The sequence below is a fragment of the Citrobacter sp. Ce006 genome (genome assembly GCF_030336535.1).
Classification (GTDB): domain Bacteria; phylum Pseudomonadota; class Gammaproteobacteria; order Enterobacterales; family Enterobacteriaceae; genus Citrobacter; species Citrobacter europaeus.
This window is the reverse complement of the sequence record NZ_JAOWDO010000070.1, coordinates 1-48,270: the sequence shown is the minus strand read 5'-3', so window position 1 is coordinate 48,270 and position 48,270 is coordinate 1. Positions and strand designations below refer to the sequence as shown.

Below are 48,270 nucleotides of genomic sequence, written 5' to 3'. Positions count from 1 at the left end.
CCTGCCGGACAAAGAACCGGAAGTGGTGGGCTATAAGGGCTGGACCCGGATGCACTGCGATATGGATGCGGGGAAATAATATGAAAGGTGTAATCAGGCTAAACGATCCGCTGGAAAATGGCGGATATGTTAATAAAGCTTCTGGTAGCAAGTTTATGGGAATTGCTGTCGCCTTAATGGGGGATACTGTGGTTTGTATTCTGCACAAAGGTACCTTCCCAATACTTGATTTTGAGCCAACCTGGACAATGGATGGCAAAGGCGTCGTTGTGGATGGTTGTAGGGCCGCATGTGGTTGTGCAATTAAAACCACACTGCCAACAGCGGGGACAAGCAAATGAGGAAATGGAAGATACCAAACAAGAATCCCTATGAAGAACCAGAAAAATTCCCGCTGAATATTATGCTGATCATTAGCTGTGCTATCTTTCTGTTTTTTATAACATACAATATATTCAACTGGTTGCAGGACAAGAAAGTTCCTGATGATCTGATATGGAATGCAATAGGTATCCCATCGCTAATAGTGTTGGCAATCTGGTGTGTGATGGTAATCACTTACGGTGTTATATCTTTTCCATGTTACTATGCGGGTTATCTTGAGCAGTATGGTATGAATCAGTGGAAAAACTGGGCAATACGGGCATTGCCTCTTTTAGACTATTCATCCATTCTGCCGGTACCTGAACTGGCATTAAAAATTCAGAAACTAGAGGGGGAAGCGCCAGCAGGTTCTGCAACGCCGTTACGCATTGATATTGAAGTTGACTCAATGGATGACACCAGAGTTGATAAAGTGCTAAGGCAATTGATAGAGCCCCTCAAATATTCTCTTGTCAGGGATTATCGGCCTTTTAATACCTGGCTGTACGTTAAGGGAGCGGATGACACTATCGGCAGTAGTTTCAAGGCGGTGCTGGCAAGCCTGAGCGTCCCCAACGATAAAGTCGGAAAAATTAATATCCTTCACGAGTGCCCTGATTATTTCTTAATTAATGACTGGGTTGATTTAAATATTTCTGAAAATAACCTGGTTATTGCAGTTGAACTGCAAGATGAAAATAATTTTGACTTTTTTGAAAGTGCTAATGCTTTTATTTTTACCAATACACAACTGCTTAAAGATAAAGACACACCTTTATATTTATTGCGCATGATGGACAGTACCCCTTACTATCTTGATGAAATAGTAAGTACATATCTTTCTGCACAGCAAGTTGATGTGAGTAAAATTAAAAAACTATGGTTCAACTCACTGGATAAGCAGTCAAAGTTCGTATTATTTAGTGGGATAGAAAACGCAAAAACGAGCATTTTGGCCGATAGCCGATATGAACTGGAGGCCGTCACTGGGCAAAGCACAGAGGTTCAGCGCTGGGTTGTATTGGCATTGGCTGCGGATGCTGCAAAATATGGGCAAGGACATCAGTTATTCGCCAGTACATCCGCAAATGCTATTCAATCCGGCATAATAGCGGCTAAATATCCAGGATCTTATCCGGCACTTGATAAGCTGGATTTCCATGATTATTGGAGAGTCATAAAATTGTGCGCAATTATTTTATGGTGTATGGGATTTGTAAGTCTCGTACCACTGGAACTGTTCCAAAGTCACCCCTGGTATACGTTTACACCTTTGGTTATTGGTATTCTGGTTATTTACACGGCGGTTATGATTTTTTCTTTTATACTGAGTAATAATATAGAGGAGAAAATGGATATTTATTACTCTCAGTTTTTATGAGGTAAGCGCCCTGACGGGCGCTCTTGCTTCTTTGACTCTTTTTGTGGCAGGAGCCTTAGTCGGTTCAGGATTTATTTCACTGTCCAACCCTTATAACTGCCGACGTTGTTTTTATCGATCATCGTCACCGGGATCAGCACGGGTTCTTTCGGGGCGGGTTTCCCCTGCAATATGTCATAGCCGATTTCGACCGCTTTAGCAGCCATCACCTGCGGATCTTGTGCCGGAGTCGCCACAAATAGTGAGTTTTCGCGCTTCAGCGCTTCTTCACCGTCTGGGGATCCATCTACGCCGACAATAAAGAATTCGCTACGCTGCGCCTGTTTTGCCGCCAGATCGGCACCGATCGCAGTCGGATCGTTAATGGCGAATACGCCGTCGATCTTCGGATTCGCCGCCAGCAACGCGGTCATGATCTCCAGCCCGCCTTCGCGACTGCCTTTGGCGTTTTGGTTATGCGACAGCACCTTGATGTCCGGGTGGCGTTTGAACTCGGTTTGGCAACCTTCCACGCGGTTCTGGACGGCGGAAACCGGCGGCCCGTTGATGATGACGACGTTGCCTTTGCCTTTCAGGCGGTCGGTAATGTATTTACAGGCCATTTCACCCGCCTGGGTGTTATCGGAGGTGATGGTCGCGTCTGCGCCTTCCGCCGCCACGTCAACGGCCACCACCACAATCCCGGCGTCTTTCGCGCGTTTTACCGCCGGGCCGATGCCTTTAGAGTCGGCGGCGTTAAGGATAATCATGTCGACTTTGGCGGCAATAAAGTTGTCGATTTGCGACACCTGTTGCCCCAGATCGTAGCCGCTGGACACCAGCGTCACTTTAACGCTATCCCCCGCCAGTTTGCGTGCTTCCAGCTCCGCGCCTTTGGTTATTTGCACGAAGAACGGGTTGGCCAGATCGCCCACCGTAACGCCGATCGATTTCAGTTCTTTTGCCTGCACAAACGGAGCTGCAGCAAGCAGTACGCCAGCACAGAGCGCGGTCACTAATGGCTTCAAACGCATACTCGTTTCCTCACGTAGGGTATTGTTGTTATAGGCCGGATAAGGCGATTGCGGCGCCATCCGGCAAGTTTGTCTATGCACTTTGATGGTGTCGGGTACGGTATTTGTCGATCAGCACCGCTATGATGATCACCGCCCCTTTGATCACCAGTTGCCAGAAATAGGAGACGCCCATCAGCGTCATGCCGTTATTGAGTGTGGCAATGATCAACGCCCCCACCAGCGTGCCGGTAATGGTGCCGATCCCGCCAACAAAACTGGTGCCGCCAAGGATCACCGCCGCGATGGCGTCCAGTTCGTAACCCATGCCTAAGTTGCCGTTGGCGCTGTACAGCCGCGAGGCGCTCATCACCCCGCCAAGACCTGAAAGCAAACCGCTCATGCCGTAGACGAACAGCAGCACCAGCCACACTTTGATCCCGGTTAAGCGTGCGGCCTGCATGTTGCCGCCGACCGCGTAGATATGAACGCCGAGCGTGGTACGGCGCAGAATGAACCAGCACACCACCACCACCGCCAGCGCAATCACCACCAGCCATGGGATCGGCCCGAGATAGTTGTTACCAATCCACTCAAAGCTGATGTTGGAGTTAATCACCGTCGTGCCATCGGCCAGCAGGTAGGCCGCGCCGCGTAACGCCGTATACGTTCCAAGCGTGACGATAAACGGCGGTAGTCCGGCAAAAGCGACCAGCGCGCCGTTAAACACCCCCAGCACCAGGCCGAGCATCAGCGCCGCCGGAATTGACAGCATGGCAAGCTCAGGAATCAGAGAAACGACCATGGCTGCGACGGCGGTGGTGCCGAGAATCGAGCCAACCGAGAGGTCGATCCCGCCGGTCAAAATAATGAAGGTCATGCCAGCCGCCAGCACGATGTTGATCGACGCCTGACGGGTTATATTCAGCAGGTTGCTTTCGGTAAAAAAGTTGGGCGCGATAAAGCCAAAGACCGCCACAATCAGGATGAGAATCGGTAAGATGCCGACCGTTTGCATCAGATCGCTCATCAGCATTCTTTTCGCGGAGGCGGATTTCGCCACCTGCTGGGGAGGGGTTGGATTATTCATGGGGCACCGCCTGATGGTGGGAGTCGTTCACGCCGGTAGCCAGCGTCATAATATTTTCCTGGGTAATACTTTGCCCGTTCAGCTCGCCGGCAATGCTGCCTTCGCGCATGACGTACACGCGATCGCTCATGCCGACGACTTCCGGCAGTTCGCTGGAGATCATCAGGATCGCCACCCCTTTGCGCGCCATATCGTTCATGATCCGGTAGATCTCGCTTTTGGCGCCGACATCCACGCCGCGCGTGGGTTCATCGAGGATCAAAATACGTGGGCCGATCGCGACCCAGCGCGAAATCAGCAGTTTTTGCTGATTACCGCCGGACAGCCCGCCTGCGCGTACCTGCGCGTGCGGCACGCGGATGTTGAGCAATTTGATGGCGTCATCGGAAATAGCCTGCGCCTTTTTGCGATCGAGCATGCCCCAGTTGGCATCACGCTCCAGCGTCGCCATGGTGATGTTTTCTGCCGCTGCCAGCTCTAAAAACAGTCCCTGCTCTTTGCGGTTTTCCGTCAGAAAGCCAATGCCGTGGTCAATCGCCTCACGCGGGGAGTGGATCACCACCGGCTCACCGTCTACTTCAATCATGCCGCCGATGGCTTTACGCACGCCAAAAATCAACTGAGCCAGTTCAGAACGTCCCGCGCCGACTAGTCCGGCCAGGCCGACGATCTCCCCGGAGCGCACCAGCAAGCTGCACGGCTGGACTTTATGGCCGTCGGTCAGGTGGTGGACGTTGAGGCGCGCTTTCCCTAAGGGAATATCGCGTTCTTTGTTGAACAGATCGCTTAGCGGACGGCCCACCATCATGCGCACCAGCTCCGCGGCGTTGAGCTTGTCGCGGGTCAGGCTGCCAACATATTGCCCGTCGCGCAGGACGCTGACGCGATCCGAGAGTTCATACACTTCCGCCATGCGATGGCTGATGTAAATAATCGCCATCCCTTCATCGCGCAGGCGCATGATCAGTTCAAAGAGGCGGTGGGTTTCACGTGAGGAGAGGGCGGCGGTGGGTTCATCCATCACCAGAATGCGGCTGTTACGGTGCAGGGCGCGGGCAATTTCCACCTGTTGCTGTTCGGCGATAGTCAATGTCATCACACGGTCGCTGGCCTTAAACTGGGCACCGAGTCGGTCGATGACTTTCTGCGACTGCATCACCATCTCTTTACGCTGGACCAGACCGCCGCGCGACAGCTCGCTGCCAAGAAAGATATTTTCCGCTACCGTCAGGTTGGGCGCGAGCTGCATCTCCTGGTAAATCAGCGTGATGCCCGCGCTGAGCGCATCTTTTGGCCCACGAATGTGGAACGGCTGACCGTCAATCAGGATCTCACCACTGGTGGCAGTATAGGCACCCGCGAGGATCTTCATCAGGGTGCTTTTCCCCGCGCCATTCTCACCCATCAGGGCATGAATCTCACCCGGCCAGACCGTTAAATCGACCCCTTTTAGCGCGTAAAATTTGCCAAACGCTTTGGCAATGTTGCGCATCTCCAGAACCGGTGTCCTGCTCATGGCGGATCTCCTGTGGGGTGGCCGATATCAGCAGTCCATCACAGGAATGTAAATGCAAAATGTCAGAAGCCGTTCATATTTGTCATATTGCGATTTTTCTTCACGGAGCGTGATATGCCGCAACCGGGACGTCACTTTTTCGCCAGTGCGCGCGGACGATTGCTGTTCTTCAATCTGCTGGTCGTCGCGGTTACGCTGATGGTGAGCGGCGTGGCGGTGCTGGGGTTTCAGCACGCCAGTCAGATCCAGGAGCAGGTGCAGCAGCAAACCGTTGATGACATGACCAGCAGCATGAACCTGGCGCGGGATACGGCGAACGTGGCGACGGCGGCGGTGCGGCTGTCGCAGGTGGTTGGCGCGCTGGAATACAAAGGTGAAGCGGAGCGGCTGCAGGAGACGCAACGGGCGCTGAAGGATTCGCTGGAACAGTTGGCTAATGCGCCGCTGGCTCAGCAGGAGCCGGTGCTGGTTGAGCGTATTATCCAGCGTAGTCAGGAGCTACAAAGCAGCGTGGAAGGTATGCTGCAGCGCGGGCAACTACGACACCTGGAACGTAACGCGTTGCTCAGTTCACTGTATCAGAATCAAAGTTATTTACGTCATCTGCAAAAGCTCACCGGCGCGCAGGATGACGTGCTGCTGGGACAAATAGACCGATTAATTATCGCCGCCATTGAAACACCCACGCCGCGTTCGGTGGTGAAACAACTGAATGGCGTGATGCCTGCGCTGCCTTTGCAAGCCAATAATCCGCTGATTAGCCACATCCTCAACGACTTCAACCAGGAACTGCATAAGCTGGAGCCACTCTCTTCCGCGCTGGAACAAAGCGATTTGGCGATCAACTGGTATATGTTTCATATCAAAGCGCTGGTGGCGATCCTCAACAGCGATATCAACCAGTATGCCTCGCAGGTGGCGCTGATCTCCGAGCAGCGGGTGGCGCAAAGCCATCAGGAATTGCAATCTGGCGCGTTGTTTATTTTGGCGTTTGCGCTGCTGGCGGTGGTGATCACTGGATTTGCCGGGTGGTATATCTACCGTAACCTCGGTTCCAACCTGACGGCCATTTCACGGGCGATGACCCGGCTGGCGCACGGTGAATCGGACGTCAGCGTACCGGCCCTGCAGCGTCGCGATGAGCTGGGTGAGCTGGCCCGCGCCTTTAGCGTCTTTGCCCGTAATACAGCGTCGCTGGAGCACACCACCCGATTGCTAAAAGAAAAAACCAGCCAGATGGAAATCGACCGCACCGAGCGCCAGGGGCTGGAGGAAGCGCTATTGCATAGCCAAAAGCTGAAGGCGGTGGGGCAACTGACGGGCGGATTAGCGCATGATTTCAATAACCTGCTGGCGGTGATTATTGGCAGCCTGGATCTGGTGAACCCAGACTCGCCCGATGCGCCGCGGGTCAATCGGGCGCTTAAAGCCGCCGAGCGCGGGGCGCTGCTTACCCAGCGGCTGCTGGCCTTTTCGCGCAAACAGTCGTTGCACCCTCATGCGGTGGAGCTGAAAACGCTGCTGGAAAACCTGGGCGAACTGATGCGCCACTCTCTTCCGGCCACGTTGACGCTGGAGATTGAAGCCCAGTCTCCCGCCTGGCCCGCGTGGATTGACGTCAGCCAACTGGAAAACGCCATTATCAATCTGGTGATGAACGCCCGTGACGCCATGGACGGGCAGGCGGGCACGATTAAAATCCGTACCTGGAACCAGCGGGTCACGCGCAGCGATGGGCGTAAGCAGGATATGGTGATGCTGGAGGTCGCCGACCAGGGCTGCGGGATGTCGCAGGAGGTGAAAGCTCAGGTCTTCGAACCGTTTTTCACCACTAAACAGACCGGTAGCGGCAGCGGGCTGGGGCTATCGATGGTCTACGGTTTTGTGCGCCAGTCCGGTGGCCGGGTGGAGATTGAAAGCGCGCCCGGACAGGGAACGACGGTCAGATTGCAGCTTCCTCGCGCCGTTGTGCCGGTGCAGGCTCAGGCAGAACCGGTGGCGGTACATGCGGCGAGCAGCGATGAAAAACTGGTGCTGGTACTTGAAGATGAAGCCGATGTGCGCCAGACGTTATGTGAGCAGTTACACCTGCTGGGCTATCTGACGTTAGAGGCCGCCAACGGCGAACAGGCGATGCATATGCTAGCGGCTTCATCCGAGATTGATATTTTTATCAGCGATTTAATGTTGCCGGGGGGGTTAAGCGGCGTGGATGTGGTTAATCATGCGCTGGCACATTATCCGCAACTGAACATCCTGCTGATTAGCGGTCAGGATTTACGTCCGGCGCATAACCCGGCGCTGCCGGATGTGGCATTACTGCGTAAACCTTTTACCCGAGGAGAACTGGCGCAGGCGCTGCGGCATTCGCGTAATTGAGATTCCTCCGCTACCCGCGAAAATACGCTTTGATTACCGTGGAGCGAGTTTCTCGATGAGGCTGGTTTTATGCAACGCTCCACGACATTCTTACTTTTCACTCTGCTGATGATGACCACCGTTTCGGCGCAGGCGGATATTATCGATGACGCCATCGGCAATATTCAGCAGGCGATTAACGACGCATACAAACCGGACAACGGGCGGGATTATGACGACTCTCGTGATGAAAGCTGGCAGCGTCAGATGAGTGACGATCGTCGCAGACAATATGATGACCGCCGCCGCCAGTTTGAAGACCGACGCCGTCAACTGGATGACCGCCAGCGCCAGCTCGATCAGGAACGGCGTCAGTTAGAAGACGAAGAACGCAGAATGGAAGAAGATTACGATCGTTAGCTATAACGCTTTAAATATATGAGTATTTTGTCTCCCAGGCAGGGATTCACCTGTCAGCTAAATATTTCGCCATTTTATGTCAAGAAATGCACTTGAGCACAGTGCGTGTGTGCGTTACAATCTCTCTATGCTTATGGAAGAGGAGCTGGCAATGGAATGTCTAAATCATTAAACATCAGAAGTTTTCGGGATACATGGCTTGAAGATTTTTTTGAGCGGGCGACATCGCACAGAAAAATACCTGCGGATATTCATACTGCATTAGCCAGAAAGCTGGATATTATTAATGCGGCTGTTTCGCATCGGGATTTGCGCTCGCCACCCGGTAACAGATATGAAGAGTTAACCGGAAAGTTGCAGGAATATTCTTCAATTAGAGTAAACAAGCAGTACCGATTAATATTCAAATGGATTAACGGTAAGGCCGAAGATGTGTACTTAGATCCACACATCTACTAGAACTAGAGAAAATCTAAGGTAAAGATATGAAACAGGCAACCAGAAAACCAACTACTGTGGGTGATATCCTGCAATATGAATACCTGGAGCCGCTCGAGCTGAAAATTAACGATCTGGCTGAAATACTGCATGTTCATCGCAATACGGTGAGCGCACTGGTCAACAATAATCGCAAATTAACAACGGATATGGCGTTTCGTTTGGCCAAAGCGTTCGATACCTCCGTTGATTTCTGGCGTAACTTACAGTCGGCGGTTGACCTGTGGGAAGTTGAAAATGACATGCGGGCGCAAGAAGAACTGAACCGCATTGTTTCGGTTAAAGATTTTATCGCTCAGCGAAATGGCGAGTCTAAAAAAGTCGCCTGACTGTCAGCTTGTAGGCCGGATAAGATGTTTTCATCGCATCCGGCTAATTTCCTTACTCCAGCACAACCTCCATTCCGTCATATCCGGCTTCAAACCCTACTGGTAGCGGATTTTCCATCAGCCACAGATCAAACTGATGGCTGATATGCGTCAGGATCACCCGTGGGCAGCGGATAACCTCGTTTAAGGCGATAACGGTATTTACATCGCTGTGATTGCGCGGCGGTTCGGCGCGCGGGGCGTGGCTGCAGTCGATGATAATCACCTGAGGCTGGTTATTGTGGAGAAACTTTAGCGTCTTATCGGGAAGCCCGGCGGTATCGGAGAGCCACGCCACGCGGCTGTGCGCGGACTCCAGCAGATAGCCAAACGTCAACTTTGAATGGTTGAGCGGCAGCGGCGTGACCTGCAATCCTTGCAGGTCAAACACCACAAATGGCGCAACGGTATGGCTAAAATCGATGATGCCGGGATGCTTAAACAGATCGTCGCAACCCTGATCATCCGGCGGTCCGTACACCGGGATAGTTGCCCCCACGCCCCAGCGCAGCGGAAATAGCCCCTGCACGTGATCCATATGATAGTGGGTCAGCAGAAACTGCTGGAAGCTGCCCGCTGGCCAGTCGTCCATCAGATGTGGGATCCCCGCGTCCAGCAATGTCACCGCATTGTTGAATTTGACCACCCCGCTACAAGGGCGTCGACGGTATTGCACCTGTAAGCGTGCTCGTTGGCAGGCCGCACAATCGCAGCCAAATGTCGGCACCAACTGCGCGCCGCCCGTTCCCGTCAGCGTAATGGTCAGACTCATGGCTCCCCCTACACCGGTTTGGTGAAGCGAAAATGGCTCATGGTATAACCTTCGCGCTGGTAAAAACGATGCGCGTCAAGGCGTTGGGTGCTGGTGGAAAGCTCGGTGACTTCTGCGCCCGCTTCGCGCGCGGCGGCTTCGGCCCAGGCCAGTAACTGGCTGCCGACCCTTAACCCTCGCGCCTGCGGCATCACCACCAGTTCCTGGATTTCGCCAATCCAGTTAGCGTGGTGCAGATGAAACTGTAGGTGCAGACCGATCAAGCCGACGACCTGTCCGTCGATTAACGCCAGCTGGTAGTGCATATTGGGATCTTGCAGATTTGCGGCGTAACCAGCGCTAAAAGCCTGCAGGTCAAATTGACCCTGCTTCAATTCGCAGATCAGCGCGTAAACCGCATCGGTATCGTAGAGCGTGGCGCGGCGTAATTCACAGACAGACATGTTTCTTCTCCTTGCGTCCCATCAGTCCGAGCAGTGTATCGACAGACTGTAGCAAACTACCATCGTTATTCAGGACGTGGCAGTCATACGGCGCGTAGCGCGCCGCACGTTCAAGGCGGGCAGCGATTTCCGTTTCGCTCTCCCGCCCACGCGCCTGCAGGCGCTGGCGGAGAATTGCCGGAGAAACCTGTAAGCAAATGGGAAGCAAAGAAGCGCCATAACGGGCCTGCGCCTGGGGCAGATGTGCGCGCGAGCCGTTGACCACCACATCAAAGCCGGCGTGCAGCCAGAGGTCTATCTCTACGCCGACGCCGTAGTAGAAGCCGTTCGCGTGCCAGCTCAGCGCCAGCAGATTCTGCCCGGCGCGGATAAAAAATTCATGTTCACTCAGCGCGATATGGTTTTCATTCCCGGCGCTGGCAGCGCGGGTGATGTAACGGTGCGCCACCAGCAGTTGTGTCGGTTCCTGCTGGCGCAGTTCTGCCAGCAGACTGTCCTTACCGGAGCCGGAGGGCCCCATCAGCCAGATCAGTTTACCCATAGTCAGAATACCCTTTTTCCCTTACGCCAGACGTGGTCGATATGGATGTTGCCGCCTTTGCGGTGCGCCAGCACCAGATCCGCGCGTTTGCCTTCGGCAACAACGCCACGATCGTCGAGATTTAATGCCCGCGCCGGATTGCGGGTCACCAGGCGAATCGCCTGCGGGAGCGTAAAGCCGTTGGCGTTATCGTCCGCCACGCGAAATGCCGCATCGAGCAGGCTGGCGGGGTAGTAGTCGGAGGAGAGAATATCCAGCAGACCCAGCTCAGCCAGCTTATGGGCCGCCACGTTACCGGAGTGAGAGCCGCCGCGCACGATGTTGGGTGCGCCCATCAGTACGTTCATTCCATGCTGGCGTGAGGCTTCAGCCGCCGCGAAAGTGGTGGGAAATTCGGCGATCACGCTGCCAAGCTGGTGCGATTCCAGCACATGTTCGCTGGTGGCATCGTCATGGCTCGCCAGCGCAATCTGGCGCTCACGGCACATCTGGGCAATCGCCGTGCGGTTGGGCTGTGACCAACGCGCAGCCAGGGCTAATTGTTCTTCTTCATAGCGGGCCATCTGCTCGTCGGTGAGTGAATACTTGCCCTGATAATACTCGCGGTACTTCTCGCGATTGGCGAACTGACGCTGGCCTGGCGAGTGATCCATCAGCGATACCAGCGTCACCGGCTCGCGGCTGACCAGTTTTTCAAACAGCGGCAGGGTAGTGTGATGCGGCAGTTCGCAGCGCAAATGCAGGCGGTGCTCGGCGCGATTGACCCCGCGCTTCTGCGTCTCTTCCACCGCATTAATCATCTTCTCCAGATTTTCCAGACGGTCGCCGCCGTCGCGCACATCGCCAATCGCCACCGCGTCCAGCACAGTGGTAATGCCGCTGGCCACCATTAGCGCGTCGTGGCTGCTCATCGCCGAATGCGCAGGCCAGTCTACCTTCGGGCGCGGGGTGAAGAATTTGTCGAGATTGTCAGTATGCAGTTCGATAAGCCCTGGCAGCAGCCAGCCGCCTTCGCCGTCCAGCGCCTGCGGCAGCTGGCTTTGACTTTCGGCAAAGGCGCGGATCGTTCCGCCTTCAATTTCCAGCGATCCTTGCACCACTTCATCTTCCAGTACCAGCTTTACGTTATTGATAATCATGCTGTTGTTCCCATCAGATGCAGACGATCCGCTACGCGGTCGCGCACGGTTTGATCGTGAAAAATGCCGACAATTGCTGCGCCGCGGGCTTTCGCTTCTTCAATTAATGCGACGACGGCGGCGCTATTTTTGGCGTCCAGCGAGGCGGTAGGCTCATCGAGTAGCAGAATTGGGTAATCAACGATAAACCCGCGGGCGATGTTGACGCGCTGCTGTTCACCACCGGAAAAGGTCGAAGGCGCCAGGTGCCACAGCCGCTCCGGCACGTTCAGACGGGTAAGCAGGTTAGCTGCTTTGGCTGCACACTCTTCACGGGATACGCCGAGATCCAGCAGCGGCTGCATCACCACATCCAGCGCGGAAATCCTCGGGATCACGCGCAGGAACTGGCTCACCCAGCCGATGGTTGAACGACGAACTTCCAGCACTTTACGCGCCGGAGCCTGCACCAGATCGACCCATTCATCGTTGTGGCGGATGTGGATGTGGCCTTCATCAGGCAGATAGTTGGCGTACAGCGAACGCAGCAACGTGGATTTGCCGCTGCCCGAGTGACCGTGCAGCACCACGCATTCGCCGTTTTTAACGTCCAGCGTGGCGTTTTGCAGCACCGGCAGACGCACGCCGTTTTGCTGATGCAGGACAAAGGTTTTACTGACATTTTCAACGCGGATCGCGTTCATTTTTAGCCTCTTTAAGCGTTTTTTCGTTTGATTGCCTGATGGCGCTTCGCTTATCAGGCCTACAACCAATGCCGCCATCCGGCACAAGCGATGCCGCTCCGTAGGCCGGATAAGGCGCAGCCGCCATCGGGCACAACAAAAAATCAGTTCTGCAAAACCGACGACACCAGCAACTGGGTATACGGATGATGCGGGTCGTCGAGCACGCGGTCGGTTAACCCACTTTCCACCACCTGACCCTGCTTCATCACCAGCAAACGGTCGGCCAGCAGGCGCGCCACGCCCAGATCGTGGGTGACAATCACTACCGCCAGATCCAGTTCCACCACCAGGCCGCGCAGCAGGTCCAGCAGTTTGGCCTGTACGGAAACGTCCAGCCCGCCGGTGGGTTCGTCCATAAACACCAGTTTGGGGTGGGTGACGAGGTTACGGGCGATCTGCAGGCGCTGCTGCATGCCGCCGGAAAAGGTGGTGGGCAGATCGTCGATACGCGAGGCAGGGATCTCTACCTCCTCCAGCCAACGCTGCGCGGTGGCGCGGATGTCGCCGTAGTGGCGCGCGCCGGTGGCCATCAGACGTTCGCCGATATTGCCGCCTGCGGAGACCTGACGGCGCAGGCCATCCAGCGGATGCTGGTGCACCACGCCCCACTCGGTGCGCAGCAGACGGCGGCGGTCGGCCTCGTTCATGCCGTACAGCGAACGGTTCTGATACAAAATCTCACCGTTCTGCGGCGTCAGCCGTGATGAGATTGATTTCAGCAACGTGGTTTTGCCGGAACCGGACTCGCCGACGATACCCAGCACTTCGCCAGGCCACAGGTCAAAAGAGACATCGCTGAAGCCCTTGCCCGGCGCGTAGAGATGGGTCAGGTTGTTGACTGAAAGCAGCGGTTGCGTCATTGGCTGAGGGCCTCGCTCTGTTGGCGGCAGTGGTCGGTGTCGGAGCAGACAAACATGCGTTTGCCGGTGTCATCGAGCACCACTTCATCGAGATAGCTGTGGGTTGAGCCACAAATGGCGCAAGGCTCATCCCAGCTCTGCACGGTAAACGGGTGATCGTCGAAATCGAGACTTTCTACGCGGGTGTAAGGTGGAACGGCATAGATGCGCTTTTCGCGGCCTGCGCCAAACAGTTGCAGGGCCGGCATCATGTCCATCTTCGGATTGTCGAATTTTGGGATGGGCGACGGGTCCATGACGTAGCGGTCATTTACTTTCACCGGATAGGCGTAAGTGGTGGCGATATGGCCGAAGCGGGCGATATCTTCATACAGTTTCACCTGCATGATGCCGTACTCTTCCAGCGCGTGCATGGTGCGGGTTTCCGTTTCGCGCGGTTCGATAAAGCGCAGCGGCTCAGGGATCGGTACCTGGAAGATAATGATTTGATCTTCCACCAGCGGCGTTTCCGGGATGCGGTGGCGGGTCTGGATCAAGGTCGCGTCTTCCGTACGCTCGGTGGTATTCACCCCGGTTACGCGTTTGAAGAAATTGCGAATCGACACGGCGTTGGTGGTGTCATCCGCGCCCTGGTCAATCACCTTCAATACGTCCGGCTCGCCAATCACGCTGGCGGTGAGCTGGATGCCGCCGGTTCCCCAACCGTAAGGCATCGGCATTTCACGTCCGCCAAACGGCACCTGGTAACCGGGGATGGCCACCGCTTTCAGAATGGCGCGGCGGATCATGCGCTTGGTCTGCTCATCAAGATACGCAAAGTTGTAGCCGGAGAGGTTAGTGGTCACGAGGGGCCTCCTGTTGCAGGCGTTTGAGCAGTTCCAGCTCAGCCTGGAAATCGACGTAATGGGGAAGTTTGAGGTGCGAAACAAAACCCGCCGCCTCGACGTTATCCGCATGCGCCAGCACGAACTCTTCGTCCTGCGCCGGTCCCGTGACCGTTTCATCGTATTCGGCTGCCTGTAGAGCGCGGTCCACCAACGCCATCGCCATTGCTTTACGTTCGCTCATGCCGAACACCAGCCCGTAGCCGCGGGTAAAATGGGGAGATTCGTTTTCTGGTGCGACAAACCCGTTGACCATTTCACATTCGGTCATCAGCAGTTCGCCGACGTTCACCGCAAATCCCAGCTCTTCCGGGACTGTTTCCAGTGCCACATAGCCGCTACGGATTTCGGCGGCAAACGGGTGATTGCGCCCGTAGCCGCGCTGGGTGGAGTAGGCCAACGCCAGAAGATAGCCTTCGTCGCCGCGCATCAGCTGTTGCAGGCGTGAAGCACGTGAACAGGGGTAAACTGGTGGTGTGCGGGTGACGTCGTCGGGCGTGGCGCCATCATCCTCTTCACGCTTTGCCAGTCCCTGGTTGGCCAGCAGGGAAAAGACGTGCGGGGAGGCATCCTGTGCGCCGTCTGCGCTGCGCAGAGGCGGCGTTTCGCCATTAGCCAGCAGAGTAAAATCCAGCAGGCGATGGGTGTAGTCATAGGTCGGTCCCAACAGCTGTCCGCCGGGAATATCCTTATAGACCGCCGAGATTCGGCGCTCAAGGCGCATTTCTGCACTGTTAAGCGGCTCGCTGACCGCCACCTTTGCCAGCGTAGTGCGGTAGGCGCGGAGCAAAAAGATGGCTTCGACGTTATCGCCGCTGGCCTGCTTCAGCGCCAGCGCCGCCAGTTCGCGATCGGCGATGCCGCCTTCGGTCATCACCCGGTCGACGGCCAGATTCATCTGCTGTTCGATTTGCGCTACGCTCAGTTCAGCAATGGTCTCATCGCCCCGGCGTCGGTTTTCCTGCAGGGCGTGGGCGTTGGCTATCGCCTTTTCGCCCCCTTTGACGGCGACGTACATCAGCACACCTCCACATGGGTGGTTCGCGGAATAGCCAGCAGGCGTTCGCCGCAGGTGAGGATCAAATCAACCCCCAGCGGGAACGGATGCGGGCGTTCGGTGAGTTCGTGAATCAGGCATTCCGGCAACTGTGGCGCGATCATGCGCTCTTCGGCGATGCCCGCGCCGGTCAGACGCAGCATACGTCCGCCGCTTAAGCCTGCGACCTGCACAATGAGCGTGGCGCTGGTCTCTGGCGCGACGGCGGAACCGGCGGAGAGGACGTTAAGCTGTTCACTGCTGATGTGTTCATCGGCGACGGCAAAGGCCGCCAGCTGCGGCTGATCCACCAGCGGCGCGTTGGTATGAAAACGTAGGTTCTGCCGGGCGATATCGTTATCCATCGACGGCGCCAGCCAGACCGGCGTGTCGCCGTCGACCAGGGCCAGCAGCACGCTGGTGGTTGCCAGGCCCAGCGGCTGCCAGCCGTGTTTCAGTTGATGCAGGGCGACGATTACGCCCGGTTCGCTCATGGCCTTCAGCAGGCGACGAAAGCTCTGCTGAGCATCCTGAACGGGTAAATTAAAAGCGGTTTGTAAGGTCATGCGTTATCTCCGCGTACCAGCGTGAAGAAGTCGACCCGACTGGCGTTGACTTCGGCACGGCGTGCGCGAATCAGCGCATCGCGTTCCGCTTCCAGCGGGGCAATTAAGGTTTCCATTAAGTTCTGGAAATGCGTTTGTTCCTGCAGCAGCGCGTCAATCACCGCGCACTGCTCGGCATGTTGTTTGTTGCGCCCCAGCAGGTAGCTGTAACCCAGCGTGCCGCTTTTCAGGCGGACAACTGCGCGGGTAAGCGTGGTGTCACCGGCAAAGAAGCGGTTGCCGGTACCCCCCATACGGGCCTGGATCTGCATCAGTCCGCTTTCCGGTGCGCGAATAAGTTCATAGTCCGGCGTCAGTTTGAGCGCGTTGATGCGGGCGTTCAGGGCATCGGCATTGCTGTAAGCCAGCGCGCGCATCCAGCGCTGGCGGGTGGCGGTATCGAAATGCATTCAGTGCTCCATAGTGAATTCGATCATGTCGGCGCGGGTCAGGCTGACGGAGTATTCCGCCGCGTGTTCTTCGCCTTCACGGTGGTTCAGGGTGCGCACGCACAGCAGCGGCGCCATATTGGGGATTTCCAGCACCTTGCTCTCTTTGGCCTGCGCGCGGCGGGCGCTGATGCGCGTTTGCGTACGCAGCAGCGTCAGGCCGGACTGTTCGCGCAGGTAGTCGTGCAGCGAACCGCTGTTAAAGCCCTGCAGCAGCGGCCACAGCGTGAGGTCGGAAAAATAGTGGTCGATCTGGCACAGCGCGATCCCGTTAACCCGGCGCAGGGTGCGCAGGTGAATCACGTTATCGCCCTCGTTAATGCTGAGCGCGTCGGCAATGTGGCTGGAGGCCGGGCGCAGCACCGCCAGCAGTTTTTCGCTGGTGGGGTGGCTGCCCTGGTCCAGCAGGTTCTGACTAAAGCGCGCCTGGGCATTCAGCGGGTAATCGAATGGGCGCATCAGCACCAGCACGCCGACGCCCTGGCGACGTTGTACCCAACCGCGCTCAACCAACTGGTCAATGGCGCGGCGCAGGGTGTGGCGGTTTACCTCGTAGCGCGCGGCAAGCTGATGTTCGGCGGGCAGATAGTCACCGCAGCGATAATGTTGACGAAGCTCCTGCTCAAGTCTCGCGGCAATTTCCTGATAACGCGTTGGATAACTGGTCGGATGTGTAGACAAGTGCATAGCAATCAATGCCTCGCTAATCAGATAAAGTGCTTACGCAAACGCTGGGAAAGGAAATCCAACAGGCTGACGGTGACGATGATTAACACCATCAGGGCGCAGGTTTGCTGGAACTGAAAACCGCGAATCGCTTCCCATAAGGTCACGCCAATACCGCCTGCGCCCACCATCCCGACTACCGTGGCCGAGCGAACGTTGGATTCAAAGCGATACAGCGAATAGGAAATAAGCAGCGGCATGACCTGTGGCAGAACGCCATACAGAATTTCTTCAATTTTATTGGCCCCGGTGGCGCGAATGCCTTCTACCGGACCTGGCTCAATGGCTTCTACCGCTTCGGAAAGCAGCTTGGAAAGCACCCCGGTGGTGTGGATAAACAGCGCCATCACCCCGGCGAATGGACCTAAACCGACGGCGACCACGAACAGCATGGCGAAGACCATTTCATTGATGGCGCGACAGGCATCCATCAGGCGACGCATCGGCTGGTAAATCCACCACGGCACGAGGTTATCGGCGCACATCAGGCCGAAGGGAATCGATAGCACCACGGCGAGGGCAGTACCCCAGACGGCAATTTGCAGGGTAACGGCCATTTCACCGAGATAGTCCTGCCACTGGCTGAAGTCTGGCGGGAAGAAGTCGGCGGCGAAGGTCGCCATATTGCCGGAATCCTGGATCAGCGTGAGCGGAGCCATTTCGGCACCTTTCCACGAGACCACCAGTACGGCGAGAAGAATGGCCCAGCTCAGCAACGAGAACCAGCTACGTTTGGGCGGGGCGACGGTGATGGTTTGCATGTTTAGCTCCGTTGGCACGTGTGTTTGCGTTGTAGGCCGGATAAGACGCTTTTGCGTCGCCATCCGGCATTCACGCCTTTGCCGGATGGCGCTTCGCTTATCCGGCCTACAATCCGGTCTACAATCCGGTCTACAAATCACTGCACCGCTTTGCTGACGCTGGTCATGGCGCCCAGTGCGGCGGTCAGACGGTCAAGGTCGTCGAGCTGCGCTTTCAGCGCCGAGGTTTTGCTGGTTTTCTCTTCCTCGTTCAGCCCTTTGTTATCCTTCACGCCCTGCATCTCTTTAAACAGCGCCAGTTGGCGAATCGGCACCAGTTGTAAGTCGCTGGAGGCGCGGAACGGTGCCCATCCCAGGCGTTCCAGTACGGTTTTCTGTTCCGGCGTTTTGCCGTAATTCATAAAGAAGTCGTACACCTTGTCCTTGGTGGTTTCGGAAAGGTTTTTACGCCAGACGATCGGATCGCCCGGGATCAGCGGTGACTTCCAGATAACCTTCAGCTCTTTCAGCTTGTCCGGCGCGGAAGTTTTCAGCTTGTCGAGGTTTTCGGTGTTGTTAGTGGCGACATCGACCTGTTTGTTGGCGACGGCCAGGGCGTTGGTTTCATGTCCGGCATTGACGGTGCGTTTGAAGTCGCTGGCGGAGATGTTATTTTTCGCGAAGACGTAGTAACCGGGGACGAGGTAGCCTGAAGTGGAGTTAGGATCGCCGTTGCCGAAGGTCAGATCCTTACGTTTGGCGATCAGATCGTTCAGATTGTTGATCGGACTGTCTTTGTTAACGATCAACACGCTCCAGTAACCCGGGGATCCATCGGCGGCGACGGTCTGGGCAAACACTTGTCCGTTAGCGCGATCCACCGCTTCCATTGCCGAGAGGTTACCGTACCAGGCGATATCAACTTTGTTAAAGCGCATTCCCTGGATGATCCCGGCGTAGTCCGGGGCGAAGAAGGCGTTTACTTTCACGCCCAGCGATTTTTCCATGTCCTTCAGGAACGGTTCCCACTGTGGCTTCAGGTTTTGCTGTGATTCGGTCGAAATAATGCCAAAGTTCAGCGCTTTCTCTTGTTCTTCGGCATGCGCCGGGCTTAACAAGGTGCTGATGCTGAACATGCTGGTAAACGCCAGCGCGGCAACGGCCTTGTAATTCATGTTTATTCCTCAGTTCGGGCAAAGTTAAGCAGCCTGTGCGTTCTGTTCGACGCGGTTCATGCTGCGGTAGAGATGGTCAAAACGATCGTTATCAAAATGCTGGCTGCTGCCGTCAAAGAAGACGTTGCCCTGGCGCAGCGCGACGATGCGTTCGCAGTAGCGCAGGGCGTAATCTACCTGATGCAGCGTGACGACCACGGTGATGCCGTCGGTCTGGTTAATATCGCGCAGGGTATCCATCACGATGCGCGCGGATTCGGGGTCCAGCGAGGCTATCGGCTCGTCGGCCAGGATCACTTTGGCCTGCTGCATCAGCGCGCGGGCAATGGCGACGCGCTGCTGTTGCCCGCCCGAAAGCGTGGAAACGCGCTGGTATGCAAAGTGCGCCATGCCAACGCGGGTTAGCGCCTGTAATGCGCGCTGCTTCTGTTCCTGGCTAAACCAGCTAAAACAGGTGCGCCAGAACGGCGTGCTGCCGAGTGCGCCAATCAGGACGTTCTCCAGTACCGTCAGGCGGTTCACCAGATTGAACTGCTGGAAGATGTAGCCGGTGTGGGCGCGGCTTTTGCGGATATCCCGCGCCAGGCGGCCTTCACGTTGAACGGTGCGACCCAGCAACTCGACGTGGCTACCAGGCGATTTATCACCGGTGATCAAACCGCTTAAATGACGTAAAAGGGTGGATTTGCCAGAGCCAGACGGTCCAAGCAGAGCCACCATCTCACCGGAACAGATGTTCAGATCAACCGCATTGAGCGCCTGATGTTGATTGAAGGATTTGGAGAGTTTTTCGACGCGAATAATCGTTTGCATGATGCGGCCTCCCTAAAAAAGTGGCCCCATCGTGGCGGATCAATGTGACGTTTTCGTTAAGGGATGGTTACTCGGCGATGAAGAGTTAAGCGATTTTTGATGACAGTACGGGAGGGCGGGCCTCCCGTTGGATTACTCAGTAGGTTGCTGTTGTTTGACGACGTTGATCATCCACGGCACGCCATACTGGTCGCTCACTTTACCGAAACCGTGGGCCCAGAAGGTTTCCTGCCAGTCCATTTCGATTTTTCCGTTTGCTGCCAGGTTATCAAACCAGCGTTTGCCTTCGTCGACGTTTTGCGTGTCGAGCACCAGCGTAAAGCCAGAGTAGTGAGCATTTCCGTCGGGGGCGCTATCGCTCATCATGATGTCGCTGCCTGCCACGCGCAGATTGGCATGAGCAATGGCGGTATCGGGGAATTTCATTCCGGAAGGGCAACCCTCTTCGTTGTCCTGCGCGGATTTGGGCATTTCACCGAAGTTGATTTTGTAGAGCAGCTCTGCGCCTAACGTTTTTTGGTAGTAAGCGATAGCGTCAGCGCAGTTGCCTGCAAAGGAGATATAGGGACTTAACGGCATAATTTTTACCTCAGGTAAAAGAAGCCAGTTAAGTGTAGTTATTGTCTGCACAAATAAACCAGGCGGGAAGTATTAGCTTCCCGCCTGGCAGATGAGCTGGCGCAGCCTGATGAGCGTAGCGCCATCAGGCAATTTGCATCAGTTCTTTTTCACAAACTCAGATTTCAGCTTCATTGGGCCAAAGCCATCGATTTTGCAATCGATGTTATGGTCGCCTTCAACCAGACGAATGTTTTTTACTTTGGTACCGATCTTCAGCATGGAAGAGCTACCTTTTACCTTCAGGTCTTTCACTACGGTAACGCTGTCGCCGTCAGCCAGCAGGTTGCCGTTGGCATCTTTAACGATCAGTTCGTCGCTGTCCTGTGCCGGTTCAGCATCGTTCCATTCGTGAGCGCATTCCGGGCAGATGAACATGCCGTTATCTTCGTAAGTGTATTCGGAGTTGCATTGCGGGCAGTGTGGTAATGACATGTGGATTTCCTCAAAAGTCAGCAGGGGCAAATGCGCCCAAAAAATGGCAGATTGCCGAAAAAGGCCGCAATTATACATAAAATCCCTGCATTTGTCGGGACTACTGCGCGATTAGGCAAAATGATCTGCTGTAAAGACCCTCTGCTTTCACCCCAATGAAAGTATGGCGGAATATTTTTTAAGGGAAATTGCTACGCTTAGTTATTTAAGATAAGGTGAGGCGAAATATCTGATATTCATAGGTAACAATGCCTACGGATGCCTAAGTCATTGTGATTGAATATCACCAACCCCCTTAATTTTAGTAGGGGGATTAAACTGGCATTTTTTAAAACTGAACTACGCTGTTTATCTTTCTTACTTATTAGATAAGTGAGAGGCATCAGGCCAACGGTTATACGCCAAATTTATTTTAATAATATCAATTGGTTGTTTTGATTTTAATTATTTCTACACGTAATTATAAAAGCCAAAAAATCTATAAATAAAACGATTGGGCTAAATAAAAGCAATGCCATTTGCGTTAAGGAAAAATTTTCCATGCACACACAGACAATATATGAATTAAGTCAGGAAGCGGAACGCTTGCTGATGCTCTCACTTGAACATCTCAGGCAATTGCAAAAATTGCCCATGACGTCGTTGGATGATGTCGCGCTAAAACAAGGAGAGCATAGCCGACAGGTTGTTCAACCCATGCATTTCAGCACGCGTGGCATGGATGTCCAGCAAGCAACGCTCAATAATGAACTGCGTAAGATTACGCGCCTGGAAATGGTGCTGGCGATTGTCGGTACCATGAAAGCGGGAAAATCGACGACGATTAATGCGATTGTGGGGACAGAAGTTTTACCTAATCGTAATCGCCCCATGACGGCGTTACCGACGCTAATTCGCCATACGCCGGGGCAGAAAGAGCCGGTACTGCATTTTTCACATGTCGCACCGATTGATGCCTTAATGAAAGTTTTACAGCAGCGCGTGCGCGAGTGCGATCGCCAGCGTCTTACGCAGACCCTGGAAATCGATAAGGATATGAATGTCCTGCTGCAGCATATTGAAAACGGCGTGGCATTTGAACGGTATTATCTTGGCGCACAGCCTATTTTCCATTGCCTTAAAAGCCTGAATGACCTGGTGCGTTTGTCAAAAGCGCTGGAGGTCGATTTTCCTTTTGCCGCCTATGCCGCGATTGAGCATATTCCGGTTATCGAGGTTGAGTTTGTCCATTTGGCCGGACAGGCGAGCTATCCGGGGCAATTAACATTGCTGGATACGCCAGGGCCGAATGAGGCCGGGCAACCGCACTTACAAAAGATGCTGAATGAACAGTTGGCGCGGGCCTCTGCGGTGCTGGCGGTGATGGATTACACCCAACTGAAGTCGATTTCCGATGAAGAAGTGCGTCAGGCGATTATGGCGGTTGGTAAGTCAGTGCCGTTATACGCGCTGGTGAACAAGTTCGATCAAAAAGACCGTAATAGTGATGATGAAGAGCAGGTGCGGGCGTTAATTTCCGGCACGCTGATGCAAGGCGGCATTGCCCCGGAGCGAATCTATCCAGTTTCCTCGATGTGGGGGTATCTGGCGAACAGGGCGCGTCATGAACTGACGACCCGCGGGCGGCTGCCGGATCATCAGGTGCAACGCTGGGTACAGGACTTTGCCGAGGCGGCCCTTGGCAGACGCTGGCGCACCACCGATCTTGAGGATACGGAGCACATCCGCCATGCCGCCGATCTGTTGTGGGAGGATTCGCTGTTTGAGCAGCCGATTCAGAAAGTGATTCATGCCGCTTACGCCAATGCTTCACTGTATGCGCTACGCTCAGCGTCGCATAAGTTATTGAATTATGCGCAAAGCGCGCACGAATATCTGGAGTTTCGCTCCCACGGATTAACGGTTGCCTATGAAAAATTGCGGCTGAACATCACGCATATTGAAGAGGATATGCAACAGTTAGAAGTGAGTCAGGGGCGGGTCAGCGATGAAGTCAGCCATGAGGTCGAGTTGGCGCTGGAGGCTGCTGCGGGCTATCTCAATGATCAACAGACTGAGATTCTGTGCGGCATCAACACGTTCTTTGTCAAAGAAAACGTCCTGATGATGTCACAACATGGCCTGGGGGCTGGCGTCTCCTCGGCAGAAATGGTCGGAGAAATGCTGGTGCTGCACGATGAAGGCCAGGCGAAAATCGTGCTGGATAAAATGCGTTCGTCCTGTGAAGTGGTCTTGCTGGCGGCGCAGGAAAGCATCAGCCGGGACTTAGCCCTGCGCTTTGAACAGCTTGAGTCGACACTGTCCCGGGCGCTTAATGATGCCATGCGCCCTATTGAACAGCGGGTGAAAGAGGAACTGAATCACGCGGGTTTTCGGGCGCGGATCCGTTTTCCGGCGTTTCATGCGGCGATGTTTAACTTCAACACCCGCCAGTTGTTTAACGAGGCCATTGAACAGGATATTCCGGCGGAGAATACGCCGTCTCCTGGCGGCGTGGTGCGTGATACCTTCTCGCGTTGGCTGAATCAACCCAACTGGGGATGGAATGATTACGTTGAAACGAAAACGCGTTATCTCATTGATATGGGCGCACTGCATAATAACCTTGTGCATTACGTCACCCAGTTTTGCCAACAAATTCGTAAAGCTTTAGCCGCTCAGGTCGATATTTCCGTTACGGCAGGCATGGCCACGTTTTTTGCTGATTTTTCACAGTGTTTGACGCAATTACAGGCGAGCCTGCGTGAGAGTCTGACCGTGCGCCAGCAAAATGAATCTGCGGTGAATGCCTTGAATGAACAGTTGCAGCATCGCATTACGACTGCGGCATGGCTTTATGAAGATTCCCGCTTGCTGCGCGACGATATCAATACCCTTTTTGCAACCGAGCACACATGACTAACGTGTTACTGGAAGGCCCCGGGCGGACGCTGGAGTGTGTCTACCCGAAGTTTATGGTCGATCTGGTTCAGGGAGATGAAACCAAACGTTCCGGCGGTTTTCTGCAACAGCAGCAGCGCCTGCGTGCGCGCCTGACGCAGGAAGTATTATCCCAAACGCAACTGCGTGCGTGGGTGATGGCGGGAGTGTCCAGCGAGCATCTTGTGATGCGTCTCAAGCTGGTAGAGAAGCTGGCGGGCATGATCGACCCGGGTCATCTGGCGCTGGTGCGCATTGCCGAAGGGCTGAGGTTTTTACAACAAACCGAACAGCCTCGCGGGCTGCCCACGCCCGGCCTGATGCAGCAGGTGAGTGCGCTCACCGACTGGTTTACCCAGCGCGGTGCTTATAAAGAGAAAGCGCTGACGCAACGCGGTCTGACGGTGCAAGCTGGCGAACACAGCGAGCAAATCTTTACCCGTTGGCGGGCTGGCGCGTATGACGGCTGGTCGTTGCCTGGACGCTGTTTTGTTGCGCTGGAGGAGTTACGCTGGGGAGCCTTCGGTGACGCCTGCCGGTTAGCGAATGCCGATGTGGTGTCAATGCTAAAAGACAACCTGAGAACCATGGCTGCGCAGGCGCTGGCGGACAGCGTGAATGCGGCACCCGCCACGCGTCATTACTATCATCATTGGCTCAGCACGCCAGTTGTCGGCGGCTCGGGCGAGCACAACGATATGTTAAGCTGGCTGGGGGACTGGTGCGATGCGCAGCGTCATCCGGTGAGCTGGTCGGTGACGCAGCGTTGGCAAAATGTAGCGTTGGGAATGCCGCGATTGTGTTCGGCTAAACGGCTGGTTGATGCGATGGTTGAGGAGATTTTTGCACCGTCCCCGCTCATCAATTGAGCAGGAACGGTGAGTGGGATAAAGGCAGGTTTAGTGGTGCAGGGAGTCTGCCGGGGTTGCCGCAGCCTCATTGACGACCAGATTTTTATTAAAACGTTTGGCATACAGCGCGGTGATAATCGGCACCAGAATGGCGGTGACAATCACGCTGGCGGCAACCAGCGCCGTTGCGGATGCGGCAACCGGTTCGAACGCCGGGTTAATCTGGGCGATAATCACCGGGTTTGCTACCGCAGCGCCTGCTGCGGAAGAGGCGGCTACGCCCGCTGTACCGTTCCCACCGCCAATAACGCGGTCAGCAATAATCAGTGGGATACCGGTGATAACGATAACCGCGACACCCAGCAGGATACCCAGCAGGCCTGTATCAACGATTACGCTCAGGTTAATTGTGTTGCCCAACGCGAAGCCGAAGAACGGGATCAGCACCGGCGTGGCTTTGCTGAAGAAAGAACGCAGGTCGTGATCCAGGTTACCCAACGTAAAACCAATCAGGAAGGGTAATACCGCGCCGATAAAATGGTGTGGCTCGAAGGAGGCCAGACCTGCGGAGCCGAGGATCACCATGGTCATTAACGGACCGGATTCCAGAGACATCAACACAAATGCGCCGGACTCTTCTTTGGTTCCATACTGGTTCATCAGGCTGGCGTACAAACCGCCGTTGGTCATGTCCATCGCTGAAACAATTGCCAGCACGGAAAGACCGGCAAAGAACCCGGTTTGAATACCGGTATCAGGAATAAAGGAAGCAGCAATCATTGCCACTACCCACGCCACGGCTATTTTGGTTATTACCAACGTACCGGACTTGCGTAATACCGTGCCGGTTGCCCGTAAATCAATAGATGCACCGATACAAAAAAACCATACAGCCAGAATCGGTACCGTTCCGCTGATCATTCCTTTGGTAAACGAACCGAAATACGCACCGGTATCCGGAGCTAACGTATTTAACACTGCGCCTAATAACAGGGGAATCAACATCATTCCGCCGGGGATGCGTTCAATCGTGGCTTTAATTTTCATAAACGTCCTCATGTCTTGTCGCAGCTAATACTCGCGCAAGAAAGTAAAAATTAATAAATTCAAATGGTTACTAATGTCTTTTAACAAAGAAAATCGCTATCTCTTTGTTTTATAAAATCTAACGCGGCATACGTTGAGCGTGTTGCTGCTCCCAGGGATATTGCGTCTGGAATTAGTGTGCATTCATGGGAACGTTGATTCAATCAAAATAAAACGATGTTTTAGTTATCTTCATCACATATTCCGCGCAAAATTTCTTAAACGCTCTGATTATTAAAAAAGCTGTGATCTTTTTGTGAAGGGATTAGGTGATTTTTTTGCTAGCAGAATAATAGTGACTATTGTGATTGTTGGCGCAACAAAGCGATTTATTCTTGTATTTAATTGCCAGCAAATCGCAAGCATGACATGTAAAAAAGTTGACTCAGAATGACCTGATTTACGCAGGTTGACGAAATGGAAAACTATATGTGAAGTTGATCACAAATTTAAACACTGTTAGGGTAAAGAGGTCATTAACCGCCCAATCAGGCGTCAACAGGTTCGGTTGTACTGCGTGTTTCTCGTCAGTGTAAGTAAACCTGCTACGCTTGTTACAGGGAATGCGTCTGTGCGTTCCCCGCTCGGTGATGACCCTGACGCATGGGCGTTAGGGGACTCGAACTGTAGCGTGACAGGGCTAAGTCTATGAGGACGGGTATGTTAAAAAGGAAAAAAATAAAACCAATAACGCTGCGCGACGTTACCATCATTGATGACGGTAAATTGCGAAAAGCCATTACCGCGGCGTCGTTAGGTAATGCGATGGAGTGGTTTGATTTTGGTGTTTATGGGTTTGTTGCTTACGCATTAGGTAAAGTGTTCTTCCCGGGGGCTGACCCCAGCGTGCAGATGGTTGCCGCACTTGCTACTTTCTCTGTTCCCTTTCTGATTCGACCGCTTGGCGGATTGTTCTTCGGTATGCTTGGCGATAAATACGGTCGTCAGAAGATACTCGCTATCACCATTGTGATTATGTCGATAAGTACCTTCTGTATCGGTCTTATTCCCTCGTATGCCTCGATTGGTATCTGGGCACCGATTCTGCTGTTGCTGTGTAAGATGGCGCAGGGGTTCTCGGTTGGCGGAGAGTATACCGGGGCGTCGATTTTTGTCGCAGAGTACTCGCCAGACCGTAAGCGCGGGTTTATGGGCAGCTGGCTGGACTTCGGCTCAATTGCCGGGTTTGTGCTGGGTGCGGGCGTGGTGGTCCTGATTTCAACTATCGTCGGCGAGGACAACTTCCTTGAGTGGGGCTGGCGTATTCCGTTCTTCCTGGCGCTACCGTTAGGGTTGATTGGTCTGTACCTGCGCCATGCGCTGGAAGAGACGCCGGCGTTCCAGCAGCACGTGGATAAACTGGAGCAGGGCGATCGTCAGGGGCTGCAGGAAGGTCCTAAGGTCTCGTTTAAAGAGATTGCGACCAAACACTGGCGTAGCCTGTTGGCATGTGTTGGTCTGGTGATTGCCACCAACGTTACCTACTACATGCTGCTCACCTATATGCCGAGTTATCTGTCGCATAACCTGCATTACTCTGAAGACCACGGCGTGTTGATTATTATCGCCATCATGATTGGTATGCTGTTTGTGCAGCCGATTATGGGTTTGCTCAGCGACCGCTTCGGGCGTCGTCCGTTTGTGATCATGGGCAGTATTGCGCTGTTTGTGTTGGCGATTCCGGCATTTATTCTGATTAACAGTAACGTCATCGGCCTGATTTTCGCCGGATTGTTGATGTTGGCGGTGATCCTCAACTGCTTTACCGGGGTGATGGCGTCAACGTTACCGGCGATGTTCCCGACGCATATTCGCTACAGTGCGCTGGCCGCCGCGTTTAATATCTCGGTATTGATCGCCGGTCTGACTCCGACATTGGCTGCATGGCTGGTGGAAAGCTCGCAGAATCTGATGATGCCTGCTTATTATCTGATGGTGATTGCGGTGATTGGTTTAATTACCGGCATGACCATGAAAGAGACCGCCAATCAGCCGCTGAAAGGGGCCACGCCTGCCGCTTCGGATATTCAGGAAGCGAAAGAGATCCTTGGCGAGCACTACGATAATATCGAGCAGAAAATCGAAGATATCGATCAGGAAATTGCCGATCTGCAGCTCAAGCGTACGCGCCTGGTGCAGCAGCATCCACGTATCGATGAGTAACCTTTTTCTGTAGGTCATGCCTTAAGGTTGACTTAATCTGTGTCTGGCAAACTCTCCTCCATAGTATCGGAGGAGAGTGTTATGAAAACCCGCATTTATGAAAGTTTGACCACCGTGTGCAGCCTGCTGATCGTCAGCAGCTTTTTGTACGTATGGGTGAGTTCTTACTGACCTTTCGCTAATTCCACCCAAGCGCGAGTGCCGGTGGTTCCCTGACGATTTTGCAAATAGAAATGCCCGTGATGTAACTGGGTGATACGACTGACAATGCTCAGTCCCAGCCCAATCCCGCCAAAACGGCTATCCATACGCACAAACGCTTTGCTCAACTCCCCGCATTTACTTTCATCAATGCCGGGTCCTTCATCTTCAACGGCCAGGACGGCATCATGCCCGGTATTCAGGCTAATCGTAATATTAGTGCCTTCCGGACTGTAACGATGCGCGTTTTCTACCAGGTTTCTCAGTAACATTCGCAATAGCGTAGCATCGCCACGTACGACAACGTCCGCCGCGCTTTGCGGCAGGAGCAACGTCTGCTGGCGCAGCTCCAGCATGGTGCTGAGTTCATCGTAGGAGGGCAGAATAACGTCCTCCAGCAGTTTGACGTGCTGGTAGCTCCCGGCCGAAAACGACTGTCCGACGCGGGCAAGTTGCAGCAGTTGCGACACGCTGTCCATCATTTGGTCAAGACGGGCAATTAACGGCGTAACGTCGACCTTATGGGCTTTTGACAGTAATTCCAGATGCAGGCGAACGCCCGACAGCGGTGTACGCAATTCGTGGGCGACATCGGCGGTAAATAAGCGTTCGTTTTCGATAGTGGTGGTGAGCCGCGTTACCAGCTCGTTGAGCGCTGAGACGACCGCCTGGATCTCAACGGTTGAACTGTGAACTTCAATCGGCGCCAGGTTATCGGCGGCCCGCGTTTCTAACTCTTTTTGCAGATCCGCCAGTGGACGAGTGATTCGCCGTACCGCCTGGTAACAAATCAGCAGCGTCAGGCTGACCATAAAGATGCCGGGGACGATCAGGCTGGCGATGGCTTCGCGGATTTCATGCAGGATGTGGCGATCGTTATTTCTATTTTCGCGTAACGCCTGCTCGAACAACTGTATTTGCTCGGTGCTTTCGTGCCACAACCAGAAGGTGCTTATCAACTGAAAGACCAGCAGAATAAGACCGATCGTCAGCATCAGGCGATGACGAAGCGGGAGCGGTTGTTTTAGAAATTGCAGCAGCTTCACTTAGCTTTCCTCTGTGGCAACCAGCATATAGCCAAATCCCCTGACCGTGCGGATCCGTGATTTGCCCACTTTGTCACGCAGGTTGTGAATGTGTACTTCCAGCGTATTGGTCGACGGTTCGTTATCCCAGCTGTAGATATCGTTATACAGGATTTCCCGGTGTACCGGGCTGCCGGCTTTGAGCATCAGGCGTGACAGAAGCGCGTATTCTTTCGGCGTTAAGATGACCTCTTGTCCGTCCATCCACACCTGGCGACGACCGATATTCAGCGTCAGATTGCCGACAATTAATTCACTTTCGCCCTGATTGTTATGACGACGCAGCAGCGCCCGGATGCGGGCGTGCAGTTCTTCCAGCGCGAAGGGTTTGACCAGATAGTCATCGGCACCCACGTCCAGCCCGCTGACCCGGTCTTTCACCGTGTCGCGCGCGGTGAGAATAAGCACCGGCACGGTGTATTTTTTCTGCCTGATGCGGTTCAGGAAATGCAGGCCGTCTTCATCCGGTAAACCCAGGTCCAGAACCACCAGGCTGTAATGTCCGGTCTCCAGACACTGCTCTGCTGCACGGGCCGTTGATACGCCGTCACAGGCATAACCTTCTGTTTGCGCGGCGAGTATCAGTCCCTGTAATAACAACGTATCGTCTTCAACAATCAGAATTTTCATTCGTTTAGCCTCCCCGGCAGGGTTGCAGAATATCATCTGCCGCCTGATATTTCTGTGTTTGCACGCCCGTTAATCCCAGCAGGGTGGAGAAGAGATTATCCTGCGAGAAATTCTCTGAGCTTGCCCGTTTTTGCAAACATGTCTGAGAGACCTGATAGCGTTGCTGATAAGCTTCTGAGAGCCACAGCAGCATCGGCACATGTTTTTGCGTATCTGGCGCAATCGAATACGGCAGGCCGTGTAAATAGACGCCATTTTCCCCTAAGGATTCGCCGTGATCGGAAAGATAAACCAGGCTGGTGGTGAAATTATCCTGGTGCTCTTTCAGTATATTGATTGCTTTATCAACAATATAGTCAACGTAAAGAATGGTGTTGTCGTAAGTATTGACCAACTGTTGCTGTGAACAGGTCTGGATTTCGTTGGTGTCGCAGGTTGGCGTAAATTTCTTGAACTGCGCAGGATAGCGGTTGTAATAGGTCGGGCCGTGGCTGCCGATGGTGTGCAGCACAATCACCCCGTCGCCTTGCAGGTTATTGATGTACTCTTCCAGCCCGTGGAACAGCACGTCATCGTAGCATTCACCGTCAATACACTGCCCTGGCAGGTTCAGCTTAGTCATATTCTGGTGCGGTACCCGATCACAAGCCCCTTTGCAGCCACCGTCGTTATCGTTCCACAGCACGTTAATTCCCGCCCGTTGAATAATGTCGAGCACGCCTTCCTGATGCTGCGCCAGTTCCTCGTCGTAGTGCGCGCGCGGCATATCGGAGAACATGCAGGGCACCGACACCGCCGTCGCCGTTCCGCAGGAAGTGGTGTGGGGGAAATAGACCACATCATCTTTTTCCAGCAGCGGGTTGGTCTGGCGCGAATAGCCGGATAGCGAGAAGTTATCGCCGCGTGAGGTCTCGCCGAGAACCACAATCGTCAGGTTCTTACGCTTTTCTTTCACCATCAACGGATTGCGATGGGCATCTTCACCAATGCGCACCAGCGGCAGATGGGCCAGCCTCTGATGCGAATACCAGGAAGACGTCGCCACAATGCTGTTAGATGGGCTGAGGGATTTCACCAGTTCTTTGTTGTTGCGAAACAGTGAGGCGTAATCTTTATAGAAGAACGCGGCGACCAGCACGATCAGCAGCGCGGAGACCAGAATGTTCGCGCCACGAAACAGTACGCTGCGTAGCGCCGGAGTCATAGGCTTGATTCTGACCCAGCAGGCGATGAGCGCGGCCAGAATACCGCTCACCCCGAGCGTGATGAGCATTTGCGGCGTCAGCAAAGCGAAGGTTTCAGCGGGCGTGGTGTCCATCATGTTGGCGATCATCGAGCGGTCGATGATGATGCCGTAGGTCATGATGAAATATTGAGCCGATGCGCCAACCAGAATGAAAATGCACGCCACCAGGCGATTTAGCCACAGGAATGAGGCCAGCGTCAGCACAATATTCATGACGCTAAATGCGACGATCGGCATTGATAAAAACACCAGCACGTTGCGCACGGAGTCCAGTGGCAGGTCTTGCAGAACTTGTTTATAGAACGCAATGTTCAGGAAGGTCGCAAGATAAAATGAGATCAGCAGAAGCCAACTGATGAGCCCGAGAGTGGGCCTTTTAAACAGGAGCTTTAACATTAAGGGGGTTCCATCGACTAAGTGGCGCAAATCCTCTCAAAGTAAAATTAAGCCAACCTTAAGTTCTTAATGTTGATTTCAAGAATAACGGGGGAAGGCGTCAGCCCGATGATCCTATGCCATCGGGCTGACGACTGTTTGCGTTAGTTATTGTTTACCGGGGCATCCAGTGGATACGGGTTTTTATGGATCCGATTGTAGTTCAGTGCGTACAGCGCGGTGATGATCATCAGCGTAACGAACGACCACATCACCTCTTTGGCGCCGGAACCGACTACCGCCCAGATGCAGTAGACAAAGGCGATAAAGGTCACCAGTAAGTACATCGGACGCGCTTTACCGAAGTGGCCATGGCCGAGCAGCAGCAGCGCGGCGCAGGTGTAAAGATACGGCACCAGGGTGAAGATAACGGAGACCGAAGAGACCAGACCAAACTCTTTCGCTGCGTTCGGCGACATACTGCTGAACTGGAAGATGGTCATCAGGATGCCGACGATAATTAATCCGGCAACTGGCGTACCCGCTTTGTTCACGCGGGCAAAAATGGGTGGGAACAGGCCGTCATCGGCTGCCGCTTTGGCGGTTTGCCCGGCAAGCAGCGTCCAGCCGCCCAGAGAACCAAGGCACCCGGCCGCGGCACAGAAGGAGACAATCGCCCCTGCGGTGTCACCCAGCGCCATACGTGCGGCATCACCGAACGGAGAAGCTGAAACACGCAGCGCCGCGTTAGGGATCATACCCATAATCGCCGTGGTGGAGAGCACATAGCACACGGCGGCAATCAGCACGCCGCCCATAGTGGCGATAGGCACGTTACGTTTGGGATTTTTAACCACGCCTGCCGCGACGGAGGCGCTTTCCACTCCGATAAATGACCACAAGGTGACGTTCAGAGTGCTTTGAATTGCGCCGAAGGTGTTCATGCCGCTGACGTTCCAGGCCGCCATATAGGTTTCACCGCGGAACCAGAACCAGCCGAAAACGGCAATACCGACAATTGGCACCAGCGCCAGTACCGTTGCGACGGCCTGCACACGGGTGATCATTTTCGGTCCGACAATGTTCAGCAATACGAAGATCCACAGCACCACGACGCAGGTCAGCGTCAGGACCAGCGGATCTTTTAAGATGGGGAAGAAGTAGCTCAGATAACCGACGCCAATGACCACCATGGCGATGTTACCAATCCAGCACGCCAGCCAGTACAGCACGTTAGTCTGATAGCCTAAAAAAGGACCGAAACAGCGGCGGGCATAAGCATAAGAACCACCGGGACTGGAGTCTAAGGACGACATTTTTGCGTACACCATCGACAGTGCTAAAGCACCGATAATAGTGACCAACCATCCGTAGATTGCAATCCCGCCAGTTGACGCAAGGTTTGCGGGCAGCAGGAATACACCGGAACCCATAATATTCCCCGACACCATAAGGGTGACGGGGATTAAGCCCACTTTGTGAGCATCAGCATCCGTCGACATATTTTTTAACTCCTGATAAGGATAAATGACGCTTAATCATACCTCTTCAGAAGACTATTTTATGGTGACGGACTGGGGGTATCGCTAATGCTGATATTATTATGGCTTATCGCTATCTGATTAAAAATCAGGCAGCGGATGGCTCCCTATGTTGACTGACATAATGCAGTGGCGTCATTCCATAGAACTCTTTGAATACAGAAATAAAGTATGAAGTACTGTTATATCCGCACAGTTGAGATACCTGGGAAATGTTTTTGCCGTCCATCAATAACTGATTGACGGCATAACGCATGCGACATGTGGTAATTATTTGGCTGTAACTTGTATTTTCACTTTTGAGCTTTTTCTTTAACAAACTGGGACTCAGGCATAAGCAACTGGCGACCATGCTTAAATTCCAGTCTTTATGTATATCGCTCTCAATAATGTGATAGACGCTGTCGCTGATACGACTACGTAGTATATGCATGAGCAGAGAAATAAACTTTTTGCTGCCGAGAAAACGTGATAACACCGTGAACAGTAGCGAGCGTGTGCGCTCACTTTCACCTTCGTCCACTGTGTCCATAACGCTGTGTTGGGCGGCAACACGGAAGACATCCGGCGTCAGACACGCGGCGGTCATCACTGGGTTGGCACTCCGTTGCCAGAGTGGAATCTGTGAAAGGTCTTTATTTAAAAATCGCAGATAGTCTTTAATGATATCGCGACTGATATGTACGACCAGTGCGTTATTAAGTGATGAGAAATCGATAATATTATTATCGCATGCCACCAACGCCATATGATTAGTTTTTAAGCTGATGGCTTCTTTACCGTTAATCCTTAACCAAACATCCTTCTCCGCTAATACAACAACACAAGCTGCTCTGCTGCAAACCCTCATACCCAAACTCCAGGAATATGAACATAAAACACCGTAGCCCATCATCAGATGAACCATATCGGCTAAATTGAAATTGTATGATGAAACCAGGACTGCAATAAAATAACGTGTCTGAAATTAATTACAATGGTTGCGGGATTTTTCTTATGTACACAATTTTGTACGCAAGTGGAAACGTGCTATTTGCGTATAAAAAAAGCGCGGGGTGGTCCCGCGCAAAAAGGTATGACAATGTTATTGTTTTGCAGCAATACTCAGGAATTACTCAAGAATGACATGTCTACCTTAAACATCGGACTATCTATAAAGCGACATTATGCTTTCACGCACATGACGTGATAAACACCGTCAATAATTTCCGTTCCTTCGGTTTCATGTTCAAATCCAGGGAAGTGGTGGTCCCAGGACTGCAACGAACGTAGATAACTAATCTGCGGGCTATTGGCGTCGCCAAAGTTTTCCCCGGACAGCAGCATTGGAATTCCCGGTGGGTAAGGAATCACGGAATTCGCTGCTATACGACCCGGCAGATTTTCAATGGCGACCATCTCAACGTTATCGCTGACTATCGCGTTATAGGCTTCACGCGGGGTGATGTCAGCAACAGGCAGGCCGGAGTAGGCCGCGTTGAGTCGGCTGCCAGGGTTGTTCTCTTTCAGCCAGGCAAACATGGTGTCGCCCAGATCGTGAATGCCCATACTGGCGTAAGTTTCAGGATGTTCCTCAACCAGTTCCGGCATCACCTGCGCCAGCGGTGTATTGGCATCGTAATGGTGTTTGAATGAGCACAGGGTGTTGATTAGCGTGCCCCATTTCCCACGAGTAATCCCCATTGAGAACAGGAACATAATCTGGAAATCAGTGGTTCGGGTCGGTACGATACCGTGGCGGCCAAGCCAGGCGGTGACCAACGCTGCCGGTACGCCGCTCTCTTCCAGTTCGCCATCGTCCCCCATCCCCGGCGCCAGAATGCTGACTTTGATTGGGTCCAGCATGCTCCAGTTATCCGGCAGGTCTTTAAACCCGTGCCAGGATTCACCCGGACGCATCACCCAGCAGTTCTGGTCAGTGGTCAGGAGTTGGGTTGGCGCATCGGCAAAGTCATAGGTTTTGCCGGTCTGCGGATCGGTTACCACTTCTTTGTTCCACGGTTTGAAGAACCAGTCGCCTTCGGCGGTGAATTCTTTATACAACCGTGCCATGGCCTGACGGAAATCGACCGCTTCGTCGATCACTTCCTGAGTCAGCGACAGACCGCTGTTGCCGTCCATCATGGAAACCGCCACGTCGTTTGATGCGCAAATGGCATACAGCGGAGAGGTGGTGGCGTGCATCATGTACGCCTGGTTGAAGCGTGAGAAGTTCACGGCCCCACGACCTTCACGGACGTGAATGTAAGATGCCTGAGAGAGCGCATTCAGCAGTTTGTGGGTCGAGTGGGTGGCAAAAACGGTAGGACCGTTATGATCGCCCGGCGCGCCACGCATGGCGTAGTGATCGGCATAAATTGGGTTGAAGCGGGCATAGCCGTACCAGGCCTCATCGAAGTGGATGCGATCGCTGGTTTGCGCGAGCAGATCCTGAGCCTCTTTGGCGTTATAACAAACACCGTCATAGGTACAGTTGGTCACCACGCTGTAAGACGGTTTTTGCCCGACTTTGCTTTTGGTCAGCGGGCTTTCGCTGATTTTTTTCTGTAACGTTTCAGGCTGCATTTCCTGCGGGTAGATAGGCCCGATAATGCCGTACCGGTTGCGGCTTGGCACCATGTACACCGGTTTTGCTCCGGTAAGGATTAGCCCCTGCTCAATAGATTTGTGGCAGTTACGATCCAGCACCACGACGTCGTTGTCGGTCATGCAAGCCTGCATAATGGTGCGGTTAGAGCCGGAAGTCCCGACCACAACGGACCAGGAGCGGTCAGCGCCAAACACGCGGGCGGCATATTTTTCGCTCTCGCCAAACGCGCCGGTGTGATCCAGCAGCGAGCCAAGGGATGCGCGTTCGATACCCATGTCGCTACGGAATAAATTTTCGCCGTAATAATCATGGTAAAAACGACCGGCCGGCGTTTTAGTGAATCCGACGCCGCCCTGGTGGCCTGGCGCGGCCCAGGAGTATTCATGGATGTCGCCGTACTTCATCAGCGCGCTAAACAACGGCGGCAGAAGCTGCTGGCGGTAACGGGTCATCGCCGCAACGGCACGCCCGGCGATAAAGTCTGCGGTATCTTCCAGAATCCAGGCGAATTCATCGACAAGCTCCAGCAGGTCGCGATCCAGCGATGCGGTGGCTTTTTCGCGATCGCCCAGCAGGAAAACGGGAACGTTTTGCTGGCGCTCGTGGAGCTTGCCGATCAATTGCCTGACGTTCAGGTGCTCGTCTTGTTGTTCCATTTGATAGCTGAACATCAGGCAATCAATGGCTTCATTGGCGGCGAGGATTGCGTAACCATCGTCGAATGAGGTGGACTTAATGACGGTAACATTTTGGCGGCTTAATGCGTCAGCCAGACGTTCGACAGCGCTACCGATCCAGGTGTCCTGATGCAGAAACTCACTTTCAACAATTAATACTTTCATCATCTTTTACCCGGTTGTGGAAAGGTTGCAATTTATGGATTGCAGACACACCGTATGAATGTGACGCAGGCAAGTATTATCCTGACAAAATGAGCTGTAAAGCGGATGAAAAATAGGCTGATTTGTATTTAATTTGTTTTTAAACAATCGGTTATGTTCGCTTGTTGGCGGTTTTTCACCGCCGTTTATCGACAGGGGGAATATTTTTTTGGCTGATACTGATATTGGCGAATGATATCAGCCAGCCATTGTTTGCCGACGCTGCTGGCTCAGTTTGCGGTACTGCTGCGGCGACATGCCGACAAATTTGCTGAAGGTGTCATAAAAACGGCTACTGGATCGGAATCCGGCGGTTAACGCAACGTCGAGAATGGTTTTATCGGTATCGCTAAGCAATGCGCGGACGTGATTGATGCGCATCGCTGTGATGTACTGCTTCATGGTGAGTTGCATCACGCGCTGGAAAATCCCCATTGCGTAGTTGGCGTTGAGCTTCACGTGCTCCGCGACGTCGTTGATCGTGAGCGCCTGGTCGTAGTTATCGGCAATAAAACTCAGCATTTGGCTGACGTAAAACTGGGCGTGCCGGGACACGCTGTTTTTGTGTGTCCGCGAGGTTTTATTGACCAGGATAGGCTGCCAGCCGGAAAGGCTAAACCGCTTGAGCATCAGACCAATTTCATCAATGGCGAGCTGGCGAATTTGCTCGTTCGGGTTGCTCAGTTCCTGTTGCCAGCGCTGAACTTCAAAGGTGCTCAGCTGCTGCGACGCCAGCGATTTGATGACCATGCCATGAGTAACGTGGTTGATCAGTTCGCGATCCAGCGGCCAGGAGAGGAAAAGGTGCATCGGTAAATTGAAGATAGCCATGCTTTGGCAACTGCCTGGACGCGTGAGCTGATGCGGCGTACAGGCCCAGAATAGCGTGATGTGTCCCTGTTTTATCTGCACCACTTCGTTGTTGATAAGATACTCGACGTCGCCATCAAACGGCACATTGATCTCCACCTGCCCATGCCAGTGGCTGGCAGGCATTGCATGCGGTGAGCGCAGCTCAATGTCCATCCGTTGATATTCTGAGTACAGCGACAATGGGCTGCGAGTTTGTTCTTCATCGCTACTGCACATGTGCGGATCGGGGGGAAGAGGCGATGTCGGTAGTGTACTCATGGTTGCTCCATTTCCTGAATTATCAGAATCATGTCATTTGCTGCGCATTAAGGCTGAGAATCAGGACACAAATCGGACCGATATCATTGAGCATAGCGAGATTTTGGGACCGCATACTCTGCTTTTTGAGCAATTTTGTCCCATAAACTCAGATCCACTAGCGGGCAAAGAGGCGATCTGAGTTTATGGGAATGCTCGCCAGGGAAGTCGGAAGTTTTCAGCTATGCGCTGTGCCACCATGACTGTGTTCACTAATGTTCTGGAGAGTCATGATGTCTGCACCCAAAATTACCTTTATCGGCGCCGGTTCCACGATTTTCGTCAAAAATATCCTTGGAGACGTTTTTCATCGCGATGCGCTTAAATCTGCGCATGTCGCCCTGATGGACGTTAATCCTACTCGGCTGGAAGAGTCACACATTGTTGTGCGTAAGTTGATGGACTCAGCGGGCGCGTCCGGACGAATCACCTGCTATACCGATCAAAAAGCGGCATTACAGGACGCCGATTTTGTGGTGGTGGCTTTCCAGATCGGCGGTTATGAACCTTGTACCGTCACCGATTTTGCGGTGTGTAAACGTCATGGTCTGGAGCAGACGATTGCCGACACGTTGGGGCCTGGCGGTATTATGCGCGCACTGCGCACTATCCCGCATTTATGGCAGATTTGTGAGGACATGACCGAAGTTTGTCCGCAGGCTACCATGCTTAACTACGTTAACCCGATGGCGATGAACACCTGGGCAATGTATGCACGCTATCCGCATATTAAGCAGGTTGGACTGTGTCATTCGGTGCAGGGAACAGCGGAGGAGCTGGCCCGCGATTTGAACATCGACCCAGCCTCTTTGCGTTATCGCTGCGCCGGGATCAACCATATGGCGTTTTATCTGGAACTCGAGCGCAAAACGGCTGACGGTGCCTATGTGAATCTTTATCCGGAACTGCTGGCGGCTTATGAATCCGGTCAGGCGCCTAAACCGAATATTCACGGAAATACGCGTTGCCAGAATATTGTGCGCTATGAAATGTTCAAAAAACTCGGCTATTTCGTCACCGAGTCGTCGGAGCATTTCGCCGAATATACGCCATGGTTTATCAAACCCGGGCGTGAGGATCTGATTGAGCGCTATAAGGTTCCACTGGATGAGTACCCAAAACGCTGCGTGGAACAGTTGGCAAACTGGAACAAAGAGCTGGAGGAGTACAAAACGGCAGCGCGAATCGATATTAAACCGTCGCGCGAATATGCCAGCACTATCATGAACGCTATCTGGACCGGTGAACCGAGCGTGGTATACGGCAACGTTCGTAATGACCATTTGATCGATAACCTGCCGCAAGGCTGTTGTGTGGAAGTGGCTTGCCTGGTCGATGCGAATGGTATCCAGCCAACGAAGGTGGGTACTCTCCCGTCGCATTTGGCGGCTATGATGCAAACCAATATCAATGTTCAGACTCTGCTGACGGAAGCCATCCTGACAGAAAATCGCGATCGTGTTTATCACGCGGCGATGATGGATCCGCATACCGCTGCGGTATTGGGGATTGAGGAGATTTATGCGCTGGTGGATGACCTGATCGCGTCTCACGGCGACTGGCTGCCGGCCTGGTTACACCGTTAACACACAATCACGCCGGGCAGAGCATCCGGCGTTTAACCTCTGACGTTTCCTCTTACAGAAGGCGGGCGCTGGTAACAGCGACCCGATACCCTATGAGCATCTCTCTGACAACAAAACTCAGTTATGGATTTGGAGCGTTTGGTAAGGATTTCGCCATCGGTATCGTGTACATGTACCTGATGTATTACTACACCGACGTGGTGGGATTATCGGTAGGCGTCGTTGGAACGTTGTTCCTGGTGGCAAAAATATGGAATGCGTTTAACGATCCGGTGATGGGTTGGATAGTGAATGCCACCCGGTCGCGTTGGGGAAAATTTAAACCCTGGATCTTACTCGGCACGTTGGCGAACTCGTTGGTGCTGTTTTTGCTTTTTAGCGCACACCTGTTTGAGGGGACGGCGCAAATCGTATTTGTTTGTGTGACGTATATATTATGGGGGATGACTTACACCATTATGGATATTCCATTCTGGTCGCTGGTCCCCACCATTACGCTGGATAAACGCGAGCGTGAACAACTGGTGCCGTTCCCCCGTTTCTTCGCCAGCCTTGCCGGGTTTGTCACCGCGGGCGTGACGCTGCCTTTTGTGAGCTATGTTGGCGGGGCCGATCGCGGCTTCGGTTTCCAGATGTTTACGTTGGTGCTGATTGCATTCTTCATAGCGTCGACGCTCGTCACATTACGCAACGTTCATGAAGTTTATTCCTCCGACAGCGAGGCAACGGCGGATAGCAGTCGTCTACCGCTAAAAACGATTCTCGGGCTGATTTACAAAAACGATCAGCTTTCATGCCTGTTAGGGATGGCGCTGGCTTACAATGTTGCGGCCAATATTATCACCGGATTTGCGATCTACTATTTTACCTATGTTATTGGTGATGCAGATCTTTTCCCGTATTACCTGTCATATGCCGGCGCAGCGAATTTATTAACGCTGATCCTCTTCCCACGCCTGGCGAAAGCGCTTTCTCGTCGAATACTCTGGGCTGGCGCTTCTGTGATGCCTGTTTTGAGCGCAGGCGTATTGCTGATTATGGCTCTGGCGGAGTACCACAATACCTTCCTGATCGTTACCGCGGGGATTTTCCTGAATATCGGTACTGCGCTTTTCTGGGTGTTGCAGGTCATTATGGTGGCGGACACCGTCGATTACGGTGAATACAAATTCAATATTCGCTGTGAGAGTATTGCCTATTCGGTTCAGACCATGGTGGTTAAAGGGGGATCAGCGTTTGCAGCATTCTTCATTGCAGTGGTACTTGGGCTGATTGGTTACGTACCCAATATGCCTCAATCAGCGGAAACAATCCTCGGAATGCAGTTCATTATGATTGTCCTGCCCACATTGTTTTTTATCGTCACACTGCTGCTCTATTTCCGTTTTTACCGACTTAACGGCGATACGCTGCGCAGGATCCAGATCCATTTATTGGATAAGTACCGTAAGGTGCCGCAGCACGATGAGCAACCGGATATCCCGGCTATTGCGGTAGCCGCTCCAGGCGATATGAAGGCGTAACTATGGAATGGCATTCGTGGATTGGGTATTTGGCAGCCTGCCTGACGACGCTCTCTTTCTTACCGCAAGCGATTAAGGTCATTACCACCCGCAACACGCAGGGTATCTCCGGTTTAATGTATGTGATGTTTGTGTGTGGGCTGGTTTTGTGGCTGATTTACGGATTATTGATTGAAGATACCGCCGTCAGCATGGCGAACTTTCTGACCCTGTTGTTCGCCTTGCCGATTCTGGTTATCAAATCTCGTAATGGGTAGGGCAGACTGCCGGATAAGCGTGAGCGCTATCCGGCAGTTTTTAACTGTCTGTTGTGCCAGCCAGCCAATAACAGCACCGTTGTCAATGCGCCGAGCAGAGCGCAGAACATATCTGACTGGGTATCCCACGGGTCGCCCTGCGTACCAAGAAAATCATCCGCCCCCTGGCCCATTGCCAGCGCCGCCCACCATTCGATCAGTTCATACATTGCGCTAATCGCCAGCGCTACGCAGCAGACCAAAAATGCCAGCATTTTTCGGCCACGAACAATACTACCGCGCACTAAGATCTCTCTTGCCGTCAGGGCAGGCACCAGCCCCTGGAAGAAGTGACCCAGCTTGTCATAGGGGTTACGACTGAGATCCAGCCATTCCTGAACCTGAAAACCGACGGGGACTTTAGCGTAGGTATACATACCGCCGACCATCAGAATGATGGCGTGCAAGAAAATGAGCGTGTAGAGCAACGGCGTCAGCGGGTAGCGCTTAACGGTCACTAGCAGCAACGGGACGACAATAATGACCGGCGTGACTTCCATCAGCCAGGTTATTTTCTCCGAGGCGGAGATTCCGGTGTAGATAAGAATCAACGCCAGGAACAGCGCGCCAGAGTACAAAATTGTGGGGTTCAGTGTGCGGAGCATTGCGAATTCACAAGTAATGGAAAAGGTTACTATTCCCTGTGAGCGGTAAAAATTCAACGCCAGTAAATGGGGGGATAAAGTTGGCCCGGGGGGATCACTGGACTGACGCCAAAAAAACAGGTGTCAGTCCAGTGCCGGGCCGAATGGGTTACCTGGCGCAGTTAGCGCATTGTTTGCTGACGATTTGCTGGAAGAAATCGTTGCCTTTGTCATCGACCAGAATGAAAGCCGGGAAATCTTCTACTTCGATTTTCCAGATAGCTTCCATACCCAGCTCCGGGTATTCCACGCATTCCAGATGCTTAATGCTCTGCTGCGCCAGTACTGCTGCCGGACCACCAATGCTGCCTAAATAGAAGCCGCCGTGTTTGTGGCAGGCGTCAGTCACCTGCTGGCTTCGGTTACCTTTTGCCAGCATGATCATGCTGCCGCCGTGAGACTGCAGCAGGTCAACATAGGAGTCCATACGACCCGCGGTGGTTGGCCCTAAAGAGCCGGACGGATAACCCGCAGGTGTTTTGGCCGGACCCGCGTAGTAGATCGGATGATCTTTCACGTACTGCGGCAGGCCTTCGCCGGACTCAATACGTTCTTTCAGCTTCGCGTGGGCAATATCGCGACCAACAATGATGGTGCCACTCAGCGACAGGCGGGTAGAGACCGGGTACTGAGAGAGCTGGGCGAGGATCTCTTTCATTGGGCGGTTGAGGTCAACTTTAACCACTTCACCTTCGCCCGCCTGGCGCAGGGATTCCGGAATGTACTGAGCTGGGTTATGTTCCAGTTTTTCGATCCAAATCCCTTCGCGGTTAATCTTGGCCTTAATGTTACGATCTGCGGAGCAAGAGACGCCCATACCGACCGGGCAGGACGCGCCGTGGCGAGGCAGGCGGATCACGCGGATATCGTGCGCGAAGTATTTCCCGCCAAACTGGGCGCCGAGGCCGAGTTTTTGCGCTTCTTCCAGCAGTTCCTGTTCCAGTTGTAGATCGCGAAACGCCTGGCCGTGAGCATTACCTTCAGTCGGCAGTGCGTCATAGTAATGCGTGCTGGCCAGCTTCACCGTTTTAAGGGTGCTTTCCGCTGACGTGCCGCCAATGACGAAGGCGATGTGGTACGGCGGGCAAGCTGCGGTACCCAGCGTGCGCATTTTCTCAACCAGGAAGTTTTTCAGTTTGCCGGGAGTCAGCAGCGCTTTGGTTTCCTGATACAGGTAGGTTTTGTTCGCTGAACCACCGCCTTTAGCCACGCACAGGAATTTGTATTCGTCACCGTCCACGCTGTACAGGTCGATTTGCGCGGGCAGATTGGTGCCGGTATTCACTTCTTTGTACATATCCAGCGCCGCGTTTTGCGAGTAGCGCAGGTTATCTTCGATATAGGTATTAAATACGCCTTTGGAGAGGGCCGCTTCATCGCCGCCGCCGGTCCACACGCGCTGGCCTTTTTTACCCATGATAATTGCCGTACCGGTGTCCTGGCAGGTTGGCAACACGCCTTTGGCGGCGATTTCGGAGTTTCTCAGGAACTGCAGCGCCACGTACTTATCGTTTTCGCTGGCTTCGGGATCATGGAGAATTGAGGCGACTTGCTGTTGGTGTTCAGGGCGGAGCATGAAGGAGGCATCGTGGAAGGCTTGCTGGGCCAGTAGCGTAAGTGCTTCAGGGGCTACTTTCAGAATTGTTTCGCCTTCAAACTCGCCGACGCTGACGTGATCGGATGTCAGCAGGTAGTACTCAGTTTTGTCTTCCCCCAGTGGGAAAGCCGCCTGGTAAGTGAATTCAACTTTTGACATTTGCTTCCAGCCTTTTCATTTTTCTCAGGAATTTTAAAATTCTCTGTGTCTTAACGGTGGCGTGCCGTACCAACGTGGACGGCACGCGAACTGTAATTACAAGAAACCGTACATTGCGGCGAAGATCCAACCAAAGACACAGGATACGCTTACGCCGATCAAACCTGGCAGAATAAAGCTGTGGTTGATAACGAAGCGGCCGATGTGGGTGGTACCGGAACGGTCAAACTGAATAGCCGCCAGGTCGCTCGGGTAGGTCGGCAGAATGTAGTAACCGTAACATGCAGGAGCGGAAGCCACGATGTACGCTGGATCAACCCCGATTGCCAGCGCGACCGGAACAATCGCTGCCAACGCCGCTGCCTGTGAGTTTACAAATTTGGAAACCAGCAGCAGAACAATTGCATAGGCCCACGGATACTCTTTCACCATATTGCCCAGCACACCTTCGATTTCTGTCATGTGCGCGCCGAACATTGTTTCGGCCATCCAGGCAATACCGTATACCGCCACAATCGCGATCATACCGGAACGGAAGACTTCGTTTTTAGATATTGAAGCGGGATTGGTCTTCGTCAGGATAATAATCAGCGCACCGGTCAGCAGCATGAACATCTGGATGACCAGTACCATTGACAGCGGTTTGCCGCTGAAGGTAGGACGCAGCTCAGAGAACGCGCCGAGCACGGCAACCACGGCGATTGCGGCAAGGAAGATCCACATGGCCAGCCAGTTGCTTTTCGGCAGTTTTTTGTCTAACAGCGTGGCGGTATCGCCATACACATAGTTGTGGTTTTCAGGTACGGAAATGAACTTCTGGAACTCTTCATCTTTATCCAGATCTTTACCGCGGAACCAGCTGAAGATACCGATCGCCAGGATACCCAACAGGGTAGACGGGATGGTGATGCTGAGCAGGTCGAGGAATTCGAGATGCTTGCCTTCAAACGTGACGTTCCCCAGCATTGCCACCAGTGACACAACGGCGACGGAAACCGGGCTGGCGATAATCCCCATCTGCGCACCGATAGAACTCGCCGCCATCGGACGTTCCGGACGAATATTGTTCTTAATGGCAACGTCATAAATGATTGGCAGGATGGTGTATACCACGTGGCCAGTACCGCAGAGAATCGTCAGGGTGCAGGTCACGAACGGGGCGACGATGGAAACGTATTTTGGGTTACGACGCAGCAGCTTTTCAGCGATTTGCAGCATAACGTCAAGGCCGCCGGAGGCCTGCAGGGTTGCCGATGCGGCCACCACGGCAATAATAACCAGCATGACATCTACAGGTGGTTTACCCGGCTGGAGATGGAAAACGAAAACCAGAATGACCAGGCCGATACCGCCTAATAAACCCAGCGCGATACCGCCCTTTCTGGCACCATAAAACAAACATATTAATATTATGAGAAGTTGTATACTAAATAACATTTTATTTACCCTCGCGAAAAACCCAGTCAATTTTTTGAAAAATGGATCTGTGCCACATTCTTTTTTGCCAGAATAGGCATCAAAAAATGGTCAGTATTCGATATGTCCGTATTTGCGATTAATGTTCAAATGTCTTGCTAGAATGTTTATTTAAAGTTATGGCGATATTTTGCTTTTTTCTGTGGCTTTGATCAGAGGAGAGAATCCTCAGGCGATGGGAAGCAGAGCTGGACATAGAGAGCCGCGGTTGACGCTGTAATTTATCTGTTTTGCGTTTTCCGCTATTACGTGAACCACCGACAGAATGAGTGAGTGGGTTATTTATGTGATCACGCTCACGCCATTTCATGATTTGATGAGGTTGGCGTGCGGATACTTTTATTTGCTCACAAAAATGTACGGTGTCCATGGTACGTAGCATGGTCTCCATTGCTACCAGTCTAGATTTTGTATGTCTGGTTAATTTCAGACTAATCCTTTATGGGTAAAAATACACACTCTGCGAGTTAGATAATACTTAATTAACTTTTGTTAGCGATTTTGAAATTAAAAACAGTGTGACATTAATCAATATTAAAATAATACATTTAACATGCCGGATACAAATATATTTGATCTAACGCAAATTTATAATTCTGCAGCATGAACCAGTAAAATAGGGATTTTTCATTATTTTAATAATTGTTACCTTCAAATAACAAATAATCCCCAATTGTTTTTATTGGCAATATTGTTTAAGCAATGAGTAATGTTCCGCCTGAACGCGGTAACGATAAACCGGTCGACCGGTTACGCCATAATGGATGCTGGTAAATAAAATGTGACAATTGACGAGCCAGATAAGATATTTGCGGCAAGAGACGCGCGAGATATTGACCTCGTTGGCCAGTTCATCGGTGGAGAATTCCTGATCCTGATGCTCATCAATCCACTGGCACAGCGTGCGTAATGTTTGTGGCGTTAATCCTTTGGGTAGGCGCCGCACTTCCTGCTCATTAGAGGAGCTACCGTGAATCAACTGGTCAAGCTCAGACTGTTCATAGTACTGATGCTTTTCCATTTCAGTTTTCTTCTGTAGCCAGCCGGTTAGCGCCTCTTCAAAACGGGAAGCCTGGAAAGGTTTGATTAGGTAGTCAACGACACCATAGTGGAGAGAGTCTTTGATGGTGGTCGCATCGGCGGCGGAAGAGATGACAATGACATCACACTTGCAACCTTCGCTGTGCAGAACAGGCAACAGATCCAGACCGTTTTCTTTTTGCATGTAAATATCAAGCAAAATCAGATCGATATGATGACCGCTATGAAAGATTATCTCTTTTGCTTTCTCCAGCGTGGAAGCTGTGCCGCAGCAATGAAAACCGGAGAGTTGCGCGACATAACGGCGGTTTAATTCTGCTACCATTGCATCGTCATCGACAATTAAGACATTGATCATCTGCTGGCCCTCTCACCATTCCACGGTAACTGTACAAAAAATTGGGTGAAGATCCCAGGTTCAGACTCGACGGATATATTACCGCCAACGTTTTCAACCTGTTGTTTAACAAGCGCTAAACCTACGCCCCGTTCGGTTCCTTTTGACGAAACGCCCTTCTCAAAGATGTGCTCAATGTGTTCGGGGGCGATCCCCGGACCATCGTCATTCACTTCGCAATGCAACCAGCCGTGTCGATAATGCAAGGATACGCTGATCTCACCGCCAGGTTCTTGACCTAGCGCCTCCAGGGCGTTTTCAATCAGATTCCCCAGAACGGTAATCAGCACCGCCACCTGATCTTCGTTGCTATTTTCTGGCAACTGGCTTTCATTACTGATCACCAGGCTATGGCCTAAATCAGAGGTACGATTAATCTTACTGAGTAAAAATCCTGCGATCACCGGAGATTTTATTTTTCCTAACAGTGAGCCAATCTCTTCCTGGTAATTGTTCGCGGTCTTCAGGATGTAATTTTCAAGCTGCTTATAACTTTTCAGATGCAATAATCCCAGAATCACGTGCAATTTATTCATGAATTCGTGGGATCGTTCACGAAGTGCATCGGCATAGTTGACCATGCCGTCCAGCCGTTGCATCAGTTTTCGCACTTCAGTCTTATCTCTGAACGTTGAAATGGCCCCGATGATTTTACCGTTGCTGAGTACCGGAACGGTGTTAATTAAGAGTAGCCGATCCTTAACCATGATCTCTTCATCGCGACGCGGCGTTCCGTCATGCAGTACCTGTGAAAAATCGACTACCTGTGACCACGCGTGGCTGAGCGTGGAGAGCTGGGCATCGTCTTGCGACTTGTGGTAATCGAGCAACTCCTGCGCTGCCTGGTTTATCAGCGTCACTTCACCGCACTCGTCAACGGCAATGACGCCTTCTTTTATCGAGTGCAGCATCGCCTGGCGTTGTTCGAACAGATTGGAGATTTCATAAGGTTCCAGACCAAACAGAATGCGCTTGAGGACCTTAACGAATATCCATGTACCGAGCAGCCCAACCAGCACGCCAAATAAGATGGACCAGATGATGCTGCCGCGGCTGTTATTGATCTGTTCAGCAACTCTGCTTAGCTCAAGACCGATCGCCACCACGCCAATTTGCCGGTGATGTTCGTCATATATAGGAGTGAACACCCGCAGGGCTTTAGCCAGAAATCCGCGATTAATGGCGACATTCTCTTTACCTTGTAGGGCCAGCAAAATGTCATCGCCTTTAAACGGCTGACCGATGCGCTGTGCTTCGGGGTGGGAGTAACGAATGCTTTGCATATCGGTGACGACGATGAACAAAAAATCGTTGCTCTTATTCACCGCCTGAGCAATCGCCTGAATGCCGCTTTCCGCAGGCTTTTTCATTAGCCCCTGGCGGATCTCCGGGGAGTTTGCCAACGTTCGTGCGACCGCAAGCGCTTTACCTGCTAACGCATCGCGCGTCATATTGCTGATCTGTGAGAAATAAATCAGATGAACGACAAGCAGCACGGAGAAGAGTACCGCACTGACCATGAGGATCACGGTAGTGCCGAGCTTCATCGGGCGTTTACGTATAGCAGTACGTTGCAGAGAGTGTCTCATCACGGTCCTGGAATCACGGTTTGTACGGGTATTATCGCCTGATGGGATGCGTAATTCAAAGGTGGTAGGGATGATGGGGCATGGACTACCTGTGCATTCCTTCTTTATATACCGTAGAGCGAGTTTCTTTCTATATAGCGATTTCCTTATTCGTTTTCTCTTCTTTTCAGGGATGTTGACCGCTAATTTTCTTACGATTGTGGATAACTCTGTGTGTAAATGGGTATAAGGCGGGGTTTTGCTGTGGAATGCAGCACTCAGTCATTTTTCTGTCATT

The 48,270-nt window shown here is 52.9% G+C and carries 46 protein-coding genes and 1 pseudogene; 14 read left to right on the top strand and 33 right to left on the bottom strand.

Annotated features, from left to right (window positions below; translation table 11 throughout):
- The 3 genes and pseudogenes from OGV94_RS25225 to OGV94_RS12800 form a co-directional block, all read left to right on the top strand.
- A pseudogene (locus OGV94_RS25225) lies at positions 1 to 79 on the top strand (T6SS immunity protein Tli3 family protein); the annotation flags it as partial.
- A 1-nt stretch (position 80) separates the two neighbouring features.
- Positions 81 to 341, top strand: a complete 261-nt coding sequence (locus OGV94_RS12805; protein ID WP_043018109.1) for a PAAR domain-containing protein — start codon at positions 81 to 83, stop codon at positions 339 to 341.
- On the top strand, positions 338 to 1,744 hold the full coding sequence (locus OGV94_RS12800; protein WP_087051816.1) for a KPHS_23130 family T6SS system protein: 1,407 nt from the start codon (positions 338 to 340) through the stop codon (positions 1,742 to 1,744). Before OGV94_RS12805 ends, OGV94_RS12800 begins: the two co-directional genes overlap by 4 nt.
- A gap of 71 nt (positions 1,745 to 1,815) precedes the next feature.
- Here OGV94_RS12800 and OGV94_RS12795 read toward each other — a convergent pair whose 3' ends face one another.
- The 3 genes from OGV94_RS12795 to OGV94_RS12785 all read right to left on the bottom strand — a co-directional run bounded on the left by OGV94_RS12795 (position 1,816) and on the right by OGV94_RS12785 (position 5,342).
- Positions 1,816 to 2,757 (bottom strand): ABC transporter substrate-binding protein, encoded by a 942-nt coding sequence (locus OGV94_RS12795; protein ID WP_286523502.1) that lies wholly within the window; start codon positions 2,755 to 2,757, stop codon positions 1,816 to 1,818.
- Between the two features lie 73 nt (positions 2,758 to 2,830).
- On the bottom strand, positions 2,831 to 3,826 hold the full coding sequence (locus OGV94_RS12790) for an ABC transporter permease subunit (RefSeq protein ID WP_043018111.1): 996 nt from the start codon (positions 3,824 to 3,826) through the stop codon (positions 2,831 to 2,833).
- The gene (locus OGV94_RS12785) at positions 3,819 to 5,342 is read right to left on the bottom strand and encodes a sugar ABC transporter ATP-binding protein (RefSeq protein WP_075145337.1); all 1,524 of its coding nucleotides are present in this window, start codon (positions 5,340 to 5,342) and stop codon (positions 3,819 to 3,821) included. Before OGV94_RS12785 ends, OGV94_RS12790 begins: the two co-directional genes overlap by 8 nt.
- A 114-nt stretch (positions 5,343 to 5,456) precedes the next feature.
- Here OGV94_RS12785 and OGV94_RS12780 point away from each other — a divergent pair, with 114 nt between their 5' ends.
- The 4 genes from OGV94_RS12780 to OGV94_RS12765 all read left to right on the top strand — a co-directional run bounded on the left by OGV94_RS12780 (position 5,457) and on the right by OGV94_RS12765 (position 8,947).
- Positions 5,457 to 7,721, top strand: a complete 2,265-nt coding sequence (locus OGV94_RS12780) for a hybrid sensor histidine kinase/response regulator (RefSeq protein WP_221922849.1) — start codon at positions 5,457 to 5,459, stop codon at positions 7,719 to 7,721.
- A gap of 69 nt (positions 7,722 to 7,790) precedes the next feature.
- Complete coding sequence (gene yjdP / locus OGV94_RS12775; RefSeq protein ID WP_172862577.1) at positions 7,791 to 8,120, top strand: DDRRRQL repeat protein YjdP; 330 nt, start codon at positions 7,791 to 7,793, stop codon at positions 8,118 to 8,120.
- Positions 8,121 to 8,276: 156 nt separating this feature from the next.
- Complete coding sequence (locus OGV94_RS12770; protein ID WP_075145335.1) at positions 8,277 to 8,579, top strand: type II toxin-antitoxin system RelE/ParE family toxin; 303 nt, start codon at positions 8,277 to 8,279, stop codon at positions 8,577 to 8,579.
- Between the two features lie 26 nt (positions 8,580 to 8,605).
- Positions 8,606 to 8,947 (top strand): HigA family addiction module antitoxin, encoded by a 342-nt coding sequence (locus OGV94_RS12765; RefSeq protein WP_043018115.1) that lies wholly within the window; start codon positions 8,606 to 8,608, stop codon positions 8,945 to 8,947.
- Between the two features lie 52 nt (positions 8,948 to 8,999).
- Here OGV94_RS12765 and phnP read toward each other — a convergent pair whose 3' ends face one another.
- The 16 genes from phnP to OGV94_RS12685 form a co-directional block, all read right to left on the bottom strand.
- Positions 9,000 to 9,758 carry a phosphonate metabolism protein PhnP gene (phnP, locus tag OGV94_RS12760; RefSeq protein WP_286523499.1) on the bottom strand — a complete coding sequence of 253 codons (759 nt, stop codon included), beginning with the start codon at positions 9,756 to 9,758 and terminating at the stop codon, positions 9,000 to 9,002.
- An 8-nt stretch (positions 9,759 to 9,766) separates the two neighbouring features.
- Positions 9,767 to 10,201, bottom strand: coding sequence for an aminoalkylphosphonate N-acetyltransferase (gene phnO, locus OGV94_RS12755; RefSeq protein ID WP_043018117.1), 435 nt, complete (start codon positions 10,199 to 10,201; stop codon positions 9,767 to 9,769).
- Positions 10,188 to 10,742, bottom strand: coding sequence for a ribose 1,5-bisphosphokinase (gene phnN, locus OGV94_RS12750; RefSeq protein WP_221922848.1), 555 nt, complete (start codon positions 10,740 to 10,742; stop codon positions 10,188 to 10,190). Before phnN ends, phnO begins: the two co-directional genes overlap by 14 nt.
- A 2-nt stretch (positions 10,743 to 10,744) precedes the next feature.
- On the bottom strand, positions 10,745 to 11,881 hold the full coding sequence (gene phnM / locus OGV94_RS12745) for an alpha-D-ribose 1-methylphosphonate 5-triphosphate diphosphatase (RefSeq protein WP_213733652.1): 1,137 nt from the start codon (positions 11,879 to 11,881) through the stop codon (positions 10,745 to 10,747).
- Positions 11,878 to 12,564, bottom strand: coding sequence for a phosphonate C-P lyase system protein PhnL (phnL, locus tag OGV94_RS12740; protein WP_043018513.1), 687 nt, complete (start codon positions 12,562 to 12,564; stop codon positions 11,878 to 11,880). The genes phnM and phnL overlap by 4 nt, the downstream gene beginning before the upstream one ends.
- 143 nt (positions 12,565 to 12,707) lie before the next feature.
- A complete protein-coding gene (gene phnK / locus OGV94_RS12735; RefSeq protein ID WP_003826710.1) occupies positions 12,708 to 13,466 on the bottom strand; it encodes a phosphonate C-P lyase system protein PhnK in 759 nt (252 codons plus the stop codon).
- The gene (gene phnJ, locus OGV94_RS12730) at positions 13,463 to 14,254 is read right to left on the bottom strand and encodes an alpha-D-ribose 1-methylphosphonate 5-phosphate C-P-lyase PhnJ (protein ID WP_260683104.1); all 792 of its coding nucleotides are present in this window, start codon (positions 14,252 to 14,254) and stop codon (positions 13,463 to 13,465) included. Before phnJ ends, phnK begins: the two co-directional genes overlap by 4 nt.
- 46 nt (positions 14,255 to 14,300) lie before the next feature.
- The gene (locus OGV94_RS12725) at positions 14,301 to 15,368 is read right to left on the bottom strand and encodes a carbon-phosphorus lyase complex subunit (protein WP_047406909.1); all 1,068 of its coding nucleotides are present in this window, start codon (positions 15,366 to 15,368) and stop codon (positions 14,301 to 14,303) included.
- Positions 15,368 to 15,952, bottom strand: a complete 585-nt coding sequence (gene phnH, locus OGV94_RS12720) for a phosphonate C-P lyase system protein PhnH (RefSeq protein WP_087052797.1) — start codon at positions 15,950 to 15,952, stop codon at positions 15,368 to 15,370. The genes OGV94_RS12725 and phnH overlap by 1 nt, the downstream gene beginning before the upstream one ends.
- Positions 15,949 to 16,401, bottom strand: a complete 453-nt coding sequence (phnG, locus tag OGV94_RS12715; protein ID WP_087052796.1) for a phosphonate C-P lyase system protein PhnG — start codon at positions 16,399 to 16,401, stop codon at positions 15,949 to 15,951. The genes phnH and phnG overlap by 4 nt, the downstream gene beginning before the upstream one ends.
- A complete protein-coding gene (phnF, locus tag OGV94_RS12710; protein WP_043018123.1) occupies positions 16,402 to 17,127 on the bottom strand; it encodes a phosphonate metabolism transcriptional regulator PhnF in 726 nt (241 codons plus the stop codon).
- Between the two features lie 20 nt (positions 17,128 to 17,147).
- Positions 17,148 to 17,927, bottom strand: coding sequence for a phosphonate ABC transporter, permease protein PhnE (gene phnE, locus OGV94_RS12705; RefSeq protein WP_016155398.1), 780 nt, complete (start codon positions 17,925 to 17,927; stop codon positions 17,148 to 17,150).
- 137 nt (positions 17,928 to 18,064) lie between these two features.
- Entirely contained in the window at positions 18,065 to 19,081 is a 1,017-nt protein-coding gene (gene phnD / locus OGV94_RS12700) for a phosphonate ABC transporter substrate-binding protein (protein ID WP_080625840.1), read from the bottom strand.
- Positions 19,082 to 19,105: 24 nt separating this feature from the next.
- Complete coding sequence (gene phnC, locus OGV94_RS12695; protein ID WP_043018125.1) at positions 19,106 to 19,894, bottom strand: phosphonate ABC transporter ATP-binding protein; 789 nt, start codon at positions 19,892 to 19,894, stop codon at positions 19,106 to 19,108.
- Between the two features lie 132 nt (positions 19,895 to 20,026).
- Positions 20,027 to 20,473 (bottom strand): VOC family metalloprotein YjdN, encoded by a 447-nt coding sequence (gene yjdN / locus OGV94_RS12690; RefSeq protein WP_043018126.1) that lies wholly within the window; start codon positions 20,471 to 20,473, stop codon positions 20,027 to 20,029.
- Between the two features lie 138 nt (positions 20,474 to 20,611).
- Complete coding sequence (locus OGV94_RS12685) at positions 20,612 to 20,947, bottom strand: zinc ribbon domain-containing protein YjdM (RefSeq protein WP_003031835.1); 336 nt, start codon at positions 20,945 to 20,947, stop codon at positions 20,612 to 20,614.
- 540 nt (positions 20,948 to 21,487) lie between these two features.
- Here OGV94_RS12685 and crfC point away from each other — a divergent pair.
- Both crfC and OGV94_RS12675 read left to right on the top strand, forming a co-directional pair.
- A complete protein-coding gene (crfC, locus tag OGV94_RS12680) occupies positions 21,488 to 23,845 on the top strand; it encodes a clamp-binding protein CrfC (protein ID WP_075145329.1) in 2,358 nt (785 codons plus the stop codon).
- Positions 23,842 to 24,735 carry a diguanylate cyclase regulator RdcB family protein gene (locus tag OGV94_RS12675; protein WP_047406891.1) on the top strand — a complete coding sequence of 298 codons (894 nt, stop codon included), beginning with the start codon at positions 23,842 to 23,844 and terminating at the stop codon, positions 24,733 to 24,735. The genes crfC and OGV94_RS12675 overlap by 4 nt, the downstream gene beginning before the upstream one ends.
- A 30-nt stretch (positions 24,736 to 24,765) precedes the next feature.
- Here OGV94_RS12675 and kdgT read toward each other — a convergent pair whose 3' ends face one another.
- Positions 24,766 to 25,764: a 2-keto-3-deoxygluconate transporter gene (kdgT, locus tag OGV94_RS12670; RefSeq protein WP_043018129.1), complete on the bottom strand. Its 999-nt coding sequence runs from the start codon at positions 25,762 to 25,764 to the stop codon at positions 24,766 to 24,768.
- A gap of 699 nt (positions 25,765 to 26,463) precedes the next feature.
- Between kdgT and proP the strand changes: the two genes are divergently transcribed.
- Both proP and pmrR read left to right on the top strand, forming a co-directional pair.
- Positions 26,464 to 27,966, top strand: coding sequence for a glycine betaine/L-proline transporter ProP (proP, locus tag OGV94_RS12665; protein ID WP_043018130.1), 1,503 nt, complete (start codon positions 26,464 to 26,466; stop codon positions 27,964 to 27,966).
- An 81-nt stretch (positions 27,967 to 28,047) separates the two neighbouring features.
- The gene (pmrR, locus tag OGV94_RS12660; RefSeq protein WP_008321468.1) at positions 28,048 to 28,137 is read left to right on the top strand and encodes an LpxT activity modulator PmrR; all 90 of its coding nucleotides are present in this window, start codon (positions 28,048 to 28,050) and stop codon (positions 28,135 to 28,137) included.
- Here pmrR and pmrB read toward each other — a convergent pair.
- From pmrB to melR, 7 genes are all read right to left on the bottom strand, one after another.
- Complete coding sequence (gene pmrB, locus OGV94_RS12655) at positions 28,131 to 29,204, bottom strand: two-component system sensor histidine kinase PmrB (protein ID WP_087052826.1); 1,074 nt, start codon at positions 29,202 to 29,204, stop codon at positions 28,131 to 28,133. The two genes, pmrR and pmrB, sit on opposite strands and share 7 nt — an antisense overlap.
- Positions 29,205 to 29,213: 9 nt before the next feature.
- The gene (gene pmrA / locus OGV94_RS12650) at positions 29,214 to 29,882 is read right to left on the bottom strand and encodes a two-component system response regulator PmrA (protein WP_043018133.1); all 669 of its coding nucleotides are present in this window, start codon (positions 29,880 to 29,882) and stop codon (positions 29,214 to 29,216) included.
- Between the two features lie 4 nt (positions 29,883 to 29,886).
- On the bottom strand, positions 29,887 to 31,524 hold the full coding sequence (eptA, locus tag OGV94_RS12645) for a phosphoethanolamine transferase EptA (RefSeq protein WP_080625838.1): 1,638 nt from the start codon (positions 31,522 to 31,524) through the stop codon (positions 29,887 to 29,889).
- Between the two features lie 143 nt (positions 31,525 to 31,667).
- A complete protein-coding gene (gene adiC / locus OGV94_RS12640) occupies positions 31,668 to 33,005 on the bottom strand; it encodes an arginine/agmatine antiporter (RefSeq protein WP_003031853.1) in 1,338 nt (445 codons plus the stop codon).
- Positions 33,006 to 33,132: 127 nt separating this feature from the next.
- A complete protein-coding gene (locus OGV94_RS12635) occupies positions 33,133 to 33,894 on the bottom strand; it encodes an AraC family transcriptional regulator (protein WP_043018135.1) in 762 nt (253 codons plus the stop codon).
- A gap of 314 nt (positions 33,895 to 34,208) precedes the next feature.
- Positions 34,209 to 36,476: an arginine decarboxylase gene (gene adiA / locus OGV94_RS12630; protein ID WP_105179683.1), complete on the bottom strand. Its 2,268-nt coding sequence runs from the start codon at positions 36,474 to 36,476 to the stop codon at positions 34,209 to 34,211.
- Positions 36,477 to 36,713: 237 nt separating this feature from the next.
- The gene (melR, locus tag OGV94_RS12625; protein WP_043018137.1) at positions 36,714 to 37,646 is read right to left on the bottom strand and encodes a transcriptional regulator MelR; all 933 of its coding nucleotides are present in this window, start codon (positions 37,644 to 37,646) and stop codon (positions 36,714 to 36,716) included.
- A gap of 269 nt (positions 37,647 to 37,915) precedes the next feature.
- On the opposite strand from melR, the gene melA reads away from it, so the two are divergent.
- The 3 genes from melA to OGV94_RS12610 all read left to right on the top strand — a co-directional run bounded on the left by melA (position 37,916) and on the right by OGV94_RS12610 (position 41,051).
- Positions 37,916 to 39,271, top strand: coding sequence for an alpha-galactosidase (gene melA / locus OGV94_RS12620; protein WP_087052793.1), 1,356 nt, complete (start codon positions 37,916 to 37,918; stop codon positions 39,269 to 39,271).
- 92 nt (positions 39,272 to 39,363) lie between these two features.
- Positions 39,364 to 40,794 carry a melibiose:sodium transporter MelB gene (gene melB, locus OGV94_RS12615; RefSeq protein WP_043018139.1) on the top strand — a complete coding sequence of 477 codons (1,431 nt, stop codon included), beginning with the start codon at positions 39,364 to 39,366 and terminating at the stop codon, positions 40,792 to 40,794.
- A gap of 2 nt (positions 40,795 to 40,796) precedes the next feature.
- Positions 40,797 to 41,051, top strand: a complete 255-nt coding sequence (locus tag OGV94_RS12610) for a SemiSWEET transporter (protein ID WP_043018140.1) — start codon at positions 40,797 to 40,799, stop codon at positions 41,049 to 41,051.
- 26 nt (positions 41,052 to 41,077) lie between these two features.
- On the opposite strand, the gene OGV94_RS12605 is transcribed toward OGV94_RS12610, so the two are convergent.
- From OGV94_RS12605 to OGV94_RS12580, 6 genes are all read right to left on the bottom strand, one after another.
- On the bottom strand, positions 41,078 to 41,695 hold the full coding sequence (locus tag OGV94_RS12605) for a DUF2238 domain-containing protein (protein WP_043018141.1): 618 nt from the start codon (positions 41,693 to 41,695) through the stop codon (positions 41,078 to 41,080).
- 148 nt (positions 41,696 to 41,843) lie between these two features.
- On the bottom strand, positions 41,844 to 43,490 hold the full coding sequence (gene fumA / locus OGV94_RS12600; protein WP_043018142.1) for a class I fumarate hydratase FumA: 1,647 nt from the start codon (positions 43,488 to 43,490) through the stop codon (positions 41,844 to 41,846).
- A 96-nt stretch (positions 43,491 to 43,586) separates the two neighbouring features.
- Complete coding sequence (gene dcuB / locus OGV94_RS12595; RefSeq protein ID WP_003031873.1) at positions 43,587 to 44,927, bottom strand: anaerobic C4-dicarboxylate transporter DcuB; 1,341 nt, start codon at positions 44,925 to 44,927, stop codon at positions 43,587 to 43,589.
- 118 nt (positions 44,928 to 45,045) lie between these two features.
- Entirely contained in the window at positions 45,046 to 45,348 is a 303-nt protein-coding gene (locus OGV94_RS12590; protein ID WP_221922845.1) for a hypothetical protein, read from the bottom strand.
- 297 nt (positions 45,349 to 45,645) lie between these two features.
- Positions 45,646 to 46,365 carry a two-component system response regulator DcuR gene (gene dcuR, locus OGV94_RS12585; RefSeq protein ID WP_043018143.1) on the bottom strand — a complete coding sequence of 240 codons (720 nt, stop codon included), beginning with the start codon at positions 46,363 to 46,365 and terminating at the stop codon, positions 45,646 to 45,648.
- Positions 46,362 to 47,993 carry a sensor histidine kinase gene (locus OGV94_RS12580; protein WP_043018144.1) on the bottom strand — a complete coding sequence of 544 codons (1,632 nt, stop codon included), beginning with the start codon at positions 47,991 to 47,993 and terminating at the stop codon, positions 46,362 to 46,364. Before OGV94_RS12580 ends, dcuR begins: the two co-directional genes overlap by 4 nt.
- Positions 47,994 to 48,270 lie beyond the last annotated feature (277 nt).

Excerpts from the sequence above, each read along its gene's own strand:
- phnL (WP_043018513.1), bottom strand. The coding sequence starts at position 12,564 with ATGAACGCGATCCGCGTTGAAAATGTCAGTAAAACCTTTGTCCTGCAT.
- crfC (WP_075145329.1), top strand. The coding sequence starts at position 21,488 with ATGCACACACAGACAATATATGAATTAAGTCAGGAAGCGGAACGCTTG.
- OGV94_RS12780 (WP_221922849.1), top strand. The coding sequence starts at position 5,457 with ATGCCGCAACCGGGACGTCACTTTTTCGCCAGTGCGCGCGGACGATTG.
- fumA (WP_043018142.1), bottom strand. The coding sequence starts at position 43,490 with ATGTCAAAAGTTGAATTCACTTACCAGGCGGCTTTCCCACTGGGGGAA.
- yjdN (WP_043018126.1), bottom strand. The coding sequence starts at position 20,473 with ATGCCGTTAAGTCCCTATATCTCCTTTGCAGGCAACTGCGCTGACGCT.
- dcuR (WP_043018143.1), bottom strand. The coding sequence starts at position 46,365 with ATGATCAATGTCTTAATTGTCGATGACGATGCAATGGTAGCAGAATTA.
- OGV94_RS12610 (WP_043018140.1), top strand. The coding sequence starts at position 40,797 with ATGGAATGGCATTCGTGGATTGGGTATTTGGCAGCCTGCCTGACGACG.
- OGV94_RS12675 (WP_047406891.1), top strand. The coding sequence starts at position 23,842 with ATGACTAACGTGTTACTGGAAGGCCCCGGGCGGACGCTGGAGTGTGTC.
- phnJ (WP_260683104.1), bottom strand. The coding sequence starts at position 14,254 with ATGATCCGCCGCGCCATTCTGAAAGCGGTGGCCATCCCCGGTTACCAG.
- phnH (WP_087052797.1), bottom strand. The coding sequence starts at position 15,952 with ATGACCTTACAAACCGCTTTTAATTTACCCGTTCAGGATGCTCAGCAG.
- pmrA (WP_043018133.1), bottom strand. The coding sequence starts at position 29,882 with ATGAAAATTCTGATTGTTGAAGACGATACGTTGTTATTACAGGGACTG.
- yjdP (WP_172862577.1), top strand. The coding sequence starts at position 7,791 with ATGCAACGCTCCACGACATTCTTACTTTTCACTCTGCTGATGATGACC.
- pmrR (WP_008321468.1), top strand. The coding sequence starts at position 28,048 with ATGAAAACCCGCATTTATGAAAGTTTGACCACCGTGTGCAGCCTGCTG.
- adiC (WP_003031853.1), bottom strand. The coding sequence starts at position 33,005 with ATGTCGACGGATGCTGATGCTCACAAAGTGGGCTTAATCCCCGTCACC.
- OGV94_RS12805 (WP_043018109.1), top strand. The coding sequence starts at position 81 with ATGAAAGGTGTAATCAGGCTAAACGATCCGCTGGAAAATGGCGGATAT.
- dcuB (WP_003031873.1), bottom strand. The coding sequence starts at position 44,927 with ATGTTATTTAGTATACAACTTCTCATAATATTAATATGTTTGTTTTAT.
- phnN (WP_221922848.1), bottom strand. The coding sequence starts at position 10,742 with ATGGGTAAACTGATCTGGCTGATGGGGCCCTCCGGCTCCGGTAAGGAC.
- OGV94_RS12795 (WP_286523502.1), bottom strand. The coding sequence starts at position 2,757 with ATGCGTTTGAAGCCATTAGTGACCGCGCTCTGTGCTGGCGTACTGCTT.
- melB (WP_043018139.1), top strand. The coding sequence starts at position 39,364 with ATGAGCATCTCTCTGACAACAAAACTCAGTTATGGATTTGGAGCGTTT.
- OGV94_RS12635 (WP_043018135.1), bottom strand. The coding sequence starts at position 33,894 with ATGAGGGTTTGCAGCAGAGCAGCTTGTGTTGTTGTATTAGCGGAGAAG.
- OGV94_RS12580 (WP_043018144.1), bottom strand. The coding sequence starts at position 47,993 with ATGAGACACTCTCTGCAACGTACTGCTATACGTAAACGCCCGATGAAG.
- adiA (WP_105179683.1), bottom strand. The coding sequence starts at position 36,476 with ATGAAAGTATTAATTGTTGAAAGTGAGTTTCTGCATCAGGACACCTGG.
- eptA (WP_080625838.1), bottom strand. The coding sequence starts at position 31,524 with ATGTTAAAGCTCCTGTTTAAAAGGCCCACTCTCGGGCTCATCAGTTGG.
- phnP (WP_286523499.1), bottom strand. The coding sequence starts at position 9,758 with ATGAGTCTGACCATTACGCTGACGGGAACGGGCGGCGCGCAGTTGGTG.
- melA (WP_087052793.1), top strand. The coding sequence starts at position 37,916 with ATGATGTCTGCACCCAAAATTACCTTTATCGGCGCCGGTTCCACGATT.
- OGV94_RS12765 (WP_043018115.1), top strand. The coding sequence starts at position 8,606 with ATGAAACAGGCAACCAGAAAACCAACTACTGTGGGTGATATCCTGCAA.
- phnK (WP_003826710.1), bottom strand. The coding sequence starts at position 13,466 with ATGACGCAACCGCTGCTTTCAGTCAACAACCTGACCCATCTCTACGCG.
- phnM (WP_213733652.1), bottom strand. The coding sequence starts at position 11,881 with ATGATTATCAATAACGTAAAGCTGGTACTGGAAGATGAAGTGGTGCAA.
- phnG (WP_087052796.1), bottom strand. The coding sequence starts at position 16,401 with ATGCATTTCGATACCGCCACCCGCCAGCGCTGGATGCGCGCGCTGGCT.
- OGV94_RS12800 (WP_087051816.1), top strand. The coding sequence starts at position 338 with ATGAGGAAATGGAAGATACCAAACAAGAATCCCTATGAAGAACCAGAA.
- melR (WP_043018137.1), bottom strand. The coding sequence starts at position 37,646 with ATGAGTACACTACCGACATCGCCTCTTCCCCCCGATCCGCACATGTGC.
- phnE (WP_016155398.1), bottom strand. The coding sequence starts at position 17,927 with ATGCAAACCATCACCGTCGCCCCGCCCAAACGTAGCTGGTTCTCGTTG.
- OGV94_RS12790 (WP_043018111.1), bottom strand. The coding sequence starts at position 3,826 with ATGAATAATCCAACCCCTCCCCAGCAGGTGGCGAAATCCGCCTCCGCG.
- phnO (WP_043018117.1), bottom strand. The coding sequence starts at position 10,201 with ATGTCTGTCTGTGAATTACGCCGCGCCACGCTCTACGATACCGATGCG.
- OGV94_RS12725 (WP_047406909.1), bottom strand. The coding sequence starts at position 15,368 with ATGTACGTCGCCGTCAAAGGGGGCGAAAAGGCGATAGCCAACGCCCAC.
- phnC (WP_043018125.1), bottom strand. The coding sequence starts at position 19,894 with ATGCAAACGATTATTCGCGTCGAAAAACTCTCCAAATCCTTCAATCAA.
- proP (WP_043018130.1), top strand. The coding sequence starts at position 26,464 with ATGTTAAAAAGGAAAAAAATAAAACCAATAACGCTGCGCGACGTTACC.
- OGV94_RS12785 (WP_075145337.1), bottom strand. The coding sequence starts at position 5,342 with ATGAGCAGGACACCGGTTCTGGAGATGCGCAACATTGCCAAAGCGTTT.
- OGV94_RS12605 (WP_043018141.1), bottom strand. The coding sequence starts at position 41,695 with ATGCTCCGCACACTGAACCCCACAATTTTGTACTCTGGCGCGCTGTTC.
- kdgT (WP_043018129.1), bottom strand. The coding sequence starts at position 25,764 with ATGAAAATTAAAGCCACGATTGAACGCATCCCCGGCGGAATGATGTTG.
- OGV94_RS12770 (WP_075145335.1), top strand. The coding sequence starts at position 8,277 with ATGTCTAAATCATTAAACATCAGAAGTTTTCGGGATACATGGCTTGAA.
- OGV94_RS12685 (WP_003031835.1), bottom strand. The coding sequence starts at position 20,947 with ATGTCATTACCACACTGCCCGCAATGCAACTCCGAATACACTTACGAA.
- OGV94_RS12590 (WP_221922845.1), bottom strand. The coding sequence starts at position 45,348 with ATGCTACGTACCATGGACACCGTACATTTTTGTGAGCAAATAAAAGTA.
- phnF (WP_043018123.1), bottom strand. The coding sequence starts at position 17,127 with ATGCACTTGTCTACACATCCGACCAGTTATCCAACGCGTTATCAGGAA.
- phnD (WP_080625840.1), bottom strand. The coding sequence starts at position 19,081 with ATGAATTACAAGGCCGTTGCCGCGCTGGCGTTTACCAGCATGTTCAGC.